The sequence below is a fragment of the Brachybacterium sp. SW0106-09 genome (assembly GCF_001293905.1).
GTDB classification, from domain to species: Bacteria; Actinomycetota; Actinomycetes; order Actinomycetales; family Dermabacteraceae; genus Brachybacterium; species Brachybacterium conglomeratum.
Genome location: NZ_BCAK01000005.1, coordinates 57,009 through 114,164, shown reverse-complemented (window position 1 = coordinate 114,164; position 57,156 = coordinate 57,009). Strand labels below are relative to the sequence as shown.

The window sequence follows — 57,156 nt, the reverse complement described above, 5'->3', positions numbered from 1 at the left end:
TACACCGAGACGATGAGGATGCCGTTGCGGAATGCCTTGTTGACGAAGATCGCGGTGTCGACCATGGGCGAGCTGCCGCGGCTCTTGTAGCGCCGCTCCCAGGTCCACCACAGCCCCAGCACCAGCAGGCCGGCAGGGAAGGACAGCCACACCAGCGCGTTCACGCCGCGCTCGAGGAAGGGCAGCATGATCCCGAGGATCGCCAGGCACAGCAGGATCGTGCCGACGGGGTCGAGGTCGGGGCGGCCCTTTCCGCGCGCGCGGTCGTCGGGGATGTAGCGGAAGGTGCCGATGATCGCGCCGATGCCGATGGGGACGTTCATGAGGAACATCCAGCGCCAGCCCCAGTTCGGGCCGAGGAGCTGGATCAGCAGGCCGCCGATCACGGGCCCGATCGCGGTGGCGACAGCGACGGTGGTGGCCAGCAGCGCGAAGGCTCGCGCCCGGTCCTGGCCGCGGAAGTGCTGCTGGATCAGGGCGACGGTCTGCGGGTTCAGCAGGCCCGAGCCGATGCCCTGCAGGATGCGGGAGACGTTGAGCAGCTCGACGTTCGGGGCCAGGCCCGACATCAGCGAGCCGAGGGTGAAGATCCCGACGCCGATCACGAACATGCGCCGACGCCCGGTCGCGTCCCCTGCGCGCCCGGCGGGGACCAGCAGGATCGCGAAGGAGAGGGCGTAGCCGGAGATGACCCACTGCAGCGAGCCGGTGTCCGCCTCGAGGCCCTCGCCGATCGCGGTGAGGGCGACGTTGATGACGCTCACGGCGATCAGGGCCATGAACAGGGGTGCGAGGAGGACGGCGAGCAGGGGCTTGCGACGCACCGCAGGTGTCGGCGCGCTGTAGTGGGGGATCACCCGGCCACCTTATGCAGTGAGTGCACTTCTGTGGAGGGCGGGGTGACCGGAGGGACACCGCAGCGGCCGGCCCGAGGAGGGACCGGCCGCTGCGGGACGTGCGGGTCAGGATCGGGAGGGATCCTCGTCGCCCGGCCCGGAGGTGGACTCGTCCGTGCGGGGCTCCGGGGTCTCGTCGGCGCCTGCCGCCCCGAAGCCGGTGCCCGTCGCGGACTGCTGCTCGGGAGCGGCGAACGGGCTCGCGGCGACGTCCTCGGCCGGGATGCGCCGGGCGTCGTCGTTGTAGGGGCCGGCCGGGATGACGTAGCCGGTGCGGTCGCTGAGCAGCGGCGCGGAGGTCTGCAGGGTGCGCACCCCGGGGCGGTCCGGGGTGGGAACGCCGGTGAAGCGGCCGAACTGGTCGCCGTATCCCGCGGGACGGACACCGTCGGCGGCGTCGAGCAGTGCGATCGCCTCGCCGGGGCTCGGGTACAGGGAGGACCAGCGGTGCCCGGCCGGCAGCGGCGAGTCGAAGAGGTGGCCCTTGGGGCGGATCCACAGCGCGCCGGGCTTGGAGCGGTCGCGCAGGGCGTGGGCGCGCCAGGTGGTGATCGGGTGGGAGGAGCCCCAGTTGACCCAGTGCACGAAGAAGCTCGGGTCGGTCGCGGCGCGGTCGGCGAGCTCGTGGACGCTGACCTCGGTGCCCAGGTACTTCCCGCCGGAGAGGAGCCCCATCACGCCGGCGGAGCCCCTGGGCGCGAAGCCGTAGCCGAAGTTGTCGGCGGTGTACTCCTGGGAGCGGGACAGGGCCGGGCCCAGGAGCGGGACCAGGGAGAGCAGGTTCGTGAACAGCAGACGGAAGTAGGAGACGTGGCCGGCGGCGAGGTGGCCCACCTCGTGGCCGATCACGAACTTCAGCGCGTCGCGGTCACGGCCCTGGCCGCCGACCTCGAACAGGTCCGAGTGCACCACCACGAAGCGGCGGAACCCGTGGCCGGAGGCGAAGGCGTTGATCACGCCGTTGCCCATGGTCACGTAGGCGTCCGGGACGTTGCGCATCCCGAACTGGGCGGCGGCCTCGGCCACCATCCGGTAGCCCTCGGGGAACTGGGTGGGGCTCATCCGCACGGAGGTGGCCCGCATCTGGGCGTACATGATCGCGCGGACCCACCAGATGATCAGCGGCAGCAGCGGCAGCAGGAACACCAGCTGGATCACCAGCGGGAGCATCGAGGCGTACTCCCACGCCGTGGAGACCGCATCCTCGCCCTGCTCGGCATACAGCCAGATCGTGCCGCCGATCGCGCCGCCCCAGGAGAGGTAGCCGAGCACCGTCGCGGCCACGCCCACCCACAGCAGCGGCAGCTCCCAGGGGTGGCGGATCCGGCGCTGGCCGCGGACGCCGTGGGTGGTGGCGCCGTTGAACAGGGACGGCTTCTTCGGGGCCGAAGGCGTCGGTGACACCTGCACGGCGGTGGGCGGATAGGTCATGGGGTACTCCTCGAGCGGTTCTGCTCACGGGGAAGGGTCGGTCGACCCGTGCGGGCCATGGTCCGACGGTAGACCCGCGAGCCTCGCTGCGCATCACCGATCGTGCTGGTCAGACCCGATCATGGACGCAGGGAGGAGGGAACGGCGACGTTCGTCGCAGTGGGGTCGTCCGCACGGCCGACGGGGGTCGGGCGCACGGGGGATCGCGTCTCCACCGCGCCGCGCTCAGCGGAACAGTCGCCCCAGCAGCGCCCGCTTCGCCCCGCGATACGGCGGGGTGACGAGCCTCAGCGTGTCGGGCCGCAGCGGCTTCTTCACGACGGGCTTGGCGTGGGTGAACGCCTCGAGGCTCGCGCGGCCGTGGTACTTGCCCATGCCGGACTCCCCCACGCCGCCGAAGGGCATGGTCTGGGAGCCGAGGTGGGCGAGGGTGTGGCCGAGGGCGAGGGATCCCGAGGAGGTCTCGGCGATGAATCGCTTCTCGACGTCGGTGTGAGGGCTGAACACGTAGGCGGTCAGCGGCTTCTCGCCCACGTTGATGCGGGCGATCGCCTCGTCGGGCCCGTCCACGGCGAGCAGCGGGAGGACGGGGCCGAAGATCTCCTCCCCCATCACCGGATCGTCCCAGTCCACGCCGTCGAGGATCGTCGGCGGGAGGTAGCGTTTGGCCCGATCGGCTGCGGAGGTGCCGCCGATGACGGCCTTGTCGTCGTCGATCAGGGCGAGCACGCGGTCGAAGTGCTTCTGGTTCACCATCCGGCCGTAGTCGCGGCTGCGCTGGGGAGTGCGCCCGTACATCGAGGTGACGGCGTCCTTCAGATGGGGCACGAGGGTGTCGAGGGTGGAGCGCTCGGCCATGAGGTAGTCGGGGGCGACGCAGGTCTGCCCGGCATTGGTGAACTTCCCCCACACGATGCGACGAGCAGTGGCCGCAAGGTCGGTGCCCCGATCGACGAACACCGGCGACTTCCCGCCGAGCTCGAGCACGGTGGGGGTGAGGTGCTCGGCGGCGGCGCGGGCGACGATCCGGCCGACGGTCGCGTTGCCCGTGTAGAAGATCAGGTCGAAGCGCTGCTCGAGCAGGAGCGTGGTCTCCTCGACCGCGCCCTCGACGACCCTCACCCATGCAGGGTCGAGGTGGGTGCGCACGAGGCGGGCGAGCGCGGCGGAGGTGGCGGGGGCGACCTCGCTGGGCTTGAGGATCGCGGTGTTCCCGCCGGCGATCGCGCCGATCAGCGGGGCGAGCGCGAGGTTCACGGGGTAGTTCCACGGGGAGATGATCAGCGTGGTTCCGAGAGGCTCGCGGCGGATCTGCCCGCTGGAGGGCGCGAGCAGCAGCCCTGGGCCGAAGCGCTCCGGTCGCAGCCAGGCGCGGAGGTTCTTCCGCAGGTGCGCGATCTCCTGGGTGACGACGCCGACCTCGGTGATCAGCGATTCGGTGCGGGACTTGCCGAGGTCCAGCTCGAGGGCCTTCAGCAGCCGGGGGCGTTCGGCGCGGAGGCCGTGGGCGAGGGCGTCGAGCTGGGCGATCCGCGCTGCGAGCGGCCGGGTGGTGCCGGCGTCGAAGGAGTCCCGCAGCGCGGCGACGTCGGCGAGGATCTCGCCTCGTCGGACGGCGTCGAGAGAGGTGGGGGCCTGCTGAGCGTCAGTCGACATGGCTCCATGGTAGGGCCGGCCGTCCGATGACGGTTTCGTGCTGAGCACCATTCCCCTCGGGCCGGACGCAGCATCGCCCGACCCCCGACTTCACCCTTCGCCGAGCAGGGTGAGGACGATGACCGGGCCCTTGTTCGAGACCCAGGCGCGCTGCTCCCACTGGCCGTCGCCCAACTTCGCGGCGAGCGCGGGGCACTCCCTGAACTCCTCGTTCCCGAGCTCTTCGGCGAGCTCGGGGACGACGTCGGGGGCGGCAGGCTCGCCCGCCTCCTCGCACAGCGACCGCCACTGCTCGGCCTGTGCACCGTCGACCTCGATCCGAGCGTCGATCCAGTAGGTGGAGGGGCCCGGGGCGCCGTTTCCCGTCGTCCCCGAGAACCACAGCACCGTGGCCTCCTCGGGGATTCCGCGCGTGCGGGACAGCAGCGGCGAGGGGTCCGTCTGTGCGGATTTCTCGATGTTCTTCTGCGCGGCTCGAGTCATCTCGGGCTCCTCCTCGCGATCGGTGAGACAGGCGGTGGCGCCGAGGACCGCGGCGATCAGCGCGGCACGGCGGGTGCGGGGTCGCGCGGAGGTCACGGCGTCGTCACCGTGACCTGGTCCGGAGAGTTCACGTTCCATTCGACGACTCGTACGACTTCTCCACTGGAGTCGAACCCCTGAGCCCAACCGAGCTCCGAGAAGCGACCGTTCGCATCGTCGGGCTCCGAGGTGGCGATGTCCTGGTTGTTCGCGTTGAAGTTGTAGCGGTCCTCGGCGTGCACAGTGACGACCATTCGAGCGTTCCCCTGATCGTCGACGGTGACGTCGCCGCTGCTCCATTGCTGGTAGCCGCCGATCGCCTTCTGCCAGTTCTCGGTCGTCGGATAGTAGGACTCTCCGGCACTAGGCCCAGTGAATGAGAAGTCGTCCCGCCCTTCGGCGGCCATGGCCTGCGCGGCGTACTGGCACTGACGGATCTGTGCATCGACGTTGGCTCGAACGCTCCCGTCCTCGATGTACGCCTCCTCGTCGTCGAACTCCATGGGCGTGCCCTCGCCACTGCGGTAATGAGCATAGAACGCCAAAGCGTCGTCCAGACCCGGGCGTGCAGCCTGCCCGCCGCGAAGCATGGCCTCCCATCGCGCCCACGAAGCCCGGTCTCCCAGGGTCTCCTCTCCCTTCTTGGGCTCGAAGGGGAAGTCGTCGTCCCACTCGAAGTCAGGTCGATCCGGCGCTTCCTCTCGGTACGCGCCATCATCTCGTCCCAGGTCGGCCCGTCTGGGTGCATGGCGTCCCACTCCCTTCGGGCCGCCTCCTCGTCAGCAGGGAGGTTCGCTGGCGGTGCATCTCCATCATCACCACGGTTCTCGCGTGGCTGCCCCTGATCGGGCTCTGCGCCACCTGCCGTGGGAGCCGGCGCTCCGCCGGTGAGATCCATGGCGACCCCCGACGGCATCTCGGTCCCGCCTCCTCCTTCGGAGGGCGTCGCTGGATCAGCTAGGAGATTGTCTCGCGCAGACGCCGCGTCCTGCTCCATCACGTGTTCCTCTAGCTCCCTCGCCTGCTGCTCGAGCTGCTCCGCCACGTCGTTCAGCAGATCTCGCACCTCGCGCGCAGCGTTCCGGAACCGGTCCGCGTCGACACCGCGCCAGATGTCCTCGCGACAGGCCTGGCCCAATACGGACGTCCCGATATCGGTCAAGCGATCGGAACCGCGGTCGATGAGGCCGTGCAGTCCGGTCGACCGGGCGCCGCACGTCACGGTGAAGCTACCAGCTGCCGCTCGCGGACTCCTGCGTCTCCGGGATCTGGTTCCCTGCGGGGCACGTGCTCGGGAGGCAGCACCCGCTTCCGGCGCGAACCGTCCTGCGGGACTGCGCCGACCTGCACGGTGCGCCGTGGGCGAACGACCTGTCCGTCCCCGTTCCGTCGGTGGTCGATGCCGGACAATGGAGGGGACGCCGTCCCGAAGGCCGGGCCGACGCGAGGAGGCTCCCCCGAATGGCTGTGCTGCTGTCGGCACCGATCCTGCTGTCGATCACCCTGCTGATCTCCGGGCTCGCGAAGCTCGGCGCGCGCGAAGGGACTCAGGACGCGATGCGCTCGCTGCGCCTCCCGCTGCCGGCGTTCCACGCCTCGGCCGCCTCGGTGCTCCCGGCCATGGAGATCTTCCTGGCGCTCGCGCTGTGGATCCCGGTGCCGCCCCTGCAGGTGCTGCTGGCAGGCCTGGTGACAGCTCTGATGTTCACTTATCTGGTGATCATCGCGCGGGCGCTGACCTTCGAGGAGCAGGTGCACTGCTCCTGCTTCGGCACCCTCGCCTCCCCCACCGTCTCCCGCACCACGCTGGTGCGGAACGTGATCCTCAGCGTCCTGGGCGTTCTGGCCGTGGTCGCCGCCGCGAGCGGCGCGATGACCACTCTCCTGGTGCAGGCGCCGATGGGGCTGATCGGTCTCGGGCTAGCGCTGCTGATCGCGATCGCGCTGACGGCCGCCACGATCGGCGGAAGCGTCGCCGAGCCCGATGCCGGCGCCTCGACCGCTCCCGTCACTACCGCGGCCGATGCGGACGAGGACGAGCTGCTGGACTACGAACGCAGCCCGATCCCGGCGGCGGTGCTGCAGCAGGCCGACGGCCGCCTGATCACCCTCACCCAGCTCACCGCGCAGCGGGCGGCGCTGCTGGTGTTCGTCACCGAGGGCTGCGGGCCGTGCGAGCGAGTGCTGGACCACGCCGAGGAGTGGATCGGCGAGCTGGAGCAGACGCTGCAGGTGCGGTTCGTGTTCTCCCGCCCCCTGGACCAGCTGCGCGAACGGACGACGGACCGCGTCGAGGGCCACGCCCTCCACGACCTGCAGTTCACCGCCCGCACCGCCCTCGGCGGCACGAGCGCGCCGAGCGCGGTGCTGCTGGGGGCCGACGGCCAGCTCGCCGGCGGCCCCGTCAACGGCGGCAGCGCGGTGATCGAGTTCGTGCAGGAGATCCGGGAGCAGCTCGCGGAGGCGGGCGTCGGCGGCGAGCCGGACGCGACCGAGTGAGCGGAGAGGCTCCCGCGGAGCAGTCCGGCGGTTCTCGCCTGCTCTTCGTGGACTGGGCGCGCAGCGCCGCCTATGTCCTGATGGTCATCGCGCACGTCGCGCCCGGCGACGGCCCAGCCCGCATCCTGCTGGTCAGCGAGTTCCTCACCGCTCCCCTGTTCGCACTGCTCGTCGGAGTGGGCGCGCAGCTGAGCTGGTCCGCTTCGGGACAACACGGCTGGCGGTACGTTTTGCGGGAGGTGATCCGGGCGGCGCTGGTCATCGTACTCGGGCTGCTGCTCGCGCAGTCCGCGGCGAGCGTTCTGATCGTGCTCGTGCACCTCGGGGTGCTGATGCTGCTGTGCCTGCCGCTGGTGCGGCTGCGCATGACGGCGCTGGCGGCCTTCGCGGCCCTCGCCCTCTTGCTGGCCGTCGGGGTGCCGGGTCTGTATCGCGGTCTCACCGGCGGTCACGGAGTGACGACGGTCGCCACTGAGGCGGAGGAATTCGTGATGGCGCTGGGCCTGATCGGCGGCATCGGCGGCTACCGGATGACGGGCCTGCTGCTGTGCGCGGTCCTCGGGATGCTCGCGATCCGGGCTCTGCAGAGTGCGAAGGCGGCGTGGTGGCGCGGAGCCCTCGTGAGCGCCGGCGCGTTCGCGGTCATGCTGGCCCTACTGGTCGCTCCGAACCTGCTGGGGCTGTACGAGGTGCACGCCTATGACGGCACCCCCTCGGAGCAGATCGGCGTGGCGAGCGGGGCGCTCGGAGTCCTGTTGGCCATGTGGGCGCTGGAGAGGAGCCCCCTCGGCCGCGCGCTGCCGTCGAGCGTCGCGCAGCTGCTCGCCGCACCGGGCCAGGCGGCGCTGACGCTGTACGCCCTGCAGATCCTCGTGCTCCACGTCTACCAGGTGAACAATCAGCTGGTCCGTGACGACCACTGGTGGATGCTCGCTCTGCTCATCGCGCTCGGCGTGGGCTTCGCGATGATGTGGCAGGCAGTGCTCGCGCCGCTTGCACGCCGCATCCCGTCTGCTCGCCCGTGGGTGCGCGGCCCGCTCGAGGGGCTGATCCGCGGAGTCCAGGACCTGCTCATGCCGCGCCCTGTCGAGGCGCTCTCCTCCGCAGGAGGAGAGACGACGTCGTCACACAGGACAGGCGCCCGGTAGTTCCCCGCGCGCCTGTCCTGGCGAGATCTCGGCCGACGGCCCTGACGTCAGGCGCCCGCGCGGGGCTCGTTCTGACCCACGGACCCTCGAGCGACGGCGAGGTTGAGCAGGTTGAGCATGCCGAGCACCTCGAGGTGGAGCGCCGAGACGTCATATCGACGTTCCGGGGTAATCGCTCCGTAGTAGGACGGCATCGTCCCTGTCGCATTCTTCTGGGCATTGACCGTGAGCGCGAGAACCCCTCTGAGCACGTCGAAGAGCGCGGACAGCAGTCCGTTGACCCCGGTCAGCGCGGTCTGCAGCACGCCGGAGTCGTTGAGCAGCATGTGGAGGGTCGATTCCACGAGCTCACCGATCCCGCCGAGCAGCGGGTTCAGCAGGCTCCCGAGATCGATCCCAACTCCAGCGAGCGAGAACTCCGCCGTCGCGGTGCCCTCGAGGAAGTCGCGCAGCGTGCCTTCGATCAGGAGCCCGGTGGCACCCAGGCCGCTCACGCTGCCTGCGCGCACCGTCACCGTGACAAGATCCTTGAGCCGCTCGAGGAGGTCCTCCACCAACTTGTTCACCAGCGTCGCCACGGCGTCGGTCGGCAGTGGCACGTCGACGAAAAGACGGGTGTTGGGCGCCAGCTCATTGAGGAACGGCGAGATCGCACCGGTGTACGCACCGCCGAGCAGCGAGGCGACGTCGACGGTGATCGTGCCGTCCCCGAGATCCACCTGGAGGGCCGCGTTCCCGGCCTGGGGGATCGGCTGAGCGGTGAGCTGGGTGAGATCCACCGTCGCTGTGACCTCGAGCGCGCTCTCCCCCAGCGCGGAGAGCAGAGGGCCCAGCAGCGGAACTCCTTCCAGGAGGTCCCACACCGCGCCGGTGGAGATGGTGAGCGTCGGCAGCACCTGTTCGAGCGCCGAGAGCAGATCCCCGACGACGTTCGACTCAACGAGGAGGCGGAGGTAGGCGAGGAGATAGTCACGCTCGACGGTCTCCTCGGCGACCCCTCGAGCCTCGTTGCAGACGTAGTCGAGCTCCGCCGTGCCGGCGGCTGCGCCGATCTGCAGATCGAGGCCCGCGATGAGATCGATGAGCTCCGCCACGCCGGGTCCCGTCGCCTGCTGGAGGATCGAGTAGAGGTTGATCGTGCCGAGGGCGGGGGGATTCGGATCATCGACCGAGATGGCGATGGTCCCGTCATTGCTGACCGCACCTGCGCCGCCGACCTCGGGCGCCTCCGGGTACAGCGCGGACTGCGACTGCTCATTGGCGTAGGCGTACTCGTTGAGCACCCCGGCATCCTGACCTGCCACGAAGTCGAGGACGGTGGTGAGCGCCCCACTCAGGCCACCCAAGTTCAGCTGGATCGCGCTCAGGGCCTCGACGGTCAGAGGGTTCGCCTTGAGGTCCGACTGGGATCCGTCAGCTCCGGGCGCGGGCGGGTCGAACGCCTGCGCGTGCACGCCGTCGACCTCGGCGAGAGCATCGAGGTTCGCACCGCCGATCTGACCGCTGAGCATCCGCGCACGTGCCTGCGAGTCGAGCAGGGTCGTATCCGAGCAGGAGACGGACAGCGCCATCGCCGGCGCGCTGAGCGAGAGCGCGGCGACGGGGGTCGCCCAGGCCGCGCCCTTGACGAGGGTGCGGCGGGTGAAGGCGGAGTGTCCGGCCTCGGCGGGGCGGACACGGGAACCTCTTTCGGGCGCAGGCGGCCCGGCGCCTCACCTCACGAGTGGCCGGGTCGCGTCGAGTGGACGACGGGGGACGCTTCGCTCCGGGCGCGCCATCTGGCGCCTTCCGAGGGAGGCGCTCTCAGGCGGACAGGTGCGACGGCGGACCGTCACGCCCCCGATATTGGCATACCCTCGGCGAATAGAAACGAGGGCGGTCACGAATCTTCATCTCCGACACCCTTCCGTGACCTTACCGCCGAGTAGGTTTCCCGCGTCGCCACTTTCATCTGGACATTTCCGACAAGTCTCCTGTGGCGTCTAGTCTGTGCGCATGAGCTCTCCCGTCCCCGTGCGCCACCCGGAGCTGCAGCTGCCCTCGGTCCTGTTCGTGTGCACCGGCAACGTCTGCCGCTCCCCCTTCGCCGAGCATCTGCTGCGCGATCGACTGCCCGGCATCCACGCCGCGAGCAGGGGCATCTTCGCCCTGGAGGGCCGTGCAATGGAGTCGCAGATGGCGGGCGAGCTCTCCGCACGCGGCGTCGACCCGCAGGGCTTCCGCGCCCGCCAGGTATCCGCCGCAGATCTCGGGGCGGATCTGATCCTGACGATGTCGCGTCGGCAGCGCGCCTATCTCCTAGATGAATTCCCTGCCGTTGCCCGGCACATCGGACATATGGGACATATTCCAGAGCTCGCTCGGATGGCGTCGGAGAATCCGGATGCTTCGCTGAAGGAACTCGTCTCCGCGTGGACGCGTCGCGCGATTCCCTCCGGCCTCGACGTGCCCGATCCCTACGGCAAGGATGCGGCGCAGGCGGCACGGACGGCCGCATTGCTGACCGAGCGGTTGGAGCAGCTGGTGCCGGTGCTGCGCCAGGGCATCCTCGCCCCCTGATCAGCCCTGGCGGGCCCAGCCGTGGCCCACGAGCTCCGCGACCGCGCCACGGACGAGGGCCGCGCTCTCGGGGTGCTCCCCGATCTCCTCGACCACCAGCTGCTCGAGCTGGTCGACGGTGAGGGGGCCCGCGTCGGCGAGCAGGTCCCAGACCAGTCCCGAGAGGCCCGGCAGGTGGATCGCGCCGTGCTGGCCGAGCACGAACAGCCCGGACTCGACGGCGAGCGCCTGGCGGAACGGAGCGGCGGCGATCGTGCCGGGCGCCGGCACCGCGTCCTCGCCGCCGGCAGCATCGCTGGGCCGCGGCGCGATCTCGACCGTCTCGACGTGCTCGGGCGGCGGCAGGCGGCGCAGCAGCTCCTCGAGCTCGGCGGCTTCCCGGTAGCGCACCTCCAGAGCGCCGCCCACGGAGTCCAGCAGGGAGGCGAGCGCGGCGAGGCCGCCGGGCACCTCCCACAGCGAGGAGGTCTGCGGCACGATCCGGGTCAGCGCCTCGGACAGCGGCACCCGAGTCACCGTGGAACCCTCCCCCGCCTCGTCCTCGTCCCGGATCCGTTCGAGCAGCAGCACCATCGCCGGTGCCGGGGCGGCCATCTCATCGGCGGCCCGCAGGCCCAGGCCGGGCAAGGTGAGATCCCGCTTCGCGCCGAGCTCCGGGTCGTGCTTGGAGACGGGCTTGGGATACGGGGTGATCGCGAAGCTGCCGGGGGTGATGATCGTCAGCTCGTCGGTGAGATAGGCGCCGTCCCGTCCGAGCAGGGAGGAGGCGGTGGACTTCCCGGCCCCGGACGCGCCGACGAGCACGAGGGTGCCGAGCTCGGGGTGGGCGACGGCGCCGGCGTGGAGCAGCAGGCGGGTGCCGATCAGTCGGCGGATCACCTCGCGGGTGAGGTGGCCGGAGATGGTGTAGCTCGCCTCGGGCCGCGCCTGCAGCGGGACGGTCCCGGCGGGGAGCTCGCCGCCGGCGAGCGCGTAGTCGAGGCGGATCTGCGGCGTCGCACCGTCGTCGTCGGCGGAAAGCAGGTGGGACCACAGGGTGTCGATCTCCTCGGCCACGGTCTCCAGGCCGGGCCCGAAGGTGAGCAGCACGCTGTGGCCGGCGACCTCGAGCCGGGTCGCGGAGACGGTGGTGGGTGCGGCGGTCACGCGGCGTCACCGTCGATCGTCTCGAGGATCCCGCCCGTATCGAGCTCGGCGAGGAAGCCGGTGATGATCTGCTCGGCGTCGGCGGGCACGTCCTCGACCTCCTGGCGCAGCCGGTCGGCGAGCTCGGCGGGGCTCGCGGCGCGGTCCGGCGTCTCGGCGAGCAACTCGAGCACGAGGGCGCCCACGCGCTGGATGCGGGTGATCGGGCCGTGGGGCAGCGCCCCCACCCACAGGTTCTCCCCGTCCCAGTCGCTGACCAGAGGGCGCAGCCGGTAGCGGGTCACGGGACGCTCGCCTGGACGAAGCGGCCGGAGCCGCCGGCGTGGAGCTGACCGGCGGCGGCGGGCACGAACAGGGCCCTGCCGGCGGTGAGCACGTGGCGGCCCAGGTCGCTCTGGAGCAGCACCTCCCCCTCGAGGCCGAGGAGGGTGCGGGGTCCGCCGCCGGGGACGCGGTGGCGGGTGCGGAAGGTGCCGGGCGGATCCGTGAGCGTGGTGAGCGACAGCTCGAAGTCGTCGACGGGGGCGTAGTAGGCGACGGACGTCGCGTTCTGCCGCTCCGGTGCGACGCGCAGCGGCGGCGCGGCCTGCACGCTCACGCACTGCAGCATCTCGTCGGCGTCGACCTTCTTGGGGGTCAGCCCGGCGCGCAGCACGTTGTCGCTGGTGGCCATGATCTCCAGGCCCACGCCGTGCAGGTAGGCGTGCAGGGTCCCGGCGGGCACGAACATCGCCTCGCCGGGGCGGAGGGTGACGGGGTTCAGCAGCAGCGCGGCGACCACGCCGGGGTCGCCCGGGTGGTGCTCGGCCAGCAGCGCGACGGTCTGGTCGATGCGCGGGGAGGGCGAGTGGCCGGAGTCGGCGCGTGCCCGGCATGCCTCGACGACCTGCTGCACCGCCTCGGGGTCCGGGCGCATGGCGGAGGAGACCAGGGTGCGGAACGCGGCGCGCATGCCGTGGGCGGTGGGGCTGCGGGTGAGGAGGGTGTGGAGGCGGTCGGTGAGATCGGTGCCGAGCCCCTGCAGGAGCGCGGCGGCGCGGCGCGGGGTGCGGAATCCGCACAGCGCGGTGAATCGGGTCAGCGCGACGAGCATCTCGGGCTTGTGGTTGTCGTCGCAGTAGTTGCGCAGCGGCGACTCGAGCGGGAGCCCGGCCGCGGTCTCCGCCGCGAAGGACTCCTGGGCGTGCTCGCGGTCGGGGTGGACCTGCAGGGACAGCGGCTTCTCCGGCGCGATGACCTTCAGCAGATAGGGCAGTCGGGCGCCGAAGGCGCGCTCCACGCCGTCGCCGAGCATGCGGCGCGGGTCCGCGGCGATCGCGGCGTCGAGGCCGGCGCCGGCGTCCTGCCCGGTGGCGAGGGTGGAGGGCGCCAGCGGATGCGCCCCGTACCAGGCCTCGGCCCAGGGGGCGCCGTCGGCGGGGCGGCCCAGGAACTCGGGGATCGCGGTGGTCGATCCCCAGTCGTAGTGCTGGATGCGGCTATCGAGCTCCCACACGTCCGCTCCCCCTCCCCTTCTCGTCCCTGCGTCCTTCTGCGCTCATCACGAGCATCCTTCCGCCCGCGGGCGCTGCTGCCGGTCCCGCGGCCAGGGGCCCGCGGCTCCTACACTTGCCCCCATGACATCCCTCGTGCAGGTGCCGGTCCCGGTGCGTCTGCGCATGGCCCATGGCTGCCTCGACCATATTGCCCGAGGTGCGGGTGTGAGAATCCTGCACCTCAAGGGGGAGGCGCTGCATCCGCTGCTGGCCGAGGGCCGCGCCGGCTCCTCGGACTGCGACGTGCTGGTGGACCCGGCGCAGGTCGCGACGCTGGTGGCCGCGCTCGAGGCCGACGGGTGGGAGCAGATGACCACCTTCGAGCACGGCAGCGTGTTCGCGCATGCCGCGACGTTCCACCATCGCGTGTGGGGCACGGCCGATCTTCACCGCGCCTTCCCGGGTCTGGACCGGGATGCGGCGGCGACCTTCGAGCAGCTGTGGGCGCGCCGGGAGAGCGTGGATCTCGGCGGCGCTGCGTGCGCGGTCCCGGATCTCACCGCGCAGAGGCTGGTGCTGCTGGTGCACGCCGCCCGCGATGCGAGCGGCCGCTCCCGCCATGACGTGCGCGTGGCCTGGACCGAGGTGAACGAGGCGGAGCGGGCGCGGATCGAGGGTCTCGCCGCCGAGCTCGGTGCCCAGGTGCCGCTCGCGCTCGCAATCGGTCGCCCGGAGACCGTGGAGGGCCTGCCCGGGGCGCGAGTGTGGCAGGCGGTGCACGACGGCGCCGCCCCCTCCGAGGTGTGGCGGGCACGGCTGCGGGACGCCGACGGCGCCTTGTCGAAGGCCCGGCTGCTGGTCGAGGCGCTGCAGGTCAATCGCGATCATCTGGGCCTCCGCCTGGGCCATGCCCCGTCTCGGCGCGAGGTGCGCCGGGAGTGGTGGGCACGCTGGGGGCGCTTCCTGCGCCGCTGAGCCCCGGCCGACGGGCCGACGCGTCGGCCGGCCGCTCCGTGCGGCGGTTCCGTGCGCGACTCCCGGCGAGCCGTCGCACGAGCAGCCCGAGGCCGACGCCGAGCGCGGCCCCCGCGGTGTTGGCGAGGATGTCGACCAGGTCCTGCTCCCGCGTGCCGATCTCGCCCTGGTAGAGCTCGACCGCGATCGAGAGCCCCGCGCCGGCCGCCACCCACCACCAGGTGGGCACCAGCACGGCGAGCGCCGCGAAGAACGGCACGAACAGCGCCATGTTCGCGAGCGCCGCGAACGTCTCCGGGGTGATCTGCTCACGCAGGCCCACGGCACCGGTGACGGCGTACCAGATCCGGACGTTCAGACGGTTCACGGCCCAGCCGTCCGAGGTCAGCAGCAGCGCGCCCGCCGCGAGCGGGTAGAGCAGCAGCACGAGCGCGGCGAGGAGGCGGAGGGGGCGGGGAAGGGCAGGGCCGGTGCGCTGCGCGGCCCCCGCCTCCGGGGCGGGCCGGGCCATCGTCAGTAGGCGCCCGAGGAGGCGAGCACGGCCTTGACCGTGCGGATGAGGATCTGGAGGTCCTGGGTGAAGGACCAGTTGTCGACGTAGTAGGTGTCCAGTCGCACCGTGTCCTCCCAGGAGAGGTCGCCGCGCCCGGAGACCTGCCACAGACCGGTGATGCCGGGGCGCACGTGCAGGCGCCGACGGGCGTCGTCGTCGTAGCGCTCCACCTCGCCGGGCAGGGCGGGACGGGGGCCGACGAGGCTCATGTCGCCGCGTAGCACGTTCCACAGCTGCGGCAGCTCGTCGAGGGAGAAGCGGCGCAGGAAGCGTCCGGGGGCGGTGATGCGGGGGTCGTTCTGCATCTTGAACATGACCGTGTTGCCGCGGTCCTGGACGGCGCGCTCGACCATCTCGACCTTCACGGCCTCGGCGTCGGTGATCATCGTGCGGAACTTCAGGAACTCGAAGTTCTTCCCGTCGCGGCCCACGCGCTGCTGGCGGAAGATCACCGGTCCTCCGTCGTGAGCGCGGATGCGCAGCGCGATCACGGCCAGCAGCGGGGAGATCACGACGAGGACGAGCGCGGCGACGACCACGTCGAACAGACGCTTGGTCCAGCGCAGGGCCTGGCGGGCGCGGGGCAGGTCCATGTGCACCAGCGGCAGGCCCGCGACGGGGCGCATGGTGACGCGGTCCGCGGAGATCTCGGTGAGGGCGGGGACCACGATCACGCCGATCTTCTCGTGCTCGAGCTTCCAGGCGGTGCGGCGGAACTCCTCCGCGCTCGCGGAGGAGCCGGCGGTGAACAGGAGCATGTCCGGGGCGGCGGACTCCGCGATCGCCAGCAGGTCACGCTCCGCGCCGAGCACGGGGATCCCGAGCCGGGAGGAGTCGGCGATGCCGCCTGGGGTCACGGCTCCCACGATGTCGTAGCCGAGCCACCGCTCGCGGTGCAGGGTCGCGGCGATCCCGTCGACGTGGCCGAGGGAGCCCACGGCGATCACCGACTGGCGGAAGCGGCCGCGCACGCGGGCGGTGGCGAGGCCGCGCCGCAGCAGCAGCCGGTTCAGCAGCAGCAGCGGCGGGCCCGCCACGAAGAGCGCGAGGAAGAAGGCGCGGGAGAGCTCGAGATCCAGGAGGTAGACGAACGCTCCGATCACCCCGAAGGCGGCACCGGAGGCGTGGAGCACGTTGCGGTAGAGCTGCGGGCCGGAGGTGAGCTGACGACGGTCGTACCCGCCGAGCATCGCGATCGCGGCCAGCCAGCCCAGCGCCATGACGAGGGAGGCGCTGGCGACGTTCTCGCGGAGATCGCCGGCCGGCGGCAGGACGAGCTGGCGCACGGCGAACGCGATGCCCACCGCGAGGGCGAGCGCGAGCACGTCCGCGACGATCATGGCCGGCAGCGTCAGCAGGCGCAGCCGTGCCTCCGGCGTGCGCCGGGTCCGCGTCGAGGATCGGCGACGTGCCGGCGCAGCCCGCTCGGCGTCTAGATCGGTCAAGGTCCCCACTCCCAGGTCCCCGGGAACAGCGTTCAACAGCCCCTCCACGGCTCATCGGCGACCACTGCCACCGTCTCACACCCCTGCGCCGGACCGTTCGGCCCGACGCCCCGCCACCTCGAGCACCCTAGGGAGATAACGGGCGAAGCGACGTTTGGTTGCGACTTTAATCGTGGGTGGCGACAGACGAGCACAGTTGTGCAGAAATTGTGATCAGCGACGCCGGGCTAACGCGGGCGCCCACGCGCCCCAGAGCGAGAGGTAGGTCCGCTGCGTGAGGGCACGAGAGAGCTGGACCGGCTGCCGGGTGGTGCTCAGTGTGAGCGTGCCGGTGATGTCGGCGGCGATCTGCTTCCCATGCCAAGCACCGCGGCGCCGGGCGCCGTCCCATGACCCCTCGCGAAAAGGGTTAAGTTCTGACGCATGGACTATGCGGGACAGTTCTCTGTCGTAATCCCGACGCTGCAGCGATCCGACGACCTCCACGCCATGGTCGAGCTCTGCGCGGCGCATCCGCTGGTCGCGGAGGTGCTCGTCATCAACAACGCCCCCGCCCCGCTCGAGTACGGCTCCTCGAAGGTGCGGGTGCTCGATCAGGGCGAGAACATCTTCGTGAACCCCGCGTGGAACCTCGGCGCCCGTGAGGCACGGGGCGAGTACGTCGCGATCATCAACGACGACATGCGGTTCGATCCCGAGCTGATCGACCACGCCGCAGCGGCTCTCGCGAAGCCGTTCGTCGGGATCGTCGGGATCGACGGCGCGCACATGAACCGTCCCCGCGCCGAGAAGATCCGCACCCGGGTAGCGACCTACGAGCACGTCACCCTCGGGTTTGGGATGATCATGTTCCTCCGCGCCGACGACTACGTCCCGATCCCTGATCAGGTGAAGATCTGGGGCGGCGACGACTGGCTGTTCATGCAGCAGAAGCATCCGAACCGTGTCCTCGTCGGCGCCCGAGTCGAGACCGACTTGTCCGTCACCTCGAGTTCACCCGAGTTCCAGGCACTCCGGAAGCAGGAGTGGGACGCCACGAACCAGATGATGGGCCCCGTGCACGGGACCCGATGGTGGCACCGCCCCGCCCACGCCCTCGCGCAGGCGAGGAAACTGCGCGCGAGGGTGCGGGCCGGCCGTTAGTACCCGTGCAGGCCCGGGTCTCGTGCGAGACGCTTCGGACAGGTCCGGGAGCTGGGTCTGGAGGCCACGAGGTTCTTCCCTGTTCCGGGGCCGCCTCGACCGTCCGACGGCGGGTAGCACGCGTTCAAGGCGAGCGTGCGGCCTGAGAGGCGAGCGAGGACGGCGAGACTTTCGACCGGAGCCCTCGAGTTGCCGCTATCGTTCGACTCGTCGCACGCCCGCGCCGAGCGCGGGCATCCGGTGAGGAGCAAGGAGGGAGACGTGGCCGGTCCATCGGTCAGCGTGATCATCCCGTGCTTCCAGGCGCAGGCGACCATCGCGCTCCAGCTGGCCTCGCTCTCGGATCAGGTCGACGCACCGTCGTTCGAGGTGATCCTCGTGGACAACGACCCCGCGCAGCGCCTCGACGAGGACGTCGCGGACTTCCTGCACTCCAGCGCTTTCGATCTGCGGATCGTCCGCGCACACGAGCATCAGGGCTCCTCCTATGCGCGGAACGTGGGGATCTCCCATGCTCGCGCCGAATCGCTGCAGTTCTGCGACGCGGATGACGTCGTCTCACGGACATGGGTGAGGAACGGACATCTCTCGACTCTGGACTCGCTGCTCTGGACCGGGGAGTCGATCCTGCTGACCGAGGCGCCGTTCTCGGCCGGGCTCGAGGCGGTCCGCCGGGAGTTCGACGCTCCTCCCCCGGAGTGGAGTGCGCCGGCGGACAAGCAGACCGGTCCGTTCCCCGTCCTGATGGCAGGGAACTTCGGTGCGGCACGTTCGACGCTGCTGGAGCTGCAGGGCTTCGACCAGGGCTTCGCCCACTACGGCGACGACAACGACCTCGCCTTCCGGTCTCGGCGCGACGGCCACCGGGTCCCGGTCGCGGAGTCGGTCCGCATCGCGTATCGAGGGAAGTGGTCCGCGACGCAGCGCATGCGCCGCGGGTTCCACGACGCACGGGCCCGACGGCGGCTGCTGATCGTCCACGGAGCGTCCTCGCAGTCGCCCGTCCCGCCGTGGCCGGTCGACATCGCCCGATGCCTGGCGGCGACTGTCCTTATGCCGTTCCGTCGCTCGGTCGCGCCGTTCGACGTCGCCATGCGGTGGTCCCATGCCCTCGGCAATGCGAGCGGATCGCTTCGCTTCGGATGGCCTCGAAAGGCGCCTGCGTCGACGCCAGGGCACGGACTCTCCTCTTCGCCCACTCACTCCGTCGATCCTTCGGAAGGGACGGTGACCGCATGAAGCTGCCGCTCGCAGGGTCCGTGAGGCGGGCACTCCTCCTGGCCGCAGGATCTCCCGTGGTGCCGATCCGGCACCGGGCTCGACTCCTGGCTCGGCTGGGCGTTGCCGGCGTCGACGGCGTCGCGCTAGGCCACGGCGTCACCTTCTGCAATCCGAACTCGATCAGCGTCGGCGCAGGAAGCTTCATCAACAATCAGGCCTACTTCGATGTGGGCCCGATCCACCTCGGAACCCATGTCACCGTAGGGCCCCGCGCGATGTTCGTGACCGGTGGGCACGAGATCGGGCCGTCCATGCAACGGGCCTCAGCTGGCGCCCACCGCGGCATCACCATCGGTGACGGCGCATGGATCGGCGCAGGGGTCATCATCCTCCCGGGCATCACGATCGGCGCTGGTTGCATCATCGGCGCAGGAGCCGTGGTAACCGCTGACTGTCTTCCCGACAGCGTCTACGCAGGCGTTCCCGCTCGTAAGCTGCGCGACCTGGATCCGGACGAGCAGATCGCGGAGGTGAGCTGACGTGAGCAGGACCCCTCCGCGCCTCAGTGTCATCATCCCCGCACACAATGCGGCGAGCGTGATCGGCGAGCAGCTCGAGGCGCTGCGCGAGCAAGAAGGCGCCGAGCCCTTCGAGGTTCTGGTCTGTGACAACAACAGCACCGACGGCACGGCACAGCGCGCACTCGACGACGCAGGATCCCTGGATCTGCGGGTCGTCGACGCCTCGGGCCCTGCAAGCGCCAGCCACGCCCGGAACCGGGGTGCCGCGGCCGCAGCGGGCGAGATCCTGCTCTTCTGCGATGCCGACGATCTCGTGGACCCGCAATGGGTCGTCGAGCTGTCGACACCACTGTCCCGCGGTGCCGATGTCCTCGTCGCGAGCGCTCTGCATCACCAGCGCTTCAATGACGTGGAGGTTCTCCGCGCCTACGACATCGGCCCGGACCCCGACCGTGCTTCGGTCCCCGATGAGTCTTCACAGCCGCCCCCGTATGCGGGATACCTCCCCACGGTTCCCGGCAATGGCTTCGCCATCCGACGAGACCGCTATCTCACGCTGCACGGGATGGATCACTCGTACCCGGGCGGGGCGGAGGAGACGGACTTCGCATGGCGTGCACAGCTTGCCGGCGTGCGCGTCGTCGTGCGCCCTCGCGCCGTCGTGCACTACCGGCTGAAGGACACGCCCCGTCCTCTGTTCCGACAGCAGCGGATCCAGAACTTCGCGAGGATCCTGCTCTGGACCCGATATCGCGAGCAAGGGATGTCCGGACCGAGCACCGCGTACTCCCTGGGCGAAGTGGCTCGCCACCTCCCGGGACTCCTGCGTCGACAGAGCCGAGCCGACCGGCTGCGCACCGCGCGAATCCTCGGTGGGAACCTCGGTGCGCTGCAGGGAATCCTCACCTTCCGCATCCTCCGTCGCTCTCCCACTCCTCGCACCGACGAGATCACTCTCTCGGAGGCACCGGGGCGATGACTTTCGACATCCTTTACATCCGAGCGGGTGGGAACGGCTGGGGACCCATCGACCAGCTCGCCGATCTCACCGCTCGGCTCCTCGAAGGCAACCTCGTCACCCTGCAGGATCAGGGCGAGGTCTCGATCGCCCGCAAGCTCCTCGGACAGCTCCCGCGGCACCGTTCGAGCCGACGAGCGCTTCTCGTCCTCGCCTCGAACCCGGCTCACCTCGCCTACGCCGCCCGCCTGCACCATTGGCTGCCCGGGTACCGCACGACCGCTGCCTGGGTGATCGACTCCTTCTGGAGTGATCGCATCTCGCGCATGGCACGGCACCGCGGGCATTTCGACCACATCTTCATCACCGACTGTGACCTGCAGGACGAATGGAAATCCGCGACTGGGACCGAGATCCACTGGGCACCCTGGGGCACCGACACCCTCGCGATCAAGGACCTGCCGACCGAACGCACTGTCGACCTGCTCCGCATCGGACGACAGCCTGCCGCTTGGGACGATGACCGTCGCACGGAGGAAGCCGCTGCGGCCGTTGGACTAACCTTCGAAGGACGGCCTGCCATGGATCCGGATCCTGCGGTGAACCAGCAGAACGTGCGCTCGGCCCTGCTGCGCTCCAAGTTCGTGCTCGCCTTCTCCAATCTCGTGAGCCCTGCCGACTACACACATCCGACCAGGGACTACGTCACTGGGCGTTGGACCGACGCGCTCGGGGCGGGAGCGATCGTCGCGGGGGTCGCGCCGAGCGCCGCTGATCGGACGCTTGGTCCTGCGGCCACGATCGAGATCGATCCCTCAAACCTCTCCCGTGGGATCGAGCAGATCCGTGAGGTCGTCGTTCGCTGGTCCCCATCGATTCCTGCGCAGACTCACGCTCATGCGCGTGCGACGCTGGACTGGCGGTGGCGGATCCATGAGATCGCCCTCGCGCTCGACCACGCCCCATCCACGCAGTTCCAGAACGAGCTCGCCCTTCTCGAGGCAGGAGGAACGATCCGATGATCCGGTCGGCGGCGGAGAGCACGGCACGAAGCCTGCTGAACACCGTGCGCGAGCGTCCCGGAGCACGCACTATCCAGGGATCGTCGGACGCCATCCGGGGCGGCAACAACCTCTACCTGTGGCAGTGGGCCCATCTTGAACAGCGCGCCGGACGACGTGCCGCCGTGCTGCGCTCCGCCACCATGCCCGACTGGATCGACGAGTTCCCACTCCTCCAGGACCTCACGATCGACGAGAGGGAGATCTCCCTCCTCGATCGCCGCCGGTTCGCGACCCGCTTCTTCTTCGACCACGACTTCGATCGCGCGCAGAACAGGGACTTCTGCCTGGCGCTCGTGGACAGCAGCGACTCCTTCCGCGCACGACGCTCACGGATCCGAGATCAGATCGCTCCCGAGACCCTTGTGGTGAACGTGCGCCGTGGCGACTACTACGAGGTGCCCGAGTTCTTCTCACGATTCGGCCTGGACATACAGAGCCACGTCGCCGGTGCAGCAGAGCTCGTGCTACAGGCCGGTCGTCCTGTCGACGACGTCCTGGTCGTCTCCGACGACGTCGACTGGTGTCGCCGGGAGCTCACGTCAGTGCTCGGCGATATCCGGACGCTCGAAGGCAGGTCCTCGCCGTTCGACGATCTCGCTGCGCTGTCCTCAGCCACCACCCTGGTCCTCGCGAACTCGACATTCTCCTACTGGGGCAGCCACCTGGCCTCCTCGTCCGTCGACGAGCATCTCGCGATCGCGCCGTCCCACCACGAGATCACACCTGACGGAAGCCTCATCGCCCCGATGTTCGACCCGGCCTGGCCCCGCACCGAGTACTCGCCGCTCCGAGGAGCAGCTGGATGAGCAAGCTGCCGTCTATTAATCCACTGGCGACCGCGCAAGCCGCCAAGCATCGTCTCTTCGTCGCTCGCCGAAGCGCGGCTGCAGCGTGCGACGCCGTCGCCTTTAGAGTCCGCCGTCGTAACGCACTGCGACGTGCCGCGGAGGGGATCACTCTTCCCCCGCTGCCGACTGCGGGCCGGGGCGAGATCTGGGGCATCGCCATGGTCCGGAACGAGGCTGACGTCCTGGAGGGCACGCTCACTCAGCTGGCGTCACAGGGCGTGGACCGCGTGCTCTGCGTGGACAACGGATCGACCGACGCCACACGGGACGTGCTCGCCTCCGCCCCACGAGACCTTCCCGTGATCGTCGGCGACGACTCATGGACCGCATTCGAGCAGTCCGCGAAGATGACCGTCCTCGCTGATGCCGCACGACGAGCGGGAGCCGCCTGGGTTCTGCCCTTCGACGCCGATGAGCGCTGGATGGGACAGGGCGGCTCCATCGCCGACGTGCTGCGCAGCACTGCCGCACCCATCGTCGTCGGCGAACTCGTGAACGCCTTTCCCGATCCGCTTCAGGACGGGGCGTGGCGACTGGATCCGATGGCTCACCATGACCCGAAGATGGCCTTCCGCCCGATGCGAGGAGCGGTGATCGGCATGGGGAACCACCGTGTGATGCGCCCCGGCGACATCGTCCCTGGTCTCGGCATCGTCCATCTCCCGTGGCGCAGCTTCGAGCAGTTCCGGGCCAAGGTGGAGCACGGTTCACGAGCGCTCGACGCGGCAGAGCTGGACGCCGATGCGGGATGGCACTGGCGCCGTCTCGGGGCGATGGACGAGAGCGAGCTGCGCGCCGCGTGGCACGGCATGCTCTCCGGCGAGAAGATCCCCGAGAACGCCTGGCAGCCGGGCGATGTCACCGTGCCGTTCTCTGTCACCGATTCACTCCACTGGGACGACATCGTCGCCGCACGTCTATAGCCCCCTCCCCCGGGATCAGCGTGCTGGTGTTCGAGCCTCACCGGCCAGGGCTTTGAGGATCGCTCGGCGCCCCAGGGGCGCCTTGCTTCGCAGCGGAGTGGCCGTGGGAATGCTCTTGAGAGGAGTTCCCTCAACAGAGACCTGGCCCGGGGACACGGACAACACGGCAGCGGATGAGACAGCCAAGTCCGACAACGATCTCAGCAGATCGTCCGCCACGGCCTCGCAGCTGTGGCGAGCAACTGATCGGAGAGCGTTCTTCCCCATTCTTCGCCGTTCAGCCGGCTGGGACAGCTGGCGATCCATCGCTTCTGTCCACGCGTCGAGTGTGCGTTGCCCCACCAGTGCGCCGTCTACATTCGGCGTCACCGCTTCCCGGTACGGACGTGTCGCTTGAGCAAGCGTCGGCACACCCACCGCTCCCGACTCGAGCCATTTCAGTGCAGATTTGGTGTCAGCAATCGTGGGGTTGTCCATGTTCGGCGCTAGAACAAGATCCATCTGGCGCATCCACATCGGGAGATCCTTCCAGTCCATGAAAGGCACTCGGTGAAACCTTCTGCCGAGCTCACCGAGTGGCTCGGGACTTGAATGAGCCCCGAACGCCCAGAAGTGGACACCTCTGTGACGTCTCGAGCGGAGCAGTTCTGCGATGGCCGGTGAGAGCCAGCTCAGACCGGGCCCGTGCGTTCCGGACCCGTCGAACATCGCCACACGCACCGGCCCCGGCACCCGAGGTCGGCGACGAGCTCGTTCAGACAGCTCCATCTGAGCGGGGTGCACTCCATTACGGAATGGCGTGGCAGGGACACCCAACTGGGTTTGGGCGAGGTTCGCTATAGCCTCCGTCGACCCCAGCATCCGTCCGCACAGAAGAACTGTCTCCTGGTAACGCATCGCAAACTCCGCAGCCTCCCCTGCAAACCCGTTACTCTCCACATCGAAGAGAGCATCGTCTATATCGAATGCAAGGATCGTGTCCGGGAGCTGCTCTCGGATCTTGGCCAGAGAGCGCGCAAGCACTCTCGTTGCCGGGACTCGAAACACGATCACCGCATCAGCGCCCACCACCTTGCCCGGCAGCTCCGGGTCGGCTGCATCGTGCACGAGCGCCAGAATGCCACGACGCTCGAGACCCGCAATGGGGGTCTGGACGCGATAGCGAAGGGGAGCTCCTTCCACGGTGTCGACGACGAAGTCGATCCGTCGCACCTGCGGTGAGTACGGGTTCTCGACCTTGGGGGTTCTCATGGCGTCCGCCCCGAGCCATCATTCAGCCCTTTCACCTGGCTGCCCAATTCAGGATTCGCGTCATCGGGTTCGCCTCGAGACGTCGAGAGATCCCCGAGCTCGACGAGGTGAGCGAACCCGGCATTACTCCGCCGCAGCTCGTCGAACGTCCCGGTCCCGGCGACCCGGCCGTTCTCCATGTAGACGACGGTGTCGACGTTCTTGACGGTCGAGAGTCGGTGCGCGACGACGATGACCGTCATGTCGCCAGGCAGCGCATTGACAGTCTCGGTGATTCTGCGCTCGGTCTCGTTGTCGAGAGCCGAGGTCGCTTCATCGAGCACGAGAAGCTGCGGGGAGCGGTAGAGAGCGCGCGCAATTCCCAGCCTCTGCCGCTGACCACCGGAGAGCCGACTCCCCCAGTCCCCGACGTCACCATCCAGACCGCCGGGTAACGCTTCGACGACGTCTTCGAGCTGCGCCATCTTGACGGCCTGCCGCAGACGCTGCTCGTCGGCTTCCTCGACTGGCACGTCGAAGAGGACGTTCTTCCGCACCGTGTCTTCGGCGATGAAGACGTCCTGGGCGACCACGCCGCAGATGCGTCGCCAGCTTTCGACGCCTTCGGCGATGTTCACCTCGTCGGCTCTGATATTCCCGCTGGTCGGGGTGAGCAAGCCGAGCGCCAGATCCACGAGTGTCGTCTTCCCCGCCCCCGACGAACCGACGAAGGCAACCGAACTACCCGCGGGGATGTCGAGGTCGATGCCCCGCAGCACCTCGTGCTCCGCTCCGGGGTAGCGATAATGCACGCCTTCGATCCGAAGCGACTTCGAGAGGGTCATCGGTGCGCATTCTTCCGTCTGAGGCATTCCAGCGCGCTGGGCTGCATCGCGAAGCTCATCCTCGACCAGAAGGACGGACGCCCGCCCGATGCGGAATCCGTTGACCGCACCCACCAACGAAGAGATGTTCGGGAGGAGCCGGAACCCTGCGGCGACGAAGAGCGCTAGCGACCCCACAGCCTGGTTCGCTGCCCCGGACAGGAAGCTGACCGTGAGGAGCACGCCAACTCCGAGGATGAAGAGGATCTCCAACAGATACTTGGTGATCGAGCTGTAGAAGTTCCCCTCACGCGAAGCTCGCTCGTTAATCAGAAGGCCTCTTCTGAATCGCTCTACGAAAACGTGCGCGGACCCGCGAACTTTGACCTCCTTGAACCCCTGCAGGCCCTGGAGGCCTGCGATCGTGGCAACCTTCGAGCCCTCCATGATGTCGTCGCCGACCTGCGCGATCCTCGGGCGGACGACTCGAAGATAGGCAAGAGCAGCGATGCCGAAGTAGATCAGGGCGAGCATCGCCTGCACTGGGGTGGTCACCAGCAAAGCGACCAGGATCGCGGTGACGGTGAGCCCGGACGAGACGATCGTGATCGCGGAACTTACGGTGTTGAACACCTGCCCTACCGCCGCGTTCATGGTGCGGATGGCCTCTCCGATGTTGCGGCGACGGAACACCGCCATTGGTTCATGAAGGAACCCCTGAAAGAGCCTGGTGGACATCTCGACCCGTTTGTCCATCACGAATCCGGACTGCCACCAGACGAAGACCATCGCCAGGACGTCCTTCAGGATGAAGAGCCCCACCACGACGCCGACGAGGACCATACCGAACGTTCCCCGTCCCGGCTGGCCCAGCAGATTCCACACCACTCCAGTCGCACCGTCGTCAAGGGGTGCTCCGATGGCGATCTGGACCAGCGGGAGCACCGTCACGATTGCGACTGTCTCCACGAGGGCCAGGGCGCCCGAGAGCGCCGCCGCGATCACGAGCCGCCACCGTGTCGGTCGATCGAGGAGCCGCAGCAGGAGGCGGAGTGTCCCGGTCGTCCGTTCGTTCCGCGCCTCGGGCGTTTCCGGACCCTGCTCAACTGTCACGGGGTAGTGCTCCTTCTGAGGTCATCGATGAGCGTGCGCAGCTCGGCGTGGAAACGCTCTTCGGAGAACTGCTCCGCTCTCGCGCGAATTGCGTGCGGGTCCGGGAAGACGCCCCGGGAGTGATGATCGATGGAACGACGAATCGTGCTGGGGTCCGGAGAGTCGAAGAACGCCCCGCTCACGCCCTCCATCACCGTATCGAGGTATCCGCCCGCGCGCAGTGCGATGGTCGGGACCCCATGTGCTCCCGCCTCGAGCGGGGTCAGGCCGAAGTCCTCGTGGCTCGCGGCAATGAGTGCCGTGGCATGGCCGTACGCCCACCGCATCTGCGCGTCGGAGAGCCCCTCGACCAGGCGCACGTTCGCGGGGGCCATATCCCGCAGGCGTTGCTTCTCGGGCCCTCGGCCGATCACGAGCAGCCGCCGATCCGGCATCTCGGCGAAGGCCTCGATCACGGAGTCGACGTGCTTGTACGGCTGGAGCCTCGAGACCACGAGGTAGTGGCCACCTTCAGTCCCGTCTTCCCCGGCCCATCCTGCGAGCTCACCGATCGGCTCCTGCTCGCCCTCGGCGACGGCCGGGCTGAACGGCGGGAACAGCGTAGGAGCGGCGATCCCGTAGACGCGCTGAATCCGCTCACGAACGACGGAGGAGTTCGCGAGATACAGGTCCGCGGTCCGTGCGGCGCGCTGATCCCATCTCGTGAGGAACGGAGTGAGCGCCTTGAGCGCGATCCGCTTCGGATCGAGCGGACCGGCCTCACCGAGGTAGTCATCGGGCAGGTAGAGCCAGCGGGCAGGCGAATGGCAGTACACGGTCTTCCTCCCCGTGGTCGGGAAGGCGTGCGCCCAGCCGGACGAGGAAGCGATCACGACATCCGCATCGATCTCCATCCGCGAAGAGGCTGCGGCGAGGAGGGGCAGGGCGATCCGAGGATCCCGCCGGAACGCGCCGAGGCGGTTCAGGCCGCTCGTGCGGATTCGCATCTCCCGGAACTCCGGGTAGGTCTGCTCCGGCTCGTAGAACAGCGTGTGGATCTCCGCCTCGGGGAACGCCTTCGCGAGGGAGAGCACCACTCGTTCCGCTCCCCCACGCTGCGTGAGGTAGTCGTGCGCGATCGCGATGCGAGGACTCATCGGTTCCTTCCCCGATCACCGCTGGAGCGCGTCGCACCGGCGAGGCCGGCTCCCTCGACGGCGAGTGCGACGAGCTTTCTGCCCACCGGCGTCAATACGAGGGGAAGAATTCTGTCGACCCACCCTGCTCCTCGCTCCACTGCTTGCCTGGAGCGCATGGACGATGCGGTGAGTCGAACCGCCGCTCCCCAGAGTCCTTTTCCGGCTGCTGGCGCCCCGATCGGAGCCTTCGGATGCAGCCTTAGGAAGGTCGCGCGTGCCCAACCGGCCTCGAAGGCCTTGATCGAGCGGGCACGGGTTGTGCGGGCCGGCCCGTGGTGCTCTGCCGTCGCATCGTCGACCACCTCGATTGGAAGGCCCGCAGCGTGGAGCCGGTAGCCGTAGTCGACGTCTTCCCAGCCGTAGCCCCGGTACCTGTCGTCGTAGGTCCCGATGGACTCCCAGGTCGACTTTGTGATCGAGCAGCTCGCGGCCCAGAGCCGCCACCGCTCGGACGGCGGCCGGCTGAGCACATGGGCGTATGACTTCCTCGCCGCGTCCTCGCCGTATGCGCGGGCGTACGGGCTGAGGGCATGGATGTCCCGGGTCGGGCCGACGACGCCGACCGGGTCTCCGGAGGCGTGCGCGTCGAAGTGGGCAGCGACGTAGCCGGACGGAACCACGAGGTCGTCGTCGCAGCGGATCAGCACGTCGCCGCGGGCGGCCTCGAATCCCGCGTTGAGCGCGGCGACTCGCCCACGATTCTCCGGGAAGACGATGCTGCGCAGGTCGAGCCTCGACTCGTTCTCGAGGAGCGCCACCGAGCCATCGTCGACGCCGTCAACGACGACGATAACCTCGAAGGACGGCGTGCCGCCCTGCTGGACGGCCAGGCTGTCCAGCAGCAGTGGCAGCCGATCCACTCCTCGGTACGACGGGACGATGACGGTCGCGTCGACCTCTCGCTTCTTCGTCACCGCGCCCCGCCCTTTCCCGCTCTCGATCGTGAGTACTCACGCCAGCGGACGGCCAGGGGCTTCAGGTACGGCTTGGCCCGACCGATCGCTTCCTGGCGCAACGCCCTCACGGACCGCTCCGTCCCGTTCATGGGCGACCTGACCGTGACGCTGTACTTGTCCAGCAGTTCCTCGGGCACGAGCTCATGCCCTATGTGGAATCGTTCAGCAAACCTTGCGATGCCGAGCGGCTTGTCCCGATGACCGCAGAAGTGCATGACTGCAGCGTCGTCCAAAGAACTTTCGTAGTAATGGCCCCGCGAGTTCAGCTCACGATGACCGACGATCGACGTGTCCGAGATGAGACTGGTCTCCTGCAGCACCCACCACATCTGGTCCTGATCGCCGCCGGTGAAGACCCCATCCCGCGTGTCATCCCACCAGGCCCTGACAGCGCCGAGGTCCGCGTTACACATGAGGTCCAGCAACTGCTCGCCTCGGCTGTCGTTCTTCAGGAGAACGACTCCGGTGTTGATGCGCGACCAGAAGCCGTTGGGTTCCTCCGGTCCTTCCGCGATGACGAGGAACTTGCCCTCGGACTCGGCAGCATCGACCAGCTCGCCGATGGTGTTCCGGGTGAAGTCGGTGAAGAACGCATCATCATCAATCCATGCGATCCAGTCATATCTGGGCAGGATCCTGCGGAGGATCGTCGTCTTGTAGAAGAACTTGTTCGTCACCCCCTCGCCGAGACCGATCTCCAGGCGGTAGTCCAGCCCATGCTCCTGGGCGTAGATCTGGTGGTTCACATAGGAGCGGAGCCGAACCTCATCGCCTCCTGAGACCAGGCAGACTCTCTGATCACGCATTTCGTCCTCCCCATGCAGTCGGTACGTCGAACCGTCCTCCCATCGACCCGAGCAGCTCGGCAACTCTGCGGGATCCGGCCTGCGGGGAGTAGCACGTCTCCCAGCGTGCGCGGCTGTTCTCGAGAGTTCGCCCGGACGCGCTCAGAGAAGCGAGTGCCTCGCAGATGATGTCGGCGAGGTCTGCAGCGTTACCGCGTTGAGCAATCCACGGGAAGTGCTCACCCGCCACTTCAGGAAGTGCGCCAGCGTCCGAGATCACGAACGGCACCCCTCGCGCCATCGCCTCGGCAGCGACGAGCCCGAACGGCTCCTCCCAGACTGAGGGGAACACGGCCAGGTCCACCTGGTCGAAGAACTCTTCCCGGCGTACCCAGCCCAGATGGTCCACGCTCCCCCCGAGGGGCTCGAGGGCGGCCCGTATCTCCCGGTCGTCTACCGCATCCCCGAACCTGTTCTCGCCGGCGAGGACCAGGCGCACCTCGCGCTCCGACCATGTGATCACCTCGACCATCGCGCGGGCGAGCACGTGTACGCCCTTGTCCTTTGTAAGGCGTCCGAGAAACCCCACACGGAGCGGTCCTACAGATCGAGGCGCTCGGGCACAGACGGTGATGTCCTCGGTCCAGTTCTCCAGGACGCGGGCGCTACGGACCCGGGAAGCCATGAAGCGCGAGGGAACCAGGACCGTCGTGGCACCGACCCGACCAAGACGCGCTGCCAGGGCATTGAGCCTAGTCGGGAGGATGTGGAGATGGGCGATGCGTGGTCCCATCCCGGTCGTCGCGACAGTCGGCACCAACCCGTTGCACCACAGCGGGATCGTGCGGTTTCGCAGTCGCCAGGAAGCGAGCGCACGCATGTACCCGGGGCGGCTTGATGCCTTCAGCGGAACCACGTCGAAGCCACGGGCGCGCGCTTCGTCGAGCAGCTCCCCCGGAGTCGTCGGCGCGAGTACCGTCACGTCGATCTGCATCGATCGCAATGCAGAAGCGATGTTGAGCAGCATGACCTCGCCGCCACCCATGTCGCCGTTGTTGGTCGCGATTGCGATCTTCGGAACGCTCACCGCGCTTCCGCCTCAGGTGAAGAGTCTTCTTCCGCCTCAGATCTGTCTCGTGCCCGCGCATGTGCGTACAGGGCGATGGCGATGACGAGGGCCCACTGGAGGGTGAACAGCACCTCGCCGAGGCGCCAGGCACAGATCAACGTGGTCACGGTCGCGGCTTGGGCGACGATCTCCTGACGGCTCAGCTCACGGGCGAACGGGCGCAGAGCGAACACCACGGTCACGCCGAGAACGATGAGCAGCCATGGCCACCCGCCCTCGACCAGTGCCGTCCAATACGAGTCGTGGAACAGCCATACCTTGCCCGGGTCGTCGTCGAACACCACATAGGCCTCGCCTAGTCCCGAGCCGAAGAAGCCGGCGTCGTGGACCTTGACCTCGGAGGCGCCGTCGATCCGACTTCGCAGCAGATCCGATCCTTCCCGATCCGAGAAGACGCCGATCTGGGAATAGTCCTCCGCGACCTGGGACACGCCGATCACGATCGCGATCCCCAGGAGCCACCGTCCGAGCACCGACAATTTCGGCGCCAGGACGATCCACCCGACCCCCGCCGCAAGAGCAGCGATCGAGGTGCGAGAGCCCGTCTCCCAGACGAGGACTCCGATGATGAGGACCAGCAGCACCCTCGCCCAGCGTCGCTCCACCACGGCGAGCATCAGCACCCCGAAGACGGCGTACGCCATGCCCGCCACGTTCTTGTCCTCGAAGAAGCCCGAGAGGTATCCCCCGTAGTTGTCCGGCGCGAACCCGGCGTAGAACGCGAACGCATTGAATATCATCCCCACGCCGAGCCCTGCCAAGCCGGAGCGGAAATCGATGCGCCCGGTGGCGAGGACCATGAGCAGGACCGCCGTCAGAGCCAGTCTGATCAGCCGTCGCTTCCAGTCGAATGCGAACTCGGTGGGATCCGCGAACATCGAGATCATCCCGATGTAGAACAAGCCGATCACCAGCAGTGGCACGAGCAGCTGCAGTCGGCCGAGCTCCACCTGCGGTCGGCGGGTGATCGCGAGCAGGATGATCCCGACCATCACCACCTGATTGAGCGGGATCGGCAGGCCGAACATGGATCCCTCGAAGATCAGGCCAAAGAACAGCACGAACTCCGGGATGCGCAGCTTCCCGATCGCGGAGAGCGCGCCCGAGGTCTCGGTGCGCAGGCGGGAGCCGATCGTGGTGGCGGTGCGGTCGATCGTCGCCTCCCGAGAGGCATTGCGGTTGCTCATGCGGCCACCTCCCGGTACACGTCCGCGATCGCCACGGTCATCTCCGCGACGGTGAGCCCGCGCTCCGCTTGCTCAGGCCGCGCCGCCAGGTCGGTCCCCTGCTCGATGATCCGCGCGGCCACGAGCTCCGGCGAGCATGCCTCCTCGGCCGTGACCAGGCACCGCTCGGGCACGATCTCGCCGTTGCCCCCCACATCGGTGACGACCACGCCGAGGCCGTGGGCCGCGGCGTCCAGCAGCGTGTAGGAGAGGTTCTCCCAGGCCGAGAGCTGCACGACCACGTCATGCGAGCCGAGTGCCTCTCCGGCGTCCACGTGGCCGGGGAAGTCGATCCGGTCCTCGAGGTGCAGGGAGTTGGCGAGAGTGCGCAGGGCACCCTCCTCCGGTCCGCGGCCGGCGATCGTGAGCCGAGCCTCGGGGTGCTCGTGGGCGACGTGGGCGAAGGCCTGCATCAGCTGGTCGATGTTCTTCTCCGGGGCGAGGCGCGCGAGGGACAGCACGCGCAGGCCCGCGCGGGGCTGCGGGGTGGGCTGCGGGGCGTCGACGCCGTTGCGGATCACAGTGAAGTTCTGCCCGCTCCCCCACTGCGCCGCGACCTGCGCGGCGGTGGAGTCGCTGACGGCGATCACCCGGTCGGTGCGCAGCAGGCGGGCGCGATGCGCACCGGCCTTCACCCGGGCCTGCAGGTCGCCGGACTGGTAGTAGCCGCGCACCCCGGAGATGCCGTGCTCGGTGGAGACCAGACGGATCCGTTCACCGCGGCCGGCACGCAGCCCGGTCACGGCCGCGACCCCGGCGAGGTCCGCGAAGGCGAGATGGGTGTGCAGGAGGTCGGGGCGCAGGCGCTGCAGGGTGCGGCGAATCGTGCGCACCGCGGCGGCGGTGCCGTCGGCCGGGGAGACCGGCCCGGTCACCACGGGCGCGCCCATACCGCGCAGCGCCTCGGCGAGCGGTCCCTCGGGGCACAGCACCACCACCCGCCAGCCGGGGATCCCGGCGCGGGCGGCGTCGAGCACGTGGCGGGCCACGCCGCCGAGGTCGGCGACGGGCACGCACCACAGCGCGATCCGGTCACGGCTCTCCGCCGGTGCTGCGGTCATGGCGTGGTCACCGAGACGTGGCGCGGTGCACGGGCAGCCGGGCGCGAGCGCCGCAGCTCGGGGAACACGAACAGCCACTCGATCCGCCGGCGCGCGAGGACCAGCAGAGTGGGGACGCCGAACGTCGTGATCATCATCAGCGGGATCACATAGGGCATGTTCTCCGTGCCGGTCACATCGAGGACGCGCACGGTCGCGTAGGAGGCGAACGCATGCCCCACGTACATCACGATGGAACTGCGCCCGTACCACTCCAGCAGCCGCGTGAGGGGCCACCGGGGGATGCGGGGCGCGAGCCAGAGCACGAAGAGGATCCCCGCCAGCGAGACGGGGAGGTACTCGGGAGTCTGCGAGACCAGCAGCCGCTTGGCCACGATGTACCCGCCGCCCAGGGTGATCAGCGCGAGCAGCGCCGCGGCCCAGACCGGCATCCGCGTCTGGATCGTGGCCAGGTGCGGCCCCACCGCCGCGCCGAAGAAGAAGAACGCCCCGTACCAGAGGTACCGATCCAGGATGGGGATACCCGGCTCGACGAGCCACAGCACGGCCAGCGGCAGCGCCGCGAAGAGCAGCCAGGGCATCCACCGGGGCCGCAGCATCGCGGCGGCGTAGCAGAACAGCAGCGCCACCATGTACCAGAGGATCCCGCCGGAGAGCCACACCTTCACGTGGGTGAGGCTGCTCAGCCAGCCCATGGTCGCGAAGATGATGGTCAGCCACACCGCGTAGGGCCAGGCGACGTGGCGGAGCTTGCCCGTCACGTACCTCCACGTGCCCTTGGCCAGCGACCGCTCCACGAGCAGGCCGGAGAGCACCAGCAGCGTCGGGATGCGGAACGGGCCGAGCGCCGCGTTGAGCTTCCTGACGTAGTAGCCGGGCTCCGCGCCTTCGAGCAGCTGATCGGGGACCGACGCGGCATGCCAGAAGACCACCAGGAGGATGGCCCCGCCGCGCACCAGGTCCATCCACGTCATCCGCGACGCGGCGGGCTTCATCTCGGTCGGAACCATTCCTGCAGCCGATCCAGGGCCACGAAGAAGCCCTCTCCGGTGTTGACGTGCCCCATCCAGATCTCCGGGATGAACGGCGCGTTCGGGGCGAGGCGGTCCATGCGCTCGGCGAGGTCCTTGAAGTCGACCTCGCCCTCGCCCACCTGCACGCCTTCGCCGTCCACGCCCACCGAGTCCACGATGTGCAGGTGCTCGGTGTGCGGGCCCATCAGGTCGATGTACTCGCTGAAGGGGCGCTGGTAGAAGTTCGCGGCGAGCTTCGAGTGGGACACGTCGAAGGTGAGGCGACGGCCGTAGGTCTCGCAGAACCACACCGTGTCCTCGGGCTCCATGAACAGGTTGTGGTGCTGCTGGCCGCCCATCAGCCACGGGAACGGCGGGAGGGTCTGCGCGGTCAGGCGCACCCCGGTCTCGTCCACCCGCTCCAGGCCCTGCTGCACCCGCTCGTACAGCGGGTAGCGCTCCTCGGGCCGCAGGTGACGGTCCGGGAGGAAGCCGCCCATGGTCACCACCACGATCGGGTCCTGCTCGCAGGTGAAGTGCTCGCGCAGGTCGCGCGTCAGGTCCACCACTCGCTGCACCTCGTGGATCGAGCGCTCCCAGATCGCCTCGTCCGGGGAGGCGAGGTCGATCAGGAAGTCGCCCGGGTACAGGTCCGGGGCGTGCACGGTGAAGAACTGCTCGAGCTTCTCCCCCGGGGCGAAGAACTCGGAGAGGTCGAGGTCCATGTCCTTCGCGCTCTGGTGGAACTCGAGGAAGTCCGGCTCGGAGACCTCCAGCAGGGAGCGGAAGTCGTGGAAGCGCACCGGCAGCCCCCAGGGGCGGCGGAAGCTGTAGCCGCTGCGCTGCTGGGGCCGACCGGCGAGGTCGCCGGGGTAGAAGAAGTCCCCGGCGGGCACGTCGCGGTGCAGCGTGGTGCCCAGCAGCGCCTCGCGCTGGTTGGGCTGCAGGCCGCGGCCGGGGCTCTTGACGTCCACGTCCGCGGCGGTGACCACGTCGCCGGAGCGCAGGTCGCGGGCGGCGACCAGCGACTTGGCGAGGTTCACGCGGTTCATCAGCTCGCCGGTGGAGAGCTCGCGCGGGCCGTCGGTGCCCAGCGCCTCCTCGACGTCGCGGATCTGGCGGACCATCTGCCCCAGCTCGTCGGGCAGCAGGGAGACCTTGTGGTCGTTGCCCTCGAGAGTCTTGTCCACGGTGACGTGCTTCTCGATGATGTGCGCGCCGCGGGCCACGGCCGCCACCGGCACGTGCCAGCCGCGCTCGTGCCCGGAGTAGCCCACCAGCCCGTCGCCCAGCTCGGCGAGGCGGTCCATGTACCGCAGGTTCACGTCCTTGTAGGGCGCGGGATAGGTCGACTGGGTCTGCAGCAGCGCGAACGGAGCGCCCTGGCCGCGCAGCACCTCGACCGCGCCGGTGATCTCCTGCTCGGTGCTCATGCCGGTCGAGACGATCATCGGGGCGCCGAAGCCGGCGACATGCGCGAGCAGGTCGTGGTTGGTGAGATCCGCGGAGGCGATCTTGAATCCGGGCACGCCGTAGCGCTGCAGGGCATCGGCCGAGGGAAGGTCCCAGGGCGTGCAGATCACGTCGACCTCGCGCGCGGCGCAGTGGTCGAACACCCGGTACATGTCCTCGACGGACAGGGAGTACTTGGCCAGCAGATTCATCGTGTACTGCGGGCCGAGGTCCTCGCCGGCGCTGGCGGCGCCGCCGGAGCGGTACAGCGCCGCCATGTCGCGCAGCTGGAACTTCACCACGTCCACGCCGGCCGCCACGCAGTGGTCCACGAGGGTCTTGGCGAGCTCGACGTCGCCCTGGTGGTTGTTGCCGATCTCGCCGATGATCAGCGCGGGATGGTCCTCTCCCACGGTGCGGCGGCCGATGGTGAGGGTGCGCGCGCCGGGGGTGGCGACGGCGACGAGGCGGCCGCGCTCGTCGAGCACGGGGATGCGGTCCACGCCGTCTCGGAACAGCGGGACGATGTCGGCGACCGGGGTGCCCTCGAGGACCGAGACGAAGCGCGGGTTCGCGGCATCGACCGCGGGGGCGTCGAGGTCGGGGGCGGTGTGCTCCACGAGCCAGCGGCGGATGTCGCCGTCGCTGAGGGTGCCGCGCACGACGCCGTGCTCGTCCAGGACGAACACGACCCGGGCCTTGTTCGCGCTGATGCGCCGCAGCGCCTCGAGCACGGTCGCGGTGACGTCGACCGTGTAGGGGGCGGTGGTGCGGTCCAGGATCACGAGGTCCTCCATCCGAGTCGGGCGAGCATGCTCTCGGCGGCGGCGACGTCGGTGAGGGTGTCGATGTCCACGCCCTCCACCTCGTCCAGCACGAACAGGTCCGTGCGCCCGCCGATGCGGTTGCTCTTGGTGCGGTAGATGTGCGGCGCCGTGACGTAGAGGCTGCCGTTCTCGAAGTAGTGCATCTGCTGCGCGGTCAGCTCCTGGCGGCGGGGCCGGGCGTCCACGTCGTAGGCGGCGCGGGCGCTCTGCCCGGGCGACTCCGGCAGGCGCCAGAAGAACGGCGACTCCGGCACCACGCCCACGAGGGCATCGACGCCCTTCTCGCGGAACACGGCGAGCGCCCGGCGGATCGTGTCCGGTCGGCGCACGGGCGAGGTGGCCTGCAGCAGCACCACGGCGTCCAGCGCCGTGCCCTCGGCCTCGACCACGTCCATGGCGTGCAGGACCGTCGGCTCGGTGGGGGCGTCGTCGGTCGCGAGCTCGGCCGGGCGCTGGATCACGCGGGCGCCGTGCGCGGCGGCGACCTGCGCGATCTCGGCGTCCTCCGTGGAGACCGCGACGATCACGTCATCGCCTTCCTGCGCCTCGAGCGCCTGCGCGATCGTCCAGGCAATCAGCGGCCGCCCGCCCACGCTCAGCAGGTTCTTGCGCGGGATGCCCTTGGAGCCGCCCCGCGCGGGGATCACGACCAGTGCCGTCATCCGGCGCCCTCGAGGATCTGGGCGATGAGGCGGGAGGGCTCGTCCGCCCCGGTGGCCAGCGCGGGGGTGGGCTCCCCGCCCCAGCGGCGCATGTCGTAGCGGTCCCAGAACTCGCGCACCCAGGCGGGCACCTTCTCGCCGGCGACCCAGGAGGGGATGCCGCGGGCGGCGGCCTCGAGAATGCCGGTGGAGAAGATCCCGACCACCGGGGCGCCCACCTCGTGCAGCGGGACCGAGGTGTCCTGGAACTCGACGCCGCGGCGCATCATCAGCTTGTGCGCAGTGCGGGAGAGGACGTCCGTCTCGGACGGGTGCGGGCGGTACAGCGCACCCTCGGCGCGGCAGAAGGACATCGCGATCCCGGCGGTGAGGCGGCGCGGCAGCTCGGCGCCGTGCATCTGGCCGAGGAACACGGGCTTCTGCCCGGTCACATCGACCTCGCCCTCGCTCTCCTTGCCGGCCTGCCACAGCAGCTGGGAGCCGACGATTCGCACCTCCACGTCGTCGCGGCCGGAGCGGTAGAACTCCGCGTCGGCGTCGCTCCAGGCCAGCAGCGTGGTGCGGGGCGGCAGCGGCGGGGCGTAGGGGGTCAGGGCACCGTGCTGGACCACGGCGGAGGCGGTGTCGGTGGCGAGCGCCCATTCGTGCGCGGCGCGGCCCGCGGCGAGGTGCTGGCCGAGGGTGAGCACTGCGCCGATCCCGCGCCTGTCCAGCACGACGGCGAGGCGGCGGCGCTGCTCGTCCTCGGTGGTGGCGGGCTCGATCCGCTGATGGGTCCACTCGTCGCCGGCGAGCTCGGGCAGGTCGAGGCCGGCGGGGCTGAGCACGTCCACGCCGATGCGCAGGTAGGGCAGGGAGGTCAGCAGGCTCGCGCGGGAGGTCGGGGAGGCGGAGTCCAGCCCGATCAGCAGGCGGGTGTCCCCCTCTCCCTCGCGGGAGTGGAGCATCAGGCCGGGCATCTGCTGCGTGCCGCGACGCGAGCGCACCGCACTGGTGACGGCGTGCTTCACCTGTCGGGCGCGGTTCCGTGTGCTCTGCCATTCCTGCCAGCGCTCCAGGGAGCTGGGGTGGATCAGTCCTGCCACAGCGAATCGACCTCCTCGAGGCGATGATCGAAGGTGTGCTCGGCGAGGGTGCGGCGCCTGCCGGCTTCTCGCATCCTCTCCCCCCAGGCCCGGTCCTGCAGGGCGCGCCGCGCGAGATCGAGGAGCTCCTCGCGATCGTGCCACACGGCGACCTCGGTGCCGACCTCGTAGAACTGGTCCACGTCGTCGCGGTCCACGAGCTGCACCCCGCCCATGCCGGGGATCTCGAAGGTGCGCATCGCGTGCCCGTTCTGCAGGCCGTGGATCGCGACGGCCGCCGCGCCCTCGGCGTGGATCTGGTACGCGCGCTCGAGCGGCACCTCGCGGGAGGCGGCGATCGGGGGCCGTGACCAGGAGAAGGTGCGGGCGCGGTCGAACGGGTGGCGGGAGAAGTCCCGGCCCCAGGCGTGCACGGGCAGGTCATGCTCGGCGAGGTGGGTGAGCAGCTCCTTGCGGTTGGCGTAGCCGGACCCGATGAACACGATCTCGTCGGTGCGTCGGCTGGTGGGCTCGCTGCGGTACGGGTCGAAGGCGTTGGGCACGAAGTGCGCATCGACGCCGCGGGCGCGGAGCATGTCCGTCTCGGAGCGGGCATAGTCCACCACGGGCCCGACCTGGCGCAGGAACTCGTCGGTGTAGTCGTGGCGGTGGAGGTCGTCGTAGAGCCACAGGATCCGCGGGGTGCCCCCGAGCGCATCCCAGAACCGCTCGTCCAGGCCGTCGCCCTTGATGACGACGACGCGGTGGGGGCGCACCTCCCGCATCCGCGCGATCACGCGGTCGGTGAGGCGGGCGCGCTCGGCGGTGCGGCGGTCGCCGGGCAGGTGGAGGCGGTCGGGCAGCTCGACGGTCGCCTTCAGCCGCAGCTTGTCGCCCACGGTGTCGTAGGCGTCGTAGCGGGCGGTGTGGACCTCGTAGCCGCGGCGGGCGAGGGCGTCGCCGATGCTGCGCCAATAGCCGTGGAAGGCCGGGGAGATCAGCAGGAGCCGCTCCGGGGTGGAGGGGGTGGGTCTCATCGCGGGAGGGTCCTTCCGGCGCGGTGGATCAGGTCGAGCTCCTCGCGGGCCACGGCCAGCGGGGCCACGTCCCGTCCGGCGGCGCGGCGAGCGCTGTTCCACAGCAGGTTCACGCCGGTGGCCAGGGTCATCGCGCAGCGCAGCAGGTGCACGTTGCCGTGCTTGCGGGCAAAGCGCATGCGGGCGCCGACGAGCCAGCGGCGCCGGCGGGCCTCCCCGCCGGAGGAGCCGCCGCCCACATGGCGCACCTCGAGGTCCGCGTCGAGCAGGGCGGGGATCCCCGCGCGGCGCAGCCGCAGCTGGAGGTCCACCTCCTCGGTGTACATGAAGTACCCCTCGTCGAAGCCGCCGGCCTCACGCACCTCCGCGAGCGGCAGCAGCAGCACCGCCCCGGAGACCCAGTCCACCGGCACCATCCCGCTGCCGCGTTCGGCGTCGAGGTCGTGGCCGACGGCGCGGTGCAGCACGTCGCGGTGGCGCTGCGAGGCGAGCGGCACCAGCCACTCCACCACGTGGTGGGAGATCGTGGGGAAGTACCTCGCGGCATAGCCGGAGCCGCCGTTCTCGCCGACGTTCCGGCATCCCACCACGGCGGGCATCCAGGGCAGGGCGTGCTCGAGCAGCGCGGCGCAGAAGCCCGGCGGGATCTGCAGGTCGGAGTTCAGCACGAGGGCGTGCTCGATCGCGGGCCCGCCCGCGGCGTCGGCCGCACCGACCGGCGCGGCGAGCGCGTCCAGTCCGGTGTTCACGGCGGCGCCGAAGCCGCCGTTGGCGGGCCGGCGCACCAGCTCGACCCCGGCCGGCAGCTCGCCGGCGGCGACGGGGACGGGGCTCGCGTCGTCGACCAGGACCACGCGGGCGGGGCGCTGCGCGGCGGGCACGGCCTCGCCGCACAGCGACTCGAGCAGCGGCAGCACGGCAGCGAGCTCCCCGTGGACGGGGATGATCGCCCCGAGCCCGCGGAGGCTCATCACCGGCCCCAGGTGGAGGCGGCGCGGCGACCGCGCGGCGAGGTGCGCGCAGCGGGCGCGGAGTCCCCCTCGGGCTCGTTCTCGTCGTGCTCGACCGGCGCCGACTCGTCGGCCGCACGGGCGGGGTGAGCGACGGGCTGCGCCTCGGGGCGCGGCGAAGCCTGCGCGGCACGTCGCGGAGCCTCCGTGTCCGCAGGTCGCGGGGCGTCCGGGGCGGCGACGGCTGCGGCGGGCGCGGAGGCCGGGCCGGGCTCGGCGGGACCGCCGGCCAGCTCGACGTCGGCCTCTTCGGAGTCCGGCACCACGGCGGACTCGTCGTAGCCGCCGAGCGCGCCGTAGCCGTACTTGCCGTAGGCGCTGTAGCCGTAGACGGCGTCGCCGTAGGCGAGGCGGTTCAGTCGGCCGGTCGAAGCACGGTTGAGCACCGCGCCGTAGACGGTGCCGTTCACGGCGCGGATCGCCTCGACCGCCTTCTGCATCGCGGCGGTGCGGGTCTGGCCGGGGACGGCCACGAGGATCGCGCCGTCGGAGTGGCGGGTGAGCAGCTGCGCATCGGTGACCGCGAGCACCGGCGGCGCATCGATGATCACGAAGTACTGCCGCGAGAGCTCCTCGATCAGCTCCTGCATGCGGCGCGAGCCGAGCAGCTCGGAGGGGTTCGGCGGGATCTGCCCGGCCGGGAGCAGGGTCAGCAGCGGGACGGTCGTCGGCTCGGCGACGTCCTCGAGGCTCACCGAGGCGGCGAGCAGCTGGGACAGGCCCACCTCGCCGTCCACGGAGAACTGCTGGGCGATCATCGGGCGGCGCAGGTCCGCGTCGACCAGCAGCGTGGGCTGGCCGGCGCGGGCCATGACGCGGGCGAGGTTCGCGGCGACGGTGGACTTGCCCTCACCGGGAGCGGAGGAGGTCACCACGATCGAGCGGGGCGGGTTGTCCACGTCGATGTAGCGCAGATTTGTGCGCAGCTTGCGCAGCGCCTCCCGGCTCGGGAAGGACGCGGGCTCGGGCAGCACACCGTCCTTGCCACGGGCGAGCTCCTTCGCGTCCGGGAGCGCGCCGAGAGTGGGCAGGCCCACCACGTCCGTGACGTCGTCGGCGGTGCGCAGGCGGCTGTCGTTGCGGTCCCGCAGCCAGGCGAGACCCAGCGCGACCAGCAGACCGAAGGCGGCACCGGCGATCAGGAACTTCTCGCGGTCCGGGGAGACGGGGGCGCCGGGCACGACGGCATTCTGGTAGTTGGTCAGCTGCACGCCGACGGCGGCGTTCTCGTTCCCGCCGGTCTCGAGCTCGCGGGCCTCGGCGGCGGTCGCCTCGACGGCGGCGTTCGCGATCGCGGAGGCCTCCTCCGCGGTGGGCGCGACGGCCTCGACGGTGATGATCGGGGCGTTGGGGTCCAGGGTGGTCTGCAGGGAGCCGGCGACCTCGTCGGGGCTCGCCTCGAGGCCCAGCTCGTCCACGATCCGCTGGCCCACCGCGCGGGTGTTGAACAGCGGCAGGTAGGACTGCGCCTTCGAGTACTGGAACTGCATGTTCCCGCTGGCCTGCTGGATCGGGTCGCCGTTCTCGTCGGACTGCGCGCTGGCCGAGACGTAGCCGAGCGCGCTCGCGGAGTAGGTGGTGCTCTGCGTGAAGGAGAGCCCGTAACCGGCGGCGGCACCGAGCACGAGGCCGGCGACGAGGAGCAGGAGGTTGCGCAGCAGCAACCTGAGGAAGTCTTCGATCGTCACCGGAACTCTTCTTCTGAGGTCATTCGAGGGGGCCTGGTCATATTAGGTGAAACCGGTGCACAACCGACCGGAATGTCATCACGACCACGTCACGAACCGGCGCTTCGCCGGACCCTGCGCCGGTGTTCACCTGCAGGTCGCCGAACCAGCACCGGTCGAGCGGCCGGGGTCACCTCGTGCCAGGTCACGCATGCACTGCGGCATCTCGGGATGTCTTCGCGTCGTCGACGCGGACGACCGATCCGTCCGATCTGATCGCTTTGGATCGAATGCCCGGCATGCCGCTTATCGTGTTCCAGGTCTCACGGCGAGATGATTCCTCCATGACAGCACTGCTGATGCTCGCCGCCCTGGTGCTGCCCTCGAAGGGCGCACGATGCCGGCGACTCGGCGTGGAGCAGGCGCCCGCTCCGGTCCGAGCGCGGCGGGAGAGCCGCCGTCACCGCGGCATGTTCCGCAGGTTGCTCGCGGCCATGTCGACCATCCTCCCCACCCCGCCGCCGAGCACGACCTTCGTCGAGGCGGTGGCGAAGCCGCGGATCTGCTGCGCGGTGATCTTCGGAGGCATCGAGAGGGCGTCGGGATCGGTGACCACGTCGATGAGCACCGGGCCGGGGGTCGCCAGCGCGGCGGCGAGCTGCTTCTTCAGCTTCTTCGGGTCCGTGATGCGCACCGCGCCGATGCCCACGCCCTCGGCGATCGCGGCGTAGTCCACGGCCTCGTGGTCGGTGCCGTGATCGGGCAGGCCCTCCACGAGCATCTCGAGCTTGACCATGCCGAGGCTGGAGTTGTTGAACACGAGGATCTTGGTGTCCAGCTCATGCAGCTTCACGGTCAGCAGCTCGCCCATCAGCATGCCGAGCCCGCCGTCGCCGCTCATCGAGATCACCTGTCGGCCGGGGAACGCCTTCGAGGCGCCGATGGCCTGGGGAAGGGCATTGGCCATGGTGCCGTGGTGCCAGGAGCCGAACACGCGTCGCTTCCCGTTGGGGGTGATGTAGCGGGCGCCCCAGACGTTGCACATGCCGGTGTCCACGGTGAACACCGCGTCGTCGTCGGCGAGCTCGTCGAGCGTCGCGGCGACGAACTCGGGGTGGATGGGCGTCATCCGCTCGACGTTCTTCGTGTACGCGGCGACCACACCGGAGAGCGCCTTGTGGTGTGCCTTCAGCTGGCGGTGCAGGTAGCGGTGCCCCTTGGTGGACGTCAGCAGCGGCAGCACCGCCTGGAGGGTGAGCGCGACGTCGCCGTGGACGGCGAGGTCGAGGCCCACGCGGCGGCCCAGCCGGGACGCGTCAGCGTCGATCTGCACGATCCGCGGCGCCCCCTTGCCGTTCTCGCGCGGCAGGAACTCGCTGTAGGGGAAGTCGGTGCCCAGCAGGATCACGAGATCCGCCTCGTGCATCGCCTCGTAGCAGGCGCCGTAGCCGAGCAGACCGCTCATCCCCACGTCGAAGGGGTTGTCGTACTGCATCCACTCCTTGCCGCCGAAGGCGTGGCCGATCGGCGCCTTGACCCGTTCGGCGAGCGCGAGCACCTCCTCGCGGGCGCCGCGCACCCCGGCGCCGGCGAACAGCATCACGGTGTCCGCCTCGTCGATCAGCTCGGCGAGGCGGCCGACGGGGCCTGCGGCCGGCTGGACCGCGCCGAGCTCGGTGGCGAGATCCCGGGTGAGGGGGGCGTCGACCTCCTGGTCGGCGACGTCGCCGGGCAGCACCAGCACGGAGACGCCGCTCTTCGCGATCGCGGTCTGGATCGCGATGTGCAGCATCGTCGCGCCGTGGGGGCCGGAGTTGACCATCTCGCAGAAGTGGGAGCACTCCTGGAACAGCCGCTCCGGATGGGTCTCCTGGAAGAAGCCGGTGCCGATCTTCTCCGAGGGGATGTGGGAGGCGATCGCGAGGACCGGCGCGTTGTCGCGGTGCGCGTCGTACAGCCCCTGGATCATATGGGTGTTGCCCGGGCCGCAGGAGCCGGCGCACACGGCGAGCTTCCCGGTCAGTCGGGCCTCGGCTCCGGCGGCGAAGGCACCGGCCTCCTCGTTGCGCACATGCACCCACTCGATGCCCTCGGTGGTGCGGACGGCGTCGACGACGGGGTTCAGCGAGTCGCCGACCACCCCGTAGATGCGCTCCACGCCGAGGCCGCGGAGCTGGGTGACGAGGAGCTGGGCGAAGGTGCTGCGAGCCATGAGAGGTCCTCCCGAGGTGTGGGTACCCGGGAGCACGGTCCCGGGACGGAGTGCATGTCCTCGACCCTACTCGCGAGACGCTCCGGTGGTAGGGCCGAGCCCCGACCGATCGGCTCGGCGACGGATCGGTCGCGGGCGGCAGCGGAGGCGAGGCGCGGCGGGGGCGGGGGCGGGGGCGGGCCCCGCCCCCTCAGGCGGAGGGAGTCTCCTCGTCGGTCTGCTCCTCGCCCTCGGCGGGCGTCCCCGGGATGAAGCGCACCGTCTTCACCCGGCGCTCGTCGACCTCGGCGACCTCGAGGGTGCCGCCGTCGATCGCGACCGTGTCCCCGGCCTCGGGGATGCGTCCCAGCTGCGCCATGAGGAAGCCGCCGACGGTCTCGTAGCCGCCGGTGTCCGGCAGGGAGATGTCGGTCGCGGCCTCGAACTCCTGCAGGATCAGGCCGCCCTCGAAGGTGCCGTCGGCCGCGAGGATGCTGTCCAGGCCGCCGGGGGCGGGCCAGGTCTCCGCGTCGAACTCGTCGTAGATCTCGCCCACGAGCTCCTCGAGCAGGTCCTCGAGGGTGACGATCCCGTCGGTGCCGCCGTACTCGTCCACGACCACGGCGATCTGGTCGGCGTGGGCGCGCATCCGGTTCAGCGCCGAGAGCACCTGCACGGTGCCCGGGATGTGCTCGATGGGGCGCACCAGCTCCGACATGCGGGTGCGGTCCGGGTCCTCGACCAGGAGCATGTCGCGCACGTGCACGAAGCCGAGCACGTCGTCGACGTCGTCGCCCGTGACGGGGTAGCGGGAGAAGCCGGTGTCGCGGATCTCCTGGCGGCTCTCCTCGACGCTCTGGCGCCCGTCGAGGAAGTGGACCTGGTGACGGGGCTGCATGACCTCGACGACGGTGCGCTCGGAGGCGTCGAACACGTCGGCCAGCACCCGCGACTCGGCCTGGTCCAGCGCGTCGGAGTCGCGGACCATCGCCTTGATCTCCTCGGCGGAGACCGCCTCGCGGTTCGCGTTCGGGTCGCCGCCCAGCAGGCGCACGACGAGGTTGGTGGAGGCCGACAGCAGCCAGATCACCGGGCGCATCAGCTGCCCGAACAGGTGCAGCGGCGGGCCGACGATCCGCGTCATGCCCAGCGCGTTCTGCATGGCCAGACGCTTGGGGACGAGCTCGCCGAACACGAGGGAGAGGTAGGCGATGATCAGCGTCATCCCGATCAGCGCGGCGGTCCCGGCGGTGGCCTCCGGCAGGCCCAGCCCCGTCAGCACCGGCACGAGCGACGGCGCGATCGTGGAGGCGCCGTAGGCGGAGGAGAAGAACCCGGCGACGGTCACGCCGATCTGCACCGCGGAGAGGAACTGGTTGGGGTCGCGGACCATCGTCGCGGTCTTCGCGCCGCGGGGCCCGGACTCCTCGAGCTGGTCGATCTGCGACTCGCGGAGATTCACGATCGCCATCTCGGTGCCCGCGAACACGCCGCCGATCAGCACGAAGAGCAGCACGAGGGCGATGTTCAGGAGGACGGAAGGATCCATGGGGACAAACCTACCGGTGCGCGCCTGGGGCGCGGCTCAGGCAACGGGCCGCGCCGGTCGCGGCAGGGTCGTCCCTCGCGGCACGCACCGGAGGGCGGCGCCGGACTGTTCACAGCTGCGGCAGCAGCTCCTCCCACACGGCGCGGAGGATCTCGGCGCCGGCGCGGCCCTCGAGGTGAGAGGTCACGGTGAGCACGGCCTGTTGCGCGGGCAGGACCAGCAGGAACTGGCCGTAGGCACCGTCGGCCCGCCAGGCCCCGTCGGCCGTGCAGTCCCAGACCCCGAAGCCGTAACGGGCGGCCTCCGGCTCGGGGTCGCCGGTGGCGACCCAGGCGTCCTCGGCGTGGAGGGCGTCGATCCAGTCGGCCGGGACTAGCCGGGCGCCCTCGTGGGCGCCGCGGTCCAGGAGGAGGCGGCCGAGGCGCGCGAGCTGACCGCTCTTGAGGTGCAGGCCGGTCGCGCCCCAGGTGTGGCCGTCACGGGTGGTGAACCACTGCGGGTTCAGGATCCCGAGCGGTGCGAACAGGCGCGGCATCAGCCAGTCGCGCAGGGTCTGCCCGGTGCGCTCCTCGATCACGCGGGCGAGCAGGAAGATCGAGCCGTTGGAGTACTCGAACCGCTCGCCCGGCGCGGCGGTGAGGTCGGTGGCGAGCAGGTGGGCGGTGAGGTTCTCGTGCTCGCGCTCGGCGTCGAGGAAGCCGAGCACCGGGGAGCCGGAGGTCATGGTCAGCAGGTGCCGCAGCCGCACCTCGTCCACGCCCTGACCGTACCCGCCGGTCGGGGCGGGCAGGTGGTCTGTGAGCAGGTCCTCGACCTGCAGCAGCCCCTCGGCCTGTGCGATCCCGACGGCGAGGGCGGTGACGGTCTTCGAGACCGAGTAGACGTTCTCGGCGGTGTCCTCGACGAATCGGTGGGAGAGCTCGGGATGGCCCGTGCGGTGCAGGTGCAGGGCGCGCACGCCGAGGCGCTGCTCGAGGATCCGCTGGCGCAGCGGCAGCAGGAGGTAGGGGTCGGCGGGGGTGGCAGCGGCGGTGCTCATGGCTCGACCGTAGCCGGTGAGGCCGACGCCTCAGATGTGCACCGGGTCGGGGGCCTCCTGGCCAGCAGGCCGGGTGACGGGCTCGAGCAGGGCCACGCCCTCGCGTCGGCCGATCCACAGCGCGAGAGCGGCGGTGAGCAGCAGCAGCCCGGCGGCGGCGGCGACCCCGCCGGCGAGCGCCGCCTCGGGCGCGGCGGCCGCGGGGACGGCGAGCGCAGCGGCGGAGGTGCCCGGTGCGGCGGCGGCCGCCCCGACCGCGCCGATCCCGGCCCCCGCGCCGCTGCCCGCGGCGAACGCGCCGACGACGTGGGAGAGCAGGGTCAGCGTGCTGGTCAGCGCGATCGGCAGCTCGAGACCGCCCGTCTTCCAGGCGAGCACCCCGGCGCAGAGGCCGAGGGCCAGTGCCGGCAGCACCACGGCGGGGGTCAGGTCGCGGCCGATCAGCATCACGGCGGTGCCGGCGAGCACGGGCAGGACGGGACTGCGCAGCCAGGTGCCGAGCGCCTGCATCACGGTGCCGCGCAGGCTCAGCTCGAGTCCCGCCGCCTGCAGCGGTGCCAGGACCAGCGCGAGCAGCGTCACCAGCAGCAGCTGCGGGACGGAGGCCGACGGCTCCGCCGCGGTGCCGACGGTGCCGGTCAGCGCGCCGGCGATCGCGGCGGCAGCGGCCACGACCGCCCCGGCCCCGATCCCGGCGAGCAGCAGGGAGCGGTCCCTGCGCAGCTGCGCGGCGATCGACCAAGCGGTGCCGACCGGTCGCCAGCCGCCCACTCGCACGCCCACGATCCCGGCCGGCAGCCACATCGCCCCCATCGCCAGCGCCAGGCCGACGTCCAGAGGGCTGGTCGGGTCGCCGCTGGTGACGCCGCGGGCGATGTTCACGCCGGGCACCACCGCGAGCAGCAGCACCGCGGTGACCAGCACGACGGAGCTGAGCACCACGTAGGCGAGGAGGGCCGCGCCGAGGCTGAGCAGCGGCTTCGCGGGCCGGGACCAGGCGGGGCGGAGGGTGGCGAGGCGGTGGTACGCCGTCTCGGGGGTGGCCGACGAGGCGGCGACGGGGGTGCTGTCGGAAGCGGCGGCCGCGGCCGGAACGGCGTCGGATCCAGTGCCGTCGGCCGGGCCGGAGGTCGCGCCGTCGAGAGGCCAGGAGGTCGCGTCGCTCATGCGGCGCGCTCGGCGAGGCGGCGGCGACGCTCCTGCTGCGCCTGGTCCTGGGCGGCGTGCGCCTGGGACGCGGCGGCGGAGAGACCGAGGTCCTCCAGCGCCAGCGGCTGGGCGAGCGGGCCGAAGGGGCGCTCGCGGTGCAAAGAGCCGTCGGCCGCGAGGTGCAGCAGCTCGCCGGAGTCCATGAGACGCCAGGCGGGGTCATCATCCATCGGCTCGGAGGCGATCACCACCGAGTCGATGCCGGCGAGGTCCTCGCTGCGGGTGCGCAGCGTGGCGGAGGACTGGTCCAGCGCCTCGCGGGGCGCGGACGTGGTCGCCTCCCGCTCCAGCACCCACAGCTCGTTGGTGGCGGGCAGACGCACCGCGATCAGCTCCTCGTCCTTCAGCACCAGCACGTTCACCGAGTACACGGGCACGTTCCGCGCGATCCAGTCCAGCGCCGCGACGACGCCGCCGCGCAGGTCGCCGCCGTGCGCGGCGACCTCCCCGGTGATCAGCGCGGCCATCCACTCGCTGTCGGTGACGCCGCGGACGTGATGGGCGGCGCCGAGCTCGCGGACCCGCTCCTTCATCTGCTCGGTGACCTCGAGCACGCCGTTGTGGGCGGAGAGGATCCCGTCCTGCAGGAAGGGGTGGGTGTTCTCGTCGCTGTGCCCGGTGCCGGAGGAGAGCCGCACGTGCGCGATCATCGCGCGGGACCGCACCGCGGTGGCGATCTGCCCGAAGCGCTCGGAGGCGTAGGCCGCGACGGGCTTCTTCGCGACCTGCGGGGCGCCGTGCTCGTCGATCCAGCCCAGCCCCGTCCCATCGGCGTTGAAGCGGGACTGGCGGAGCAGCGAGTAGGGAGCGTCCAGCAGCCAGAAGTCGGCGGTGATGGGCTGGTCGGAATAGAGGGCGAGGAGTCGGCACATGACGCCTCCACTGTAGAGCGGGAAGCCTGTGGGCGCCGTGAGGGCCGACACCAGAGGCCAGGGGCCGGCCGATGCCAAGGGCGGTGGCAGCCGATGCCAGGGGCCGGGACCGGCTGAGGCCAGGGGCAGGGGCGGGCCGGCACCCTAGGCCGGGGCCGGATGAGGGCAGGGGCGGTGGCAGCCGATGCCAGGGGGCCGGGGCCGGGCCGATCGGACGCGGGGCCCGCCGGATCGAGCACCGGAGGCCCCTGCACCCTGGGGAACGCCGGGGGCGTGGTCAGGTGGTGGCGCTGGGCGTACCGCTATGCCTATATAGGCGTAGCGGTACGCCCAGCGCCACCACCCGTCACCCACGCCCCGCTGCACGCCCCGCCCCCTGCCCCGCACCCGCGGCGCGAGACCCGTCACCTTCGGGAAGCCGCGCCCGGGCCGGCGCGTTCGGCCCGCCATGAGCAGCTCCTCTCGCCTCACGCTCGGGATCCTCGGAGCCGGCAAGGCCGGCACGGCCCTGGCCCGCCTTGCGGTCGCCGCCGGTCATGAGGTGCTGATCGCCGGCTCCAGCGACCCCGCGAAGATCGCGCTGATCACCCAGTTCCTGGCCCCGGGCGCTCAGCCGGTCACTGCCCGTGAGGCGGCCGAGCGCGCGGACCTCGTCATCCTCGCGCTGCCGCTGGGCAAGCACGCCACGATCCCCGCCGACGCCCTGGAGGGGAAGGTCGTGATCGATGCGATGAACTACTGGTGGGAGACCGACGGCCAGATCGAGGAGCTCTCCTCCCCCAGCGCCTCCACCAGCGTGTTCGTCCAGGAGCAGCTGCCGGGCGCGACCGTGGTCAAGGCGTTCAATCACATGGGCTACCACGACCTCGAGGACCTCGCCCATCGGCCCGCGCCCCGTGCCGCGATCGGGATCGCCGGCCCCTCCCCCGCGACCGGCGTGGTCGCCCGTCTCGTGGACGACCTCGGCTTCGACCCGGTGCGGATCGGGGAGCTCTGCGACGGGGTGCGCCTGCAGCCCTTCACCGAGGCGTTCGGGGCGAGCACCGATGCGGACGCCCTGCGGGAGATCGTGGAGCGGTTCCCGGGGACCGACCACGGCCGGGAGGTCATGGCCGCGCTCGGCGCCCGAGCCTGAGGCGGATCCTCCGCACGGAGTCGACCGCACGGACGATCCGGCGAGCCCCGACTCGTCCCTACGCTGGGAACATGACCACGCACCGGCCCGTCGGCCCCGCCACGCCGCAGGAGACGGTCGCGTCGCCCGCCCCCGAGACGCCGCCGGAGACGGCGGCGCCTCTCGAGCCGGGGACGCCGTCGTGGCGCAGCGTGCGCGGCTGGGTGATCGCTGCCCTGCAGACGCTGCTCTGCCTGGGACTCGGCTGCCTGATGTTCGTGGTGGTGCTCGGCGAGCTGCTGTTCGAGTTCGACGACGCCCCGCCCGAGGATCTGTTGGCGATGGTGGCTGTCGACGCGCTGATCGGGGTCGCGGCGACGGTCGTGATCGGCCCGCTGCGCCTCCTGCGCCCGGGCCGGCTTCATGCGACGGCCCACCTGCTGATCACGACCGTAGCCGGGCTGAGCGTGTGGAGCGTGCCTGCGGCAGCGATAGCCCTGTACCGGCTCGGGCTGCGGCGCCGACTGGGGCTGGACGTCGCCGCGGTGGTGCTGCTCGGCGTGGCCGCCATGGCCTGGCTGACGCTCGACATGCGGCTTCGGGGCGACGACGATCCGCGCTACGTCGCCACCGCGCTCGGGGTGATGATCGTCGGCGCCCTCGTGCCGCTGCTGATCGGCCGCGTGGTCGGCACCCGCCACGAGCTGATCCGCACGCTGCGCGAGCGTGCGGACGCGGCTGAGCGCGAGCGCGCCTCCGCTGAGCGGGAGCGGGTCGCGGCGGAACGGGAGCGGGTCGCCGCCGAGCGCGAGCGGGCCGCCGCCGAGCAGGCCCGGTCCTCGGCGGACCAGGCCCGGTGCTCGGCCGAGCAGGCCGGGCTGTCGGCGCAGCGGGAGGCCGACGCCCTGCGGCGCGGCCGCGATGCGGAGAGCGCCCAGGTGCGGGCGGAGGAGCGGGCGGCGCTGGCCCGCGACATGCACGACAGCGTCTCCCACCACCTCGCCTCGATCGCCATGCACGCGGGCGCGATGGCCTATCGCGAGGACCTCGATCCCGCGACGCTGCGCCGCACGGCGCGGACGGTGCGCGACGCCGCCCAGCACGCGAACCGGGAGCTGCGCGAGGTGCTCGTCGCGCTGCGCACCGCCGGTGACCCCGCCGCCGATGACGCCGCGCCGCTCGCCACCGCCCCCACCCTCGAGGAGACGGTGGAGCGGGCGTGGGCCGGTGGACAGGAGGTCTCCCTCGAACTCCACGGGCTGGAGGTGGCCGAGCTCGAACAGCTCGGACGCGGCACCGTCGTCGCGCTCGCCCGCATCCTCGGCGAGGCACTGACCAATGCGGCGAAGCACGCACCGGGCGCCCCGGTCACCGCGCTCCTCGCCCGGCGGGCCGAGCAGGTGACGCTGACCGTCGAGAACCCGCTGACCGGTGAGGCACAGCCCCTCTCGACCGGGCACGGGCTCATCGGTGTCGAGGAGAGAGCGCGCCTGCTCGGCGGCGGGGCCCGCTGGACGCGCACCGAGCACGGCACCTTCGAGATGGAAGCATGGCTGCCATGGTGAACGACGGATCGGGCGCGCACCGAGGCGCCTGCGACAGCAGCGGCACGAACAGCCCGGGCGGCACGGACGGCCCGGGGGACCAGGGCGGCGCGGCCCCGGTGCGGGTGCTGCTGGTGGACGACGAGGCGCTGATGCGCTCCGGCCTGCGCCTGATGATCGACGGGGCACGCGGCATCGAGGTGGTCGGCGAGGCGGCCGACGGGCACGCCGCCCTCGAGCAGACCGCCGCGCTCGGCCCGGACGTGGTGCTGATGGACATCCGCATGCCGCGCATGACCGGGCTCGAGGCCCTCGCGGCGCTGCGCGAGCGCGGCGATCAGGCGCGGGTCGTGATGCTCACCGCCTTCGACACCGACGAGTTCCTGCTCGAGGCGCTGCGCTCCGGGGCGGAGGGCTTTCTGCTCAAGGACTCCCCACCCGAGGAGGTGGTCGAGGCGGTGCTCGCCGCCGCCGCGCAGCGGCCCCGCTTCTCCTCCGAGGTGCTGCGCCGCCTGGTGCGCCTCGCGGCCGTCGGGGGCGCGATCGGCACTCCCGTCGACGGGCCTACACCCGGTTCCTCGGCCAGCAGCGCCGCGACCAGCACCTCCGGCACCGGGATGGGGGCCGGGTCGACCGCAGGGGCGGGCGCTACGTCGGCGGGTTCCCCGTCGGCCGCGGGGGCGGGACCGGCGTCCCCGTCGGCCGAGCCCTGCCCCTCCCCCGCTCCCGAAGGCATCACCGAGCGGGAGTGGGACGTGGCGCGGCTGGTCGCGCAGGGGCTCGCGAACCCGGAGATCGGCGCGAGCCTGTTCATGTCCGTCGCGACGGTGAAGACCCATCTGGGCCGGCTCTACCAGAAGCTGCAGGTCACCAACCGTGTGCAGCTCGCGATCGCGGTGCTCGAGCTGGGCGGCTGAGCGCGCCTCAGTTCATCAGGACGACGGCGGCGAAGGCGACGAGCAGGCACGCGACGCCGAGGCCCCACACCCACGCGGGCACGTTCTTGCTCTTCGAGGTCACGACGGTGGCGTAGAGCGAGATGATCGTCGCGAACATCAGCATGCCGGAGAGCAGGAACAGCAGCACGACGGCGGTGCTCATGCCGCCACCTCCGTGCTCCGCGTCGACGTCGGCATCCGTGGTCCTTCCCTCGCCCTGGCCTGACCCGCCGAATAGTAGTACAGACCTCCCTGACCGGGAACGATGCCACCCGCGACAGAACCCTCGTATCCTGGAGTCCTGATCTCGATGGGGAGGTTGTCATGGACCGGCACGACGGCAGTCCGACCGGGAGCACCGACGCCGAGACGCCCGCCGCGGGCGGGACGCATCGCGCAGCATCGCCCGGGGTCGAGGGCCCGCTCCCGGTGGTCACCCTCTGGGAGCACTTCGGGGCCGGGGCCGACGCGATCGGCCGCGAGGTCGCCCAGCGGCTCGCCCTTCCCTACCATCAGCAGGCCTTCAGCTCCGAGGAGATCGAGTCCGAAGGCCGCGACCGGGGCCCCTCCGCCGAGCAGCAGGCCGCGCAGATCGAGTCCAGCCTCGCGCTCGCGCAGGTGTTCTCCGCGATGGGCGGGATGTACGGCGGGTTCGACGGCCGCGACATCATCGACACCCAGGAGCAGAAGCGCACCCTGATCGCCGAGAACGACGCGACCGTGCACCGCTACGCCGAAGAGGGCGGGGTGATCGTCGGCCGGAACGCCACCGTGCTGCTCGCGGACCGGCCCCGCACCCTCCACGTGCTGCTCACCGCCGATCCGGAGACCCGCATCGCCCGCGCCGCCGAGCGGGCCGGGATCTCCCACGACCGCGCGGCCAGGCGGCAGAAGCGGGAGGACCAGGTGCGGGTGGACATGTCGAAGTCGCTGTACGGCTGGGACCCGAGCGCGGTGGAGAATTACGACATGGTCCTGAACACCTCGCGCCTCTCCCAGGACGCCGCCGTCGAGGCGATCGTCCATGCGGTGACGGGCCCGGGCTCCGCCCGGTGACCGCCTCCCGCGTCCTCGTCGTCGAGGACTCCCCCGATGTCCGCGCCCTGCTCGTCGAGGCCCTACGCGACGAGGGGCACGAGGTGATCACCGCCGCCGACGGGCTCGCCGCCCGCGCCGCCCTCGCCCCGGACGGCGAGGCGTCGGACGTCGACCTGGTGTTGCTGGACCTGATGCTCCCGCACGTGGACGGGTCGGTGCTGCTGGCGGAGATCCGCCGCGCGGGCGAGGTGCCGGTGCTGGTGCTGTCCGCGAAGGACGCCGTCTACACCAAGGTGGACATGCTGCGCCTGGGCGCCGACGACTACGTGACCAAGCCCTTCGACCTCGCCGAGCTCACCGCCCGCATCGAGGCGCTGCTGCGCCGCTCCGCCCCGCGCGCCGCAGCGGAGACCGCACCGCTGGTCCACGGGCCGCTCTCCCTCGACCCCGCGACCGCGCGCGTGCAACTGGACGGGGCCGAGGTCGCGCTGACCGCGACCGAGCTGCGGCTGCTGCACCTGCTGCTGGCCTCGCCGGGGCAGGTCTTCTCCCGGCCCCGGATCTACGAGGCGGTGTGGGAGGAGCCGTTCGTCGGCGACGACGCGGCGGTGAAGACCCACATCTCGAACCTGCGCGGCAAGCTGCGCGAGGCCGTGCCGGCGCTGGACCCGATCGAGACCGTGTGGGGGCTCGGGTACCGGCTGCGCGCGCTCTGACCCTTCGGTCGGGGCATCTGCGCCGTCGGCCGCGCCGATCTTCACGCTTTCCTGACCTTCTCCGCCCCGCTCCTCACGCCTGCCCGACCTCTTCTCCGTAGCGTCGTCCCCGACACCACGAGCCAGAAGGGAGCCCGGCATGAGCGAGACCGTCCTGAGAACCCGGGACCTCACCAAGCGCTACGGCGACCACGCCGCCGTGCACGCGATGAGCATCCGCCTCGAGCGCGGGCGGATCTACGGGCTGATCGGCCGCAACGGCGCCGGCAAGACCACGCTGATGCGCCTGATCGCGGGCCTGTCGATCCCGAGCTCCGGGAGCATCGAGCTGTTCGGCGCCGACGCCGAGCGCCCCCGCACCGCGGACCTCTCCCGCATCGGCACCCTCATCGAGTCCCCGTCCCTGCACGGCGGGATGACCGCACGGCAGAACATGCACCTGCACCGCCTGCTGCGCGGCGTGCCCGACCCCGGCGTCGAGGAGCGCCTGCTCGAGCTCGTGGGCCTCGCCGGGACGGGCCGGAAGAAGGTCCGCGACTTCTCCCTCGGCATGCGCCAGCGGCTCGGGATCGCCCTCGCCCTGATCGCGGACCCGGAGCTGCTGATCCTCGACGAGCCCGTCAACGGCCTGGACCCGCAGGGCGTGGTCGAGGTGCGGCGCCTGGTGCGCTCGCTGGCGGAGGAGCGCGGGATGACCGTGCTGATCTCCAGCCACAACCTGCCCGAGCTGTTCCAGACCGCGACCGACTACCTCATCGTCGAGGGCGGCGAGCTGCGCATGACCCTCACCCTCGAGGAGCTCGAGGCCCAGACCCAGCAGTACCTCGAGGTCGCCGCCGTCGATCCCGCCGCCCTGCTCACCGCCCTCGAGGAGGCGTATCCGGAGGCGGAGGCGCGGGTCATGCCCGGCGGGACCGTGCGCCTGCCCCACCACGCCGACCGCGCCGAGCAGGTGCTGCGCACCCTCGTCGCCGCCGACGTGTGGCCCACCCGCCTGGCCCGCGAAGGCGAGAGCCTCGAATCGTTCTTCCTGTCCGTGATCGGAGGAGAGAGAGCATGATCAACCAGCTGCGCGCAGACCTCTACGCCATCGGCCGCACCGGCCCCGTCCTGATCTGCCTCGCCGTCGCCGTGCTCGCCGCGGCGCTGTACACCGTGCTGCAGCACAGCCTCGCCGCCGGCGACCTCGGCCCCGAGGCGGCCAGCGGCGTGCAGGTGCTCAGCGACGCGCTGATGGTCTCGCTGATGGGGCCGCTGCTGTTCGGGGCGCTGGTCGCCCAGCCCTTCGAGACCAAGTCCGTGCACGACTCCCTGCTCGCCTCCGGGCGCGGCGCGTTCGTCGGCGCGAAGACGGTGCTGACCGCCGCGGCCGTGACCGCCCTGTCCCTCCCCTACGGGGTGGCGGTGCTGATCGGGCTGGCGACCGAGCAGGAGTTCGCCCCGGCGATCCCCACCGCGTTCTCGCAGCTGCTCGCCGCCGGCGGCGGTCTCGACGGCGGCCGCGTGGGCGAGATCCTCGCGATCACCGTGGCCATGGCCGTGCTGACCACGGCGAAGCTGTCGGTGTGCCTGCCGCTCGCGTTCGTGCTGCGTCGCCCGCTGGTGGTGATGGCGATCGGCTTCGTGTGGGGTTTCCTCGCGGACCTGATCGGCTCCACCGCGGCCGACGTCGAGGGCCTCGCCGCGCTCGTGCGCCTGACCCCGTTCGCCCGCGACCACGTGCCGGGCCTCGACTCCACCGGCGGCGACCTGGTGGGCACCCTCGCCGTCTCGCTCGTGTTCATCGCGCTGATGGGGCTGGTGTCCTGGCTGATCTTCCGGCGGGCCGACGTGAAGTGACGACCGGGCCTGACGCATCGCCCTGTGGCGTCGCCGCCTGAGGGCGGCCGCGTGCGGGGCGGGTGCGTGCGGGGCGGGCGCGTGCGGGGCGGGTCTGGGATCATGGCGGGGCCCGCCCCGATCCGTCGACCAGGGAGGCCCGATGACGGTTCTGCTCGTGGTCCTCGCCGTGCTCTGGCTGGGCACCGCCGCCTATCTCGTGGTGGTGCTGCGGCAGATCGCGGTGGTGCGGCGCCGGCTCGAGGAGCGCGCCGGGCAGGAGTCCCCCTCCGCCGTGACCCTCGCACTCGTGGTCCCTCAGCTCGAGCAGCTCACCGCCCGGGTCAACGAGGCCGTGGAGCAGGCCCGACAGGCCTCGACCCGCACCCGCGCCGAGGAGCGGCGCATCCGCTCCTTCATCGCGGACGTCTCCCATGACCTGCGCACCCCGCTGACCTCGGTGCGCGGCTACCTCCAGCTGCTGGAGCGCACCGATCTCGACGCCGTCCAGCGCGAGCGCCTCGCCGCCGCGCATCGCCAGACCGTCGAGCTCGGCGCCCTGGTGGACCGTCTGTACGAGTACGCCTACCTGCTGGACGTCGAGCCGCGTCAGGAGCTCGAGCGTCTCGACGTCGGCCTGCTGGTGGGCGAGGTGCTGCTGGGCATGAGCGGCGAGATCGAGGGCGCGGGTCTCGAGGTGGAGCTCGATCCGCCGACGGGGCTCGTGCTCGCCACCGACCGCGAGATGCTCACCCGCATCGTGCAGAACCTGGGCCGCAACGCCGTCCAGCACGGCCGCGGGACGCTCGCCGTGGAGGTCGCGGCGTGGGGCGGGGCGGAGGATGGGGCCGAACTGCGGTTCCGCAACGGGGTCGCGCCGGACGCCGCGATCGACACCGCACGCCTGTTCGACCGCTTCTTCACGGCCGACGCCTCCCGCTCCGCACGCAGCAGCGGGCTGGGCCTCTCGATCGTCGAGGTGCTGGTCACGGGTCTCGGCGGCACGGTCTCCGCCGCGCACGACCCGGTCGCGGCGACGCTCGAGATCCGTGCGCGGATCCCATCGGCCGAGGCGCCGTCGACGCGCTGACCTCTGCCCCTCCCCGACTGCACTCGCGACCACGCCATGTTGTGGAGCGCTGTGTTCCAGACTTGGAACGCAGCGCTCCACAACATGGCGGCGCTGGGGCGGAACGGGCGTGCTGCGCGACCTCGCGTGCGGGATACCCCCGTGCCCCGTCACCGCGGCGCCGATAGCCTCCCGTCCATGCCTGCCGCGCCAGCCCCCGACTCACCGTCCCCGCGCATGCGCCTCCCCTCCACACTCGACGCCGTCGGCCCCGAGACCCACTACAGCGAGGTGGAGCGGATGCTGCGCGGCGAGGGCTGGACACCCTGCGGCACCGGCGACTGGGCCTTCGCGCTCGCCTCCCCGGACGGCACGATGGCGGCCCGGATCAGCCCCTTCGACCCCGTCGGTCCGTTCACCGCGCAGCTCTACGCGGAGGCGGCCGCGACCGGCGCCGTGCCCCGCCTGGACCTGCACCGCCGCCTCGCCGGAGGCGCGGACCTGCTGGTCATGGAGTTCCTGGAGCCCATCGGCGAGGAAGAGGCGAAGGCGTTCTTCGGCCGGGTGCGCGACGGGGGCGGCGAGCTCGCAGAGCTCGCCGCGATCGTGCACCGGATCCATGCGGCGGCGCTCGAGGAGCTGCCCTGGTGCGGTCCGCTGGATGCGAACCCGTCGAACGTGATGCGCGGGGCCGACGGGCGCCTGGTGCTGATCGATCCGTTCTACGCCGACGGCCCCGCCCTGTACGGCATGGCGCAGGAGGATCCGGACCGGTTCGTCACCACGCTCCCGCCGGAGCAGCGCCGGCACCTCACCGAGATCCCGCTCGGCTGCTCCGGGCC

The 57,156-nt window shown here is 70.7% G+C and carries 52 protein-coding genes (2 of these 52 running past the window's edge); 20 read left to right on the top strand and 32 right to left on the bottom strand.

Translation table 11 applies throughout. The annotated features are described in order from the left end of the window. The 5 genes from Y09_RS03985 to Y09_RS17085 all read right to left on the bottom strand — a co-directional run. Positions 1-857 carry the 5' portion of an MFS transporter gene (locus Y09_RS03985; protein ID WP_053916346.1) on the bottom strand. Its footprint begins 574 nt before the window's first position, so the window shows 857 of its 1,431 coding nt (coding positions 1-857); its start codon is at positions 855-857; the stop codon falls past the left edge of the window. 105 nt (positions 858-962) lie between these two features. Further along, a complete protein-coding gene (locus Y09_RS03980) occupies positions 963-2,327 on the bottom strand; it encodes a M48 family metallopeptidase (RefSeq protein ID WP_053916345.1) in 1,365 nt (454 codons plus the stop codon). A 225-nt stretch (positions 2,328-2,552) separates the two neighbouring features. Beyond that, positions 2,553-3,983, bottom strand: coding sequence for an aldehyde dehydrogenase family protein (locus tag Y09_RS03975; RefSeq protein ID WP_053916344.1), 1,431 nt, complete (start codon positions 3,981-3,983; stop codon positions 2,553-2,555). A gap of 90 nt (positions 3,984-4,073) precedes the next feature. Continuing rightward, the gene (locus Y09_RS03970) at positions 4,074-4,562 is read right to left on the bottom strand and encodes a hypothetical protein (protein ID WP_053916343.1); all 489 of its coding nucleotides are present in this window, start codon (positions 4,560-4,562) and stop codon (positions 4,074-4,076) included. Beyond that, positions 4,559-5,008 (bottom strand): hypothetical protein, encoded by a 450-nt coding sequence (locus Y09_RS17085; RefSeq protein WP_148639512.1) that lies wholly within the window; start codon positions 5,006-5,008, stop codon positions 4,559-4,561. The genes Y09_RS03970 and Y09_RS17085 overlap by 4 nt, the downstream gene beginning before the upstream one ends. A gap of 958 nt (positions 5,009-5,966) precedes the next feature. Here Y09_RS17085 and Y09_RS03960 point away from each other — a divergent pair. Both Y09_RS03960 and Y09_RS03955 read left to right on the top strand, forming a co-directional pair. Next, the gene (locus Y09_RS03960) at positions 5,967-7,004 is read left to right on the top strand and encodes a MauE/DoxX family redox-associated membrane protein (protein ID WP_053916341.1); all 1,038 of its coding nucleotides are present in this window, start codon (positions 5,967-5,969) and stop codon (positions 7,002-7,004) included. Beyond that, positions 7,001-8,152 (top strand): hypothetical protein, encoded by a 1,152-nt coding sequence (locus Y09_RS03955; RefSeq protein ID WP_053916340.1) that lies wholly within the window; start codon positions 7,001-7,003, stop codon positions 8,150-8,152. The genes Y09_RS03960 and Y09_RS03955 overlap by 4 nt, the downstream gene beginning before the upstream one ends. Before the next feature lie 47 nt (positions 8,153-8,199). Here the strand turns inward: Y09_RS03955 and Y09_RS03950 are convergent, their stop codons facing one another. Next, complete coding sequence (locus Y09_RS03950) at positions 8,200-9,723, bottom strand: choice-of-anchor G family protein (protein WP_053916339.1); 1,524 nt, start codon at positions 9,721-9,723, stop codon at positions 8,200-8,202. A gap of 424 nt (positions 9,724-10,147) precedes the next feature. Between Y09_RS03950 and Y09_RS03945 the strand changes: the two genes are divergently transcribed. Beyond that, entirely contained in the window at positions 10,148-10,711 is a 564-nt protein-coding gene (locus tag Y09_RS03945) for a low molecular weight phosphatase family protein (RefSeq protein WP_148639511.1), read from the top strand. On the opposite strand, the gene Y09_RS03940 is transcribed toward Y09_RS03945, so the two are convergent. Genes Y09_RS03940 through manA form a run of 3 tightly spaced genes read right to left on the bottom strand, consistent with a single transcriptional unit; the run spans position 10,712 to position 13,352 of the window. Next, complete coding sequence (locus tag Y09_RS03940; protein WP_053916337.1) at positions 10,712-11,857, bottom strand: hypothetical protein; 1,146 nt, start codon at positions 11,855-11,857, stop codon at positions 10,712-10,714. Further along, positions 11,854-12,141, bottom strand: coding sequence for a PqqD family peptide modification chaperone (locus Y09_RS03935; protein WP_053916336.1), 288 nt, complete (start codon positions 12,139-12,141; stop codon positions 11,854-11,856). Before Y09_RS03935 ends, Y09_RS03940 begins: the two co-directional genes overlap by 4 nt. Further along, a complete protein-coding gene (manA, locus tag Y09_RS03930) occupies positions 12,138-13,352 on the bottom strand; it encodes a mannose-6-phosphate isomerase, class I (protein ID WP_053916335.1) in 1,215 nt (404 codons plus the stop codon). Before manA ends, Y09_RS03935 begins: the two co-directional genes overlap by 4 nt. Before the next feature lie 121 nt (positions 13,353-13,473). Here manA and Y09_RS03925 point away from each other — a divergent pair, with 121 nt between their 5' ends. After that, positions 13,474-14,307, top strand: a complete 834-nt coding sequence (locus Y09_RS03925) for a nucleotidyltransferase family protein (RefSeq protein ID WP_234695620.1) — start codon at positions 13,474-13,476, stop codon at positions 14,305-14,307. Here the strand turns inward: Y09_RS03925 and Y09_RS03920 are convergent. Continuing rightward, positions 14,207-14,818 (bottom strand): VanZ family protein, encoded by a 612-nt coding sequence (locus tag Y09_RS03920; protein WP_053916333.1) that lies wholly within the window; start codon positions 14,816-14,818, stop codon positions 14,207-14,209. The two genes, Y09_RS03925 and Y09_RS03920, sit on opposite strands and share 101 nt — an antisense overlap. Positions 14,819-14,820: 2 nt before the next feature. Further along, positions 14,821-16,200 (bottom strand): sugar transferase, encoded by a 1,380-nt coding sequence (locus Y09_RS03915; protein ID WP_234695619.1) that lies wholly within the window; start codon positions 16,198-16,200, stop codon positions 14,821-14,823. 528 nt (positions 16,201-16,728) lie between these two features. Between Y09_RS03915 and Y09_RS03910 the strand changes: the two genes are divergently transcribed. From Y09_RS03910 to Y09_RS03880, 7 genes are all read left to right on the top strand, one after another. Beyond that, entirely contained in the window at positions 16,729-17,448 is a 720-nt protein-coding gene (locus Y09_RS03910) for a glycosyltransferase family 2 protein (protein WP_082358618.1), read from the top strand. 261 nt (positions 17,449-17,709) lie between these two features. After that, positions 17,710-18,687 (top strand): glycosyltransferase family 2 protein, encoded by a 978-nt coding sequence (locus Y09_RS03905; RefSeq protein ID WP_053916331.1) that lies wholly within the window; start codon positions 17,710-17,712, stop codon positions 18,685-18,687. Continuing rightward, positions 18,684-19,208: a DapH/DapD/GlmU-related protein gene (locus Y09_RS17440; protein ID WP_159419633.1), complete on the top strand. Its 525-nt coding sequence runs from the start codon at positions 18,684-18,686 to the stop codon at positions 19,206-19,208. Before Y09_RS03905 ends, Y09_RS17440 begins: the two co-directional genes overlap by 4 nt. A gap of 1 nt (position 19,209) precedes the next feature. Then, positions 19,210-20,169: a glycosyltransferase family 2 protein gene (locus tag Y09_RS03895; protein WP_053916329.1), complete on the top strand. Its 960-nt coding sequence runs from the start codon at positions 19,210-19,212 to the stop codon at positions 20,167-20,169. Then, complete coding sequence (locus Y09_RS03890) at positions 20,166-21,170, top strand: hypothetical protein (RefSeq protein WP_053916328.1); 1,005 nt, start codon at positions 20,166-20,168, stop codon at positions 21,168-21,170. The genes Y09_RS03895 and Y09_RS03890 overlap by 4 nt, the downstream gene beginning before the upstream one ends. Further along, a complete protein-coding gene (locus tag Y09_RS03885) occupies positions 21,167-22,018 on the top strand; it encodes an alpha-1,2-fucosyltransferase (RefSeq protein ID WP_053916327.1) in 852 nt (283 codons plus the stop codon). The genes Y09_RS03890 and Y09_RS03885 overlap by 4 nt, the downstream gene beginning before the upstream one ends. Then, complete coding sequence (locus Y09_RS03880; RefSeq protein WP_082358616.1) at positions 22,015-22,983, top strand: glycosyltransferase family 2 protein; 969 nt, start codon at positions 22,015-22,017, stop codon at positions 22,981-22,983. Before Y09_RS03885 ends, Y09_RS03880 begins: the two co-directional genes overlap by 4 nt. Positions 22,984-22,998: 15 nt before the next feature. On the opposite strand, the gene Y09_RS16765 is transcribed toward Y09_RS03880, so the two are convergent. The 20 genes from Y09_RS16765 to Y09_RS03785 all read right to left on the bottom strand — a co-directional run bounded on the left by Y09_RS16765 (position 22,999) and on the right by Y09_RS03785 (position 48,077). Next, positions 22,999-24,234 carry a glycosyltransferase family 4 protein gene (locus Y09_RS16765; RefSeq protein ID WP_082358615.1) on the bottom strand — a complete coding sequence of 412 codons (1,236 nt, stop codon included), beginning with the start codon at positions 24,232-24,234 and terminating at the stop codon, positions 22,999-23,001. After that, entirely contained in the window at positions 24,231-26,150 is a 1,920-nt protein-coding gene (locus Y09_RS03875; protein WP_053916325.1) for an ABC transporter ATP-binding protein, read from the bottom strand. Before Y09_RS03875 ends, Y09_RS16765 begins: the two co-directional genes overlap by 4 nt. Next, on the bottom strand, positions 26,147-27,286 hold the full coding sequence (locus Y09_RS03870) for a glycosyltransferase (protein WP_053916324.1): 1,140 nt from the start codon (positions 27,284-27,286) through the stop codon (positions 26,147-26,149). Before Y09_RS03870 ends, Y09_RS03875 begins: the two co-directional genes overlap by 4 nt. Then, positions 27,283-28,242 (bottom strand): glycosyltransferase family 2 protein, encoded by a 960-nt coding sequence (locus Y09_RS03865; protein WP_053916323.1) that lies wholly within the window; start codon positions 28,240-28,242, stop codon positions 27,283-27,285. The genes Y09_RS03870 and Y09_RS03865 overlap by 4 nt, the downstream gene beginning before the upstream one ends. Then, positions 28,239-29,030, bottom strand: coding sequence for a hypothetical protein (locus Y09_RS03860; protein ID WP_148639510.1), 792 nt, complete (start codon positions 29,028-29,030; stop codon positions 28,239-28,241). Before Y09_RS03860 ends, Y09_RS03865 begins: the two co-directional genes overlap by 4 nt. A 52-nt stretch (positions 29,031-29,082) precedes the next feature. After that, the gene (locus tag Y09_RS03855) at positions 29,083-30,156 is read right to left on the bottom strand and encodes a glycosyltransferase family 4 protein (RefSeq protein WP_053916321.1); all 1,074 of its coding nucleotides are present in this window, start codon (positions 30,154-30,156) and stop codon (positions 29,083-29,085) included. Next, positions 30,153-31,385 carry a hypothetical protein gene (locus Y09_RS03850; RefSeq protein ID WP_053916320.1) on the bottom strand — a complete coding sequence of 411 codons (1,233 nt, stop codon included), beginning with the start codon at positions 31,383-31,385 and terminating at the stop codon, positions 30,153-30,155. The genes Y09_RS03855 and Y09_RS03850 overlap by 4 nt, the downstream gene beginning before the upstream one ends. After that, positions 31,382-32,485, bottom strand: coding sequence for a glycosyltransferase family 4 protein (locus tag Y09_RS03845; RefSeq protein WP_053916319.1), 1,104 nt, complete (start codon positions 32,483-32,485; stop codon positions 31,382-31,384). The genes Y09_RS03850 and Y09_RS03845 overlap by 4 nt, the downstream gene beginning before the upstream one ends. After that, complete coding sequence (locus tag Y09_RS03840) at positions 32,482-33,495, bottom strand: acyltransferase (RefSeq protein WP_053916318.1); 1,014 nt, start codon at positions 33,493-33,495, stop codon at positions 32,482-32,484. The genes Y09_RS03845 and Y09_RS03840 overlap by 4 nt, the downstream gene beginning before the upstream one ends. After that, positions 33,477-35,735: an N-acetylneuraminate synthase family protein gene (locus Y09_RS03835; RefSeq protein WP_053916386.1), complete on the bottom strand. Its 2,259-nt coding sequence runs from the start codon at positions 35,733-35,735 to the stop codon at positions 33,477-33,479. The genes Y09_RS03840 and Y09_RS03835 overlap by 19 nt, the downstream gene beginning before the upstream one ends. Beyond that, positions 35,732-36,439: a cytidylyltransferase domain-containing protein gene (locus tag Y09_RS03830; RefSeq protein ID WP_053916317.1), complete on the bottom strand. Its 708-nt coding sequence runs from the start codon at positions 36,437-36,439 to the stop codon at positions 35,732-35,734. Before Y09_RS03830 ends, Y09_RS03835 begins: the two co-directional genes overlap by 4 nt. Continuing rightward, a complete protein-coding gene (locus Y09_RS03825; protein WP_053916316.1) occupies positions 36,436-37,524 on the bottom strand; it encodes a hypothetical protein in 1,089 nt (362 codons plus the stop codon). The genes Y09_RS03830 and Y09_RS03825 overlap by 4 nt, the downstream gene beginning before the upstream one ends. Continuing rightward, a complete protein-coding gene (locus Y09_RS03820) occupies positions 37,512-38,540 on the bottom strand; it encodes a glycosyltransferase (protein WP_053916315.1) in 1,029 nt (342 codons plus the stop codon). Before Y09_RS03820 ends, Y09_RS03825 begins: the two co-directional genes overlap by 13 nt. Then, a complete protein-coding gene (locus Y09_RS03815) occupies positions 38,537-39,511 on the bottom strand; it encodes a glycosyltransferase family 2 protein (protein WP_053916314.1) in 975 nt (324 codons plus the stop codon). The genes Y09_RS03820 and Y09_RS03815 overlap by 4 nt, the downstream gene beginning before the upstream one ends. Then, positions 39,511-41,238, bottom strand: coding sequence for a polysaccharide biosynthesis tyrosine autokinase (locus Y09_RS03810; protein WP_053916313.1), 1,728 nt, complete (start codon positions 41,236-41,238; stop codon positions 39,511-39,513). The genes Y09_RS03815 and Y09_RS03810 overlap by 1 nt, the downstream gene beginning before the upstream one ends. Positions 41,239-41,677: 439 nt before the next feature. Then, positions 41,678-43,429 (bottom strand): pyruvate dehydrogenase, encoded by a 1,752-nt coding sequence (locus tag Y09_RS03805; RefSeq protein WP_053916312.1) that lies wholly within the window; start codon positions 43,427-43,429, stop codon positions 41,678-41,680. Positions 43,430-43,619: 190 nt separating this feature from the next. Beyond that, positions 43,620-44,957: a hemolysin family protein gene (locus Y09_RS03800; RefSeq protein ID WP_053916311.1), complete on the bottom strand. Its 1,338-nt coding sequence runs from the start codon at positions 44,955-44,957 to the stop codon at positions 43,620-43,622. A 109-nt stretch (positions 44,958-45,066) separates the two neighbouring features. Further along, on the bottom strand, positions 45,067-45,996 hold the full coding sequence (locus Y09_RS03795; RefSeq protein ID WP_053916310.1) for a serine hydrolase: 930 nt from the start codon (positions 45,994-45,996) through the stop codon (positions 45,067-45,069). Positions 45,997-46,026: 30 nt separating this feature from the next. Continuing rightward, complete coding sequence (locus Y09_RS03790) at positions 46,027-47,163, bottom strand: hypothetical protein (protein ID WP_053916309.1); 1,137 nt, start codon at positions 47,161-47,163, stop codon at positions 46,027-46,029. Beyond that, positions 47,160-48,077, bottom strand: coding sequence for a class II glutamine amidotransferase (locus Y09_RS03785; protein WP_053916308.1), 918 nt, complete (start codon positions 48,075-48,077; stop codon positions 47,160-47,162). The genes Y09_RS03790 and Y09_RS03785 overlap by 4 nt, the downstream gene beginning before the upstream one ends. A gap of 448 nt (positions 48,078-48,525) precedes the next feature. On the opposite strand from Y09_RS03785, the gene Y09_RS03780 reads away from it, so the two are divergent. The 3 genes from Y09_RS03780 to Y09_RS03770 all read left to right on the top strand — a co-directional run bounded on the left by Y09_RS03780 (position 48,526) and on the right by Y09_RS03770 (position 51,652). Next, positions 48,526-49,212, top strand: a complete 687-nt coding sequence (locus Y09_RS03780; RefSeq protein WP_053916307.1) for an NADPH-dependent F420 reductase — start codon at positions 48,526-48,528, stop codon at positions 49,210-49,212. Between the two features lie 71 nt (positions 49,213-49,283). After that, positions 49,284-50,756 (top strand): histidine kinase, encoded by a 1,473-nt coding sequence (locus Y09_RS03775; RefSeq protein ID WP_053916306.1) that lies wholly within the window; start codon positions 49,284-49,286, stop codon positions 50,754-50,756. Then, a complete protein-coding gene (locus Y09_RS03770) occupies positions 50,741-51,652 on the top strand; it encodes a response regulator transcription factor (protein ID WP_234695618.1) in 912 nt (303 codons plus the stop codon). The genes Y09_RS03775 and Y09_RS03770 overlap by 16 nt, the downstream gene beginning before the upstream one ends. A gap of 7 nt (positions 51,653-51,659) precedes the next feature. Here the strand turns inward: Y09_RS03770 and Y09_RS17435 are convergent, their stop codons facing one another. Continuing rightward, entirely contained in the window at positions 51,660-51,836 is a 177-nt protein-coding gene (locus tag Y09_RS17435; RefSeq protein WP_159419632.1) for a hypothetical protein, read from the bottom strand. Positions 51,837-51,997: 161 nt separating this feature from the next. On the opposite strand from Y09_RS17435, the gene Y09_RS03765 reads away from it, so the two are divergent. The 6 genes from Y09_RS03765 to Y09_RS18200 all read left to right on the top strand — a co-directional run. Continuing rightward, positions 51,998-52,729 carry an AAA family ATPase gene (locus Y09_RS03765; protein WP_053916305.1) on the top strand — a complete coding sequence of 244 codons (732 nt, stop codon included), beginning with the start codon at positions 51,998-52,000 and terminating at the stop codon, positions 52,727-52,729. Next, positions 52,726-53,427 (top strand): response regulator transcription factor, encoded by a 702-nt coding sequence (locus tag Y09_RS03760; protein WP_053916304.1) that lies wholly within the window; start codon positions 52,726-52,728, stop codon positions 53,425-53,427. The genes Y09_RS03765 and Y09_RS03760 overlap by 4 nt, the downstream gene beginning before the upstream one ends. A gap of 139 nt (positions 53,428-53,566) precedes the next feature. Next, positions 53,567-54,487: an ABC transporter ATP-binding protein gene (locus tag Y09_RS03755; RefSeq protein ID WP_053916303.1), complete on the top strand. Its 921-nt coding sequence runs from the start codon at positions 53,567-53,569 to the stop codon at positions 54,485-54,487. After that, positions 54,484-55,266, top strand: a complete 783-nt coding sequence (locus tag Y09_RS03750) for a hypothetical protein (RefSeq protein WP_053916302.1) — start codon at positions 54,484-54,486, stop codon at positions 55,264-55,266. Before Y09_RS03755 ends, Y09_RS03750 begins: the two co-directional genes overlap by 4 nt. 142 nt (positions 55,267-55,408) lie before the next feature. Then, complete coding sequence (locus Y09_RS03745; protein ID WP_053916301.1) at positions 55,409-56,335, top strand: HAMP domain-containing sensor histidine kinase; 927 nt, start codon at positions 55,409-55,411, stop codon at positions 56,333-56,335. Between the two features lie 177 nt (positions 56,336-56,512). Further along, on the top strand, positions 56,513-57,156 hold the 5' end (the start) of the coding sequence (locus Y09_RS18200) for a hypothetical protein (RefSeq protein ID WP_371440344.1). The gene runs 811 nt beyond the window's last position; the window shows 644 of its 1,455 coding nt (coding positions 1-644); its start codon is at positions 56,513-56,515; its stop codon lies off the right edge, out of view.

Bases quoted from the DNA above. Each gene is read 5' to 3' on its own strand.
- Y09_RS03980 (WP_053916345.1), bottom strand. From the start codon at position 2,327: ATGACCTATCCGCCCACCGCCGTGCAGGTGTCACCGACGCCTTCGGCC.
- Y09_RS03975 (WP_053916344.1), bottom strand. From the start codon at position 3,983: ATGTCGACTGACGCTCAGCAGGCCCCCACCTCTCTCGACGCCGTCCGA.
- Y09_RS17085 (WP_148639512.1), bottom strand. From the start codon at position 5,008: ATGGAGTTCGACGACGAGGAGGCGTACATCGAGGACGGGAGCGTTCGA.
- Y09_RS03960 (WP_053916341.1), top strand. From the start codon at position 5,967: ATGGCTGTGCTGCTGTCGGCACCGATCCTGCTGTCGATCACCCTGCTG.
- Y09_RS03950 (WP_053916339.1), bottom strand. From the start codon at position 9,723: ATGGCGCTGTCCGTCTCCTGCTCGGATACGACCCTGCTCGACTCGCAG.
- Y09_RS03945 (WP_148639511.1), top strand. From the start codon at position 10,148: ATGAGCTCTCCCGTCCCCGTGCGCCACCCGGAGCTGCAGCTGCCCTCG.
- Y09_RS03925 (WP_234695620.1), top strand. From the start codon at position 13,474: ATGACATCCCTCGTGCAGGTGCCGGTCCCGGTGCGTCTGCGCATGGCC.
- Y09_RS03920 (WP_053916333.1), bottom strand. From the start codon at position 14,818: ATGGCCCGGCCCGCCCCGGAGGCGGGGGCCGCGCAGCGCACCGGCCCT.
- Y09_RS03915 (WP_234695619.1), bottom strand. From the start codon at position 16,200: ATGATCGTCGCGGACGTGCTCGCGCTCGCCCTCGCGGTGGGCATCGCG.
- Y09_RS03910 (WP_082358618.1), top strand. From the start codon at position 16,729: ATGGACTATGCGGGACAGTTCTCTGTCGTAATCCCGACGCTGCAGCGA.
- Y09_RS17440 (WP_159419633.1), top strand. From the start codon at position 18,684: ATGAAGCTGCCGCTCGCAGGGTCCGTGAGGCGGGCACTCCTCCTGGCC.
- Y09_RS03890 (WP_053916328.1), top strand. From the start codon at position 20,166: ATGACTTTCGACATCCTTTACATCCGAGCGGGTGGGAACGGCTGGGGA.
- Y09_RS03885 (WP_053916327.1), top strand. From the start codon at position 21,167: ATGATCCGGTCGGCGGCGGAGAGCACGGCACGAAGCCTGCTGAACACC.
- Y09_RS03880 (WP_082358616.1), top strand. From the start codon at position 22,015: ATGAGCAAGCTGCCGTCTATTAATCCACTGGCGACCGCGCAAGCCGCC.
- Y09_RS16765 (WP_082358615.1), bottom strand. From the start codon at position 24,234: ATGAGAACCCCCAAGGTCGAGAACCCGTACTCACCGCAGGTGCGACGG.
- Y09_RS03870 (WP_053916324.1), bottom strand. From the start codon at position 27,286: ATGAGTCCTCGCATCGCGATCGCGCACGACTACCTCACGCAGCGTGGG.
- Y09_RS03850 (WP_053916320.1), bottom strand. From the start codon at position 31,385: ATGAGCAACCGCAATGCCTCTCGGGAGGCGACGATCGACCGCACCGCC.
- Y09_RS03845 (WP_053916319.1), bottom strand. From the start codon at position 32,485: ATGACCGCAGCACCGGCGGAGAGCCGTGACCGGATCGCGCTGTGGTGC.
- Y09_RS03840 (WP_053916318.1), bottom strand. From the start codon at position 33,495: ATGGTTCCGACCGAGATGAAGCCCGCCGCGTCGCGGATGACGTGGATG.
- Y09_RS03830 (WP_053916317.1), bottom strand. From the start codon at position 36,439: ATGACGGCACTGGTCGTGATCCCCGCGCGGGGCGGCTCCAAGGGCATC.
- Y09_RS03820 (WP_053916315.1), bottom strand. From the start codon at position 38,540: ATGAGACCCACCCCCTCCACCCCGGAGCGGCTCCTGCTGATCTCCCCG.
- Y09_RS03815 (WP_053916314.1), bottom strand. From the start codon at position 39,511: ATGAGCCTCCGCGGGCTCGGGGCGATCATCCCCGTCCACGGGGAGCTC.
- Y09_RS03805 (WP_053916312.1), bottom strand. From the start codon at position 43,429: ATGGCTCGCAGCACCTTCGCCCAGCTCCTCGTCACCCAGCTCCGCGGC.
- Y09_RS03800 (WP_053916311.1), bottom strand. From the start codon at position 44,957: ATGGATCCTTCCGTCCTCCTGAACATCGCCCTCGTGCTGCTCTTCGTG.
- Y09_RS03795 (WP_053916310.1), bottom strand. From the start codon at position 45,996: ATGAGCACCGCCGCTGCCACCCCCGCCGACCCCTACCTCCTGCTGCCG.
- Y09_RS03790 (WP_053916309.1), bottom strand. From the start codon at position 47,163: ATGAGCGACGCGACCTCCTGGCCTCTCGACGGCGCGACCTCCGGCCCG.
- Y09_RS03785 (WP_053916308.1), bottom strand. From the start codon at position 48,077: ATGTGCCGACTCCTCGCCCTCTATTCCGACCAGCCCATCACCGCCGAC.
- Y09_RS03780 (WP_053916307.1), top strand. From the start codon at position 48,526: ATGAGCAGCTCCTCTCGCCTCACGCTCGGGATCCTCGGAGCCGGCAAG.
- Y09_RS03775 (WP_053916306.1), top strand. From the start codon at position 49,284: ATGACCACGCACCGGCCCGTCGGCCCCGCCACGCCGCAGGAGACGGTC.
- Y09_RS03770 (WP_234695618.1), top strand. From the start codon at position 50,741: ATGGCTGCCATGGTGAACGACGGATCGGGCGCGCACCGAGGCGCCTGC.
- Y09_RS17435 (WP_159419632.1), bottom strand. From the start codon at position 51,836: ATGAGCACCGCCGTCGTGCTGCTGTTCCTGCTCTCCGGCATGCTGATG.
- Y09_RS03765 (WP_053916305.1), top strand. From the start codon at position 51,998: ATGGACCGGCACGACGGCAGTCCGACCGGGAGCACCGACGCCGAGACG.
- Y09_RS03755 (WP_053916303.1), top strand. From the start codon at position 53,567: ATGAGCGAGACCGTCCTGAGAACCCGGGACCTCACCAAGCGCTACGGC.
- Y09_RS03750 (WP_053916302.1), top strand. From the start codon at position 54,484: ATGATCAACCAGCTGCGCGCAGACCTCTACGCCATCGGCCGCACCGGC.
- Y09_RS03745 (WP_053916301.1), top strand. From the start codon at position 55,409: ATGACGGTTCTGCTCGTGGTCCTCGCCGTGCTCTGGCTGGGCACCGCC.